The sequence below is a fragment of the Actinophytocola sp. genome, assembly GCF_036378875.1.
Classification (GTDB): Bacteria; Actinomycetota; Actinomycetes; order Mycobacteriales; family Pseudonocardiaceae; genus Actinophytocola.
Genome location: NZ_DASUVO010000117.1, coordinates 1 through 56,190 on the forward strand (window position 1 = coordinate 1; position 56,190 = coordinate 56,190).

At 69.8% G+C, this 56,190-nt stretch carries 50 protein-coding genes and 3 pseudogenes; 33 read left to right on the top strand and 20 right to left on the bottom strand.

Annotated features, from left to right (window positions below; all coding sequences use genetic code 11):
• The first annotated feature begins 63 nt into the window (after window positions 1-63).
• The 7 genes from VF106_RS34240 (at window position 64) to VF106_RS34270 (ending at window position 9,626) form a co-directional block, all read left to right on the top strand.
• Window positions 64-3,123, top strand: coding sequence for a DUF3604 domain-containing protein (locus tag VF106_RS34240; RefSeq protein ID WP_330844073.1), 3,060 nt, complete (start codon window positions 64-66; stop codon window positions 3,121-3,123).
• Window positions 3,124-3,148: 25 nt separating this feature from the next.
• Window positions 3,149-4,096: an ABC transporter substrate-binding protein gene (locus tag VF106_RS34245; RefSeq protein WP_330844074.1), complete on the top strand. Its 948-nt coding sequence runs from the start codon at window positions 3,149-3,151 to the stop codon at window positions 4,094-4,096.
• A gap of 9 nt (window positions 4,097-4,105) precedes the next feature.
• Window positions 4,106-5,245 carry a quaternary amine ABC transporter ATP-binding protein gene (locus VF106_RS34250; RefSeq protein ID WP_330844075.1) on the top strand — a complete coding sequence of 380 codons (1,140 nt, stop codon included), beginning with the start codon at window positions 4,106-4,108 and terminating at the stop codon, window positions 5,243-5,245.
• A gap of 92 nt (window positions 5,246-5,337) precedes the next feature.
• Window positions 5,338-6,213 carry an ABC transporter permease gene (locus VF106_RS34255; protein ID WP_330844076.1) on the top strand — a complete coding sequence of 292 codons (876 nt, stop codon included), beginning with the start codon at window positions 5,338-5,340 and terminating at the stop codon, window positions 6,211-6,213.
• Window positions 6,214-6,281: 68 nt separating this feature from the next.
• Window positions 6,282-6,980: a response regulator transcription factor gene (locus VF106_RS34260; protein ID WP_330844077.1), complete on the top strand. Its 699-nt coding sequence runs from the start codon at window positions 6,282-6,284 to the stop codon at window positions 6,978-6,980.
• A complete protein-coding gene (locus VF106_RS34265) occupies window positions 6,977-8,029 on the top strand; it encodes an ATP-binding protein (protein WP_330844078.1) in 1,053 nt (350 codons plus the stop codon). The genes VF106_RS34260 and VF106_RS34265 overlap by 4 nt, the downstream gene beginning before the upstream one ends.
• An 88-nt stretch (window positions 8,030-8,117) precedes the next feature.
• A complete protein-coding gene (locus tag VF106_RS34270) occupies window positions 8,118-9,626 on the top strand; it encodes a DUF4153 domain-containing protein (RefSeq protein ID WP_330844079.1) in 1,509 nt (502 codons plus the stop codon).
• Here VF106_RS34270 and VF106_RS34275 read toward each other — a convergent pair.
• From VF106_RS34275 to VF106_RS34285, 3 genes are all read right to left on the bottom strand, one after another.
• Window positions 9,583-10,347 (bottom strand): class I SAM-dependent methyltransferase, encoded by a 765-nt coding sequence (locus VF106_RS34275; protein WP_330844080.1) that lies wholly within the window; start codon window positions 10,345-10,347, stop codon window positions 9,583-9,585. The genes VF106_RS34270 and VF106_RS34275 overlap by 44 nt on opposite strands.
• Window positions 10,348-10,698: 351 nt before the next feature.
• Complete coding sequence (locus tag VF106_RS34280; RefSeq protein WP_330844081.1) at window positions 10,699-13,605, bottom strand: AfsR/SARP family transcriptional regulator; 2,907 nt, start codon at window positions 13,603-13,605, stop codon at window positions 10,699-10,701.
• A gap of 59 nt (window positions 13,606-13,664) precedes the next feature.
• Window positions 13,665-14,264 carry a hypothetical protein gene (locus tag VF106_RS34285; protein WP_330844082.1) on the bottom strand — a complete coding sequence of 200 codons (600 nt, stop codon included), beginning with the start codon at window positions 14,262-14,264 and terminating at the stop codon, window positions 13,665-13,667.
• Window positions 14,265-14,406: 142 nt separating this feature from the next.
• Between VF106_RS34285 and VF106_RS34290 the strand changes: the two genes are divergently transcribed.
• The 6 genes from VF106_RS34290 to VF106_RS34315 all read left to right on the top strand — a co-directional run bounded on the left by VF106_RS34290 (window position 14,407) and on the right by VF106_RS34315 (window position 19,711).
• Window positions 14,407-14,586 carry a hypothetical protein gene (locus VF106_RS34290; protein ID WP_330844083.1) on the top strand — a complete coding sequence of 60 codons (180 nt, stop codon included), beginning with the start codon at window positions 14,407-14,409 and terminating at the stop codon, window positions 14,584-14,586.
• Window positions 14,583-15,632, top strand: a complete 1,050-nt coding sequence (locus VF106_RS34295) for an AAA family ATPase (RefSeq protein WP_330844084.1) — start codon at window positions 14,583-14,585, stop codon at window positions 15,630-15,632. Before VF106_RS34290 ends, VF106_RS34295 begins: the two co-directional genes overlap by 4 nt.
• The gene (locus VF106_RS34300; RefSeq protein ID WP_330844085.1) at window positions 15,629-16,519 is read left to right on the top strand and encodes a DUF58 domain-containing protein; all 891 of its coding nucleotides are present in this window, start codon (window positions 15,629-15,631) and stop codon (window positions 16,517-16,519) included. Before VF106_RS34295 ends, VF106_RS34300 begins: the two co-directional genes overlap by 4 nt.
• Window positions 16,516-17,478: a VWA domain-containing protein gene (locus tag VF106_RS34305; RefSeq protein WP_330844086.1), complete on the top strand. Its 963-nt coding sequence runs from the start codon at window positions 16,516-16,518 to the stop codon at window positions 17,476-17,478. Before VF106_RS34300 ends, VF106_RS34305 begins: the two co-directional genes overlap by 4 nt.
• Before the next feature lie 341 nt (window positions 17,479-17,819).
• On the top strand, window positions 17,820-18,494 hold the full coding sequence (locus VF106_RS34310; protein ID WP_330844088.1) for a winged helix-turn-helix domain-containing protein: 675 nt from the start codon (window positions 17,820-17,822) through the stop codon (window positions 18,492-18,494).
• Window positions 18,491-19,711 (top strand): sensor histidine kinase, encoded by a 1,221-nt coding sequence (locus tag VF106_RS34315; protein WP_330844089.1) that lies wholly within the window; start codon window positions 18,491-18,493, stop codon window positions 19,709-19,711. Before VF106_RS34310 ends, VF106_RS34315 begins: the two co-directional genes overlap by 4 nt.
• 4 nt (window positions 19,712-19,715) lie before the next feature.
• Here VF106_RS34315 and VF106_RS34320 read toward each other — a convergent pair whose 3' ends face one another.
• Window positions 19,716-20,030, bottom strand: a complete 315-nt coding sequence (locus VF106_RS34320) for a Dabb family protein (RefSeq protein WP_330844090.1) — start codon at window positions 20,028-20,030, stop codon at window positions 19,716-19,718.
• A 41-nt stretch (window positions 20,031-20,071) separates the two neighbouring features.
• Window positions 20,072-20,542 (bottom strand): DoxX family membrane protein, encoded by a 471-nt coding sequence (locus VF106_RS34325; RefSeq protein WP_330844091.1) that lies wholly within the window; start codon window positions 20,540-20,542, stop codon window positions 20,072-20,074.
• A gap of 103 nt (window positions 20,543-20,645) precedes the next feature.
• Between VF106_RS34325 and VF106_RS34330 the strand changes: the two genes are divergently transcribed.
• From VF106_RS34330 to VF106_RS34340, 3 genes are read left to right on the top strand one after another with little or no spacing between them, the layout of a single operon-like run.
• A complete protein-coding gene (locus tag VF106_RS34330) occupies window positions 20,646-20,984 on the top strand; it encodes a PadR family transcriptional regulator (RefSeq protein ID WP_330844092.1) in 339 nt (112 codons plus the stop codon).
• Window positions 20,981-21,517: a hypothetical protein gene (locus VF106_RS34335; RefSeq protein ID WP_330844093.1), complete on the top strand. Its 537-nt coding sequence runs from the start codon at window positions 20,981-20,983 to the stop codon at window positions 21,515-21,517. Before VF106_RS34330 ends, VF106_RS34335 begins: the two co-directional genes overlap by 4 nt.
• Window positions 21,472-21,933 (top strand): hypothetical protein, encoded by a 462-nt coding sequence (locus VF106_RS34340; protein WP_330844094.1) that lies wholly within the window; start codon window positions 21,472-21,474, stop codon window positions 21,931-21,933. Before VF106_RS34335 ends, VF106_RS34340 begins: the two co-directional genes overlap by 46 nt.
• Here VF106_RS34340 and VF106_RS34345 read toward each other — a convergent pair.
• The 9 genes from VF106_RS34345 to VF106_RS34385 all read right to left on the bottom strand — a co-directional run bounded on the left by VF106_RS34345 (window position 21,926) and on the right by VF106_RS34385 (window position 31,092).
• Entirely contained in the window at window positions 21,926-22,879 is a 954-nt protein-coding gene (locus VF106_RS34345) for a threonine ammonia-lyase (RefSeq protein WP_330844095.1), read from the bottom strand. The two genes, VF106_RS34340 and VF106_RS34345, sit on opposite strands and share 8 nt — an antisense overlap.
• A 32-nt stretch (window positions 22,880-22,911) precedes the next feature.
• The gene (locus VF106_RS34350; RefSeq protein WP_330844097.1) at window positions 22,912-24,447 is read right to left on the bottom strand and encodes an ABC transporter ATP-binding protein; all 1,536 of its coding nucleotides are present in this window, start codon (window positions 24,445-24,447) and stop codon (window positions 22,912-22,914) included.
• Window positions 24,444-25,328, bottom strand: a complete 885-nt coding sequence (locus VF106_RS34355; RefSeq protein WP_330844098.1) for an ABC transporter permease — start codon at window positions 25,326-25,328, stop codon at window positions 24,444-24,446. Before VF106_RS34355 ends, VF106_RS34350 begins: the two co-directional genes overlap by 4 nt.
• The gene (locus VF106_RS34360) at window positions 25,325-26,272 is read right to left on the bottom strand and encodes an ABC transporter permease (RefSeq protein ID WP_330844099.1); all 948 of its coding nucleotides are present in this window, start codon (window positions 26,270-26,272) and stop codon (window positions 25,325-25,327) included. Before VF106_RS34360 ends, VF106_RS34355 begins: the two co-directional genes overlap by 4 nt.
• Before the next feature lie 10 nt (window positions 26,273-26,282).
• On the bottom strand, window positions 26,283-27,830 hold the full coding sequence (locus VF106_RS34365) for an ABC transporter substrate-binding protein (RefSeq protein ID WP_330844100.1): 1,548 nt from the start codon (window positions 27,828-27,830) through the stop codon (window positions 26,283-26,285).
• Window positions 27,831-27,881: 51 nt separating this feature from the next.
• Window positions 27,882-28,307, bottom strand: coding sequence for a thioesterase family protein (locus VF106_RS34370; RefSeq protein ID WP_330844101.1), 426 nt, complete (start codon window positions 28,305-28,307; stop codon window positions 27,882-27,884).
• A complete protein-coding gene (locus VF106_RS34375; protein WP_330844102.1) occupies window positions 28,304-29,236 on the bottom strand; it encodes a 3-hydroxyacyl-CoA dehydrogenase NAD-binding domain-containing protein in 933 nt (310 codons plus the stop codon). The genes VF106_RS34370 and VF106_RS34375 overlap by 4 nt, the downstream gene beginning before the upstream one ends.
• On the bottom strand, window positions 29,229-30,122 hold the full coding sequence (locus VF106_RS34380) for a beta-keto acid cleavage family enzyme (protein ID WP_330844103.1): 894 nt from the start codon (window positions 30,120-30,122) through the stop codon (window positions 29,229-29,231). Before VF106_RS34380 ends, VF106_RS34375 begins: the two co-directional genes overlap by 8 nt.
• Before the next feature lie 115 nt (window positions 30,123-30,237).
• Window positions 30,238-31,092 (bottom strand): TetR/AcrR family transcriptional regulator, encoded by an 855-nt coding sequence (locus VF106_RS34385; RefSeq protein WP_330844104.1) that lies wholly within the window; start codon window positions 31,090-31,092, stop codon window positions 30,238-30,240.
• A gap of 147 nt (window positions 31,093-31,239) precedes the next feature.
• Between VF106_RS34385 and VF106_RS34390 the strand changes: the two genes are divergently transcribed.
• Genes VF106_RS34390 through VF106_RS34405 form a run of 4 tightly spaced genes read left to right on the top strand, consistent with a single transcriptional unit; the run spans window position 31,240 to window position 35,637 of the window.
• The gene (locus VF106_RS34390; RefSeq protein WP_330844105.1) at window positions 31,240-31,770 is read left to right on the top strand and encodes a thioesterase family protein; all 531 of its coding nucleotides are present in this window, start codon (window positions 31,240-31,242) and stop codon (window positions 31,768-31,770) included.
• Window positions 31,718-32,854: an acyl-CoA dehydrogenase family protein gene (locus tag VF106_RS34395; RefSeq protein ID WP_330844106.1), complete on the top strand. Its 1,137-nt coding sequence runs from the start codon at window positions 31,718-31,720 to the stop codon at window positions 32,852-32,854. The genes VF106_RS34390 and VF106_RS34395 overlap by 53 nt, the downstream gene beginning before the upstream one ends.
• Before the next feature lie 27 nt (window positions 32,855-32,881).
• Complete coding sequence (locus tag VF106_RS34400; RefSeq protein ID WP_330844107.1) at window positions 32,882-34,876, top strand: acetate--CoA ligase family protein; 1,995 nt, start codon at window positions 32,882-32,884, stop codon at window positions 34,874-34,876.
• Window positions 34,873-35,637 (top strand): enoyl-CoA hydratase-related protein, encoded by a 765-nt coding sequence (locus VF106_RS34405; protein WP_330844108.1) that lies wholly within the window; start codon window positions 34,873-34,875, stop codon window positions 35,635-35,637. Before VF106_RS34400 ends, VF106_RS34405 begins: the two co-directional genes overlap by 4 nt.
• A 90-nt stretch (window positions 35,638-35,727) precedes the next feature.
• Here VF106_RS34405 and VF106_RS34410 read toward each other — a convergent pair whose 3' ends face one another.
• From VF106_RS34410 to VF106_RS34425, 4 genes are all read right to left on the bottom strand, one after another.
• A complete protein-coding gene (locus VF106_RS34410; protein ID WP_330844109.1) occupies window positions 35,728-35,916 on the bottom strand; it encodes a hypothetical protein in 189 nt (62 codons plus the stop codon).
• A gap of 77 nt (window positions 35,917-35,993) precedes the next feature.
• On the bottom strand, window positions 35,994-36,779 hold the full coding sequence (locus VF106_RS34415; protein WP_330844110.1) for a citryl-CoA lyase: 786 nt from the start codon (window positions 36,777-36,779) through the stop codon (window positions 35,994-35,996).
• Window positions 36,776-37,951, bottom strand: a complete 1,176-nt coding sequence (locus VF106_RS34420; RefSeq protein ID WP_330844111.1) for a CaiB/BaiF CoA transferase family protein — start codon at window positions 37,949-37,951, stop codon at window positions 36,776-36,778. The genes VF106_RS34415 and VF106_RS34420 overlap by 4 nt, the downstream gene beginning before the upstream one ends.
• Window positions 37,952-37,956: 5 nt before the next feature.
• Entirely contained in the window at window positions 37,957-38,754 is a 798-nt protein-coding gene (locus VF106_RS34425; RefSeq protein WP_330844112.1) for an IclR family transcriptional regulator, read from the bottom strand.
• 130 nt (window positions 38,755-38,884) lie between these two features.
• Between VF106_RS34425 and VF106_RS34430 the strand changes: the two genes are divergently transcribed.
• The 6 genes from VF106_RS34430 to VF106_RS34455 all read left to right on the top strand — a co-directional run bounded on the left by VF106_RS34430 (window position 38,885) and on the right by VF106_RS34455 (window position 46,787).
• Window positions 38,885-40,363, top strand: coding sequence for an aldehyde dehydrogenase family protein (locus tag VF106_RS34430; protein WP_330844113.1), 1,479 nt, complete (start codon window positions 38,885-38,887; stop codon window positions 40,361-40,363).
• Window positions 40,360-42,096: a thiamine pyrophosphate-binding protein gene (locus VF106_RS34435; protein ID WP_330844114.1), complete on the top strand. Its 1,737-nt coding sequence runs from the start codon at window positions 40,360-40,362 to the stop codon at window positions 42,094-42,096. Before VF106_RS34430 ends, VF106_RS34435 begins: the two co-directional genes overlap by 4 nt.
• A gap of 35 nt (window positions 42,097-42,131) precedes the next feature.
• Window positions 42,132-43,286, top strand: coding sequence for an ABC transporter substrate-binding protein (locus VF106_RS34440; protein WP_330844115.1), 1,155 nt, complete (start codon window positions 42,132-42,134; stop codon window positions 43,284-43,286).
• A gap of 3 nt (window positions 43,287-43,289) precedes the next feature.
• On the top strand, window positions 43,290-44,159 hold the full coding sequence (locus VF106_RS34445; protein ID WP_330844116.1) for a branched-chain amino acid ABC transporter permease: 870 nt from the start codon (window positions 43,290-43,292) through the stop codon (window positions 44,157-44,159).
• 115 nt (window positions 44,160-44,274) lie between these two features.
• Window positions 44,275-46,074 (top strand): branched-chain amino acid ABC transporter ATP-binding protein/permease, encoded by a 1,800-nt coding sequence (locus VF106_RS34450; RefSeq protein ID WP_330844117.1) that lies wholly within the window; start codon window positions 44,275-44,277, stop codon window positions 46,072-46,074.
• On the top strand, window positions 46,071-46,787 hold the full coding sequence (locus tag VF106_RS34455) for an ABC transporter ATP-binding protein (protein ID WP_330844118.1): 717 nt from the start codon (window positions 46,071-46,073) through the stop codon (window positions 46,785-46,787). The genes VF106_RS34450 and VF106_RS34455 overlap by 4 nt, the downstream gene beginning before the upstream one ends.
• A gap of 43 nt (window positions 46,788-46,830) precedes the next feature.
• On the opposite strand, the gene VF106_RS34460 is transcribed toward VF106_RS34455, so the two are convergent.
• Window positions 46,831-48,924, bottom strand: a complete 2,094-nt coding sequence (locus tag VF106_RS34460) for a BamB-related PQQ repeat family beta-propellar protein (protein ID WP_330844119.1) — start codon at window positions 48,922-48,924, stop codon at window positions 46,831-46,833.
• A 10-nt stretch (window positions 48,925-48,934) separates the two neighbouring features.
• Window positions 48,935-49,909, bottom strand: a complete 975-nt coding sequence (locus tag VF106_RS34465; RefSeq protein ID WP_330844120.1) for a ThuA domain-containing protein — start codon at window positions 49,907-49,909, stop codon at window positions 48,935-48,937.
• Between the two features lie 148 nt (window positions 49,910-50,057).
• Between VF106_RS34465 and VF106_RS34470 the strand changes: the two genes are divergently transcribed.
• From VF106_RS34470 to VF106_RS34500, 7 genes and pseudogenes are all read left to right on the top strand, one after another.
• A complete protein-coding gene (locus VF106_RS34470) occupies window positions 50,058-50,930 on the top strand; it encodes a shikimate dehydrogenase (protein WP_330844121.1) in 873 nt (290 codons plus the stop codon).
• A gap of 16 nt (window positions 50,931-50,946) precedes the next feature.
• Window positions 50,947-52,812, top strand: a pseudogene (locus VF106_RS34475) (bifunctional sugar phosphate isomerase/epimerase/4-hydroxyphenylpyruvate dioxygenase family protein); the annotation flags it as partial.
• Between the two features lie 96 nt (window positions 52,813-52,908).
• A pseudogene (locus VF106_RS34480) lies at window positions 52,909-53,667 on the top strand (sugar phosphate isomerase/epimerase family protein); the annotation flags it as partial.
• A 237-nt stretch (window positions 53,668-53,904) separates the two neighbouring features.
• Window positions 53,905-55,098, top strand: coding sequence for an MFS transporter (locus tag VF106_RS34485; protein WP_330844122.1), 1,194 nt, complete (start codon window positions 53,905-53,907; stop codon window positions 55,096-55,098).
• Window positions 55,099-55,142: 44 nt separating this feature from the next.
• Complete coding sequence (locus VF106_RS34490) at window positions 55,143-55,484, top strand: ArsR/SmtB family transcription factor (RefSeq protein ID WP_330844123.1); 342 nt, start codon at window positions 55,143-55,145, stop codon at window positions 55,482-55,484.
• A gap of 3 nt (window positions 55,485-55,487) precedes the next feature.
• Window positions 55,488-55,994: an SRPBCC family protein gene (locus tag VF106_RS34495; RefSeq protein WP_330844124.1), complete on the top strand. Its 507-nt coding sequence runs from the start codon at window positions 55,488-55,490 to the stop codon at window positions 55,992-55,994.
• Window positions 55,994-56,190, top strand: a pseudogene (locus VF106_RS34500) (dihydrofolate reductase family protein); the annotation flags it as partial. The gene VF106_RS34495 and the pseudogene VF106_RS34500, both read left to right, overlap by 1 nt.

The following is a 56,190-nucleotide window of genomic DNA, read 5'->3' on the forward strand; positions in this document are numbered from 1 at the left end:
CTCGTTGACCCGCCGGACGCCTCCCCGGAGTATTCCCCGCAACGTCTAGCGAGGAGCGTCGCCATGGCCCGGTGTTGCGGAATCGACCACCACAGCGGCGAGTACACCGAGCAGCAGCGCGCCGACCTCGACGCCGTCCTCGCGTTCAACCGGAGGATGGCGGCCGCGATCGACGACTGCCAGGACGTGGCCGGCGTCGAGGCGCTGCTCGACCCGGACCCGCTGCGGTACATGTGGGTCGACGAAGGCGATGGCCGCCTGCCCGAGTTCCTCCGGCAGGCCGACCACGCGCTCACGACGGCTCCTCCCCTGGCCGGCCATCGCCGCGTCGCCGGTCGTCCGGTGCGCTCGACGGGTGCCGCCGCTCGCCCGTCGGTGGCCACGACACCGGACGGCCGGGTGCTGTACGTCTGGATCGAGTGGGAACGCGGCGTCGGTGAGCGGGTCGTCGCGCTGCTGGCGGACGGGACCGGCGCGGACGGTGAACCGGTCGTGCTGTCCGGGGCGCCGGCGGACTGCTTCCGGCCGACCGCGCTGTTCGACTCCGCCGGCCGTCCGTTGGTCTGCTACTCACGGGCCGGCGAGGACGGTGTGGCCGTGTGGTGCCGCCTCCACGAGAACGGCGACTGGCTGGCGCCAGAACTGGTGAGCACCACCGCGCATCCGTCGTTCAACCAGGAAGCCGTCGCGCACGTCGACGGCAGCGTCGAGGTGTGCTGGCAGGGCCGGCTGGACAACCGGTTCGGCATCTTCGCGCGGCGCTGGGCGGACGGCTCCTGGGGCGAGACGCGTCTGGTGAGCGAGGGTGTCGAGGCGAACGTCTGGGATCCGGCGATCGCGTCGAGGCCGGGTGGCGGCACGGTGTACGCCTGGACCGAGTACGTCGACGGCACCTACCGCGTCGTTCTCCGCACCGCGGGCGCGGACGGTGTCCTCGCGCCGGCACGCGCGGTCACCGGCGGCTCGGACTACGCACTGCATCCCAGCCTCGCCGTCACGACGGACGGGGCGATCTGGTGTGCCTTCGACGTCATCACGGTGCACGGGCACGGTGGTTCCGGCCCGACACGGCTGCGTCCGGCCGACCGGCTCGCCGAGGCGCCAGGCTTCGAGGGCATGCGGGACAGCGGCGACTTCGTCCCGCCGGAGCTGCTCCCGGAGATCACCGCCTCGTTCCGCGTGGTCCGTGTCGACGACGATGGTGTGCGCGATGGCGAGGGCGAACTCGCCCCGGGACTGGACGTGGTGCCGAGCGCGCTGCCGCGGCTGGTCGCCGACGCGCAGGGCGGGCTGACGGTCGCCTACCGCGTCCACCGCCGGCTTCCACTCATGACCTACTACTGGGAGGTCGCCGCCCAGAGCCTCGGGCCGGACGGATGGACGGCCCCGACGACCTTCTCCGCGAGCGACGGCACGCTGGAGGAACCGGCGGTAGCCCCGCTGCCCGGCGGTGCGCTGGTCGCGTGGCAGACCGACGGCCGGCTCGAGCGCGGACTCGCCTGGACCGAGGGCTTCGGCGGGCGGGAGTGCCCGTTCCTGCTCGAGCACCACGGTGAGGTGATCTGGCACGGCATGCACAGCGCGGGCACGGTGCACCGGGCGTCCGTGACGAGCGCGGGTCCCGCTGTGCCGCGATCGAGCGAGGCGCTGGCCGTCGTGCACAGCGCGGAACGGCGTGAGGCGCGGTCGTGGGTCACCGCGGACCGGGACCGTTTCCACACCACGGTCGGCGACACCACCTACCAGCTCTACTGGGGTGACCTGCACCGGCATTCGCTCATCAGCCGGTGCACCTCGGGCGACGAGCCGTCGCTCGAGGACTTCTACCGCTATGCCTGGGATGTCTGCGAGTACGACTTCTGGGCGGTCACCGACCATTCGGAGAACTCGAGTGAGTACCAGTGGTGGTCGATCCAGAAGATCGCCGACCTGTTCAAGGTGGACGGCAGGTTCGTGCCTCTCTACGGCTTCGAGTGGACGGGGATGACCGGGCACCAGAACGTCATCTTCGGGGACGTGCGGCGCGGGGCCCCGATCTTCTCGTCCTATGCGGACGGATCGGACAACCCGGCGCTGCTCTGGGAGAAGATGCGCGAGCACCCCGACTTCCCGGCCATCACCATCCCGCACCACCCAGGGGCGGCCATGGTGCCGTACGACTGGGACTACCACGATCCGGACCACCTGCGCGTCGTCGAGGTGTTCCAGGCCTGCAGGGGCAACTACGAGGACGACGGCTGCTTCCGGCAGTACTCCGACGGCACACTGTCCGGCACGTTCGTGCTCGACGGGCTGCGCAAGGGGCACCGGTTCGGGCTCATCGCCTCCTCCGACCACGGCCACGGCGCGAGCTACGTCGGCGCGTACGCCGAGCGGCTGGACCGCGCCTCGATCTTCGAGGCGCTGCACGCCCGCCGCGTGTTCGCCGCCACGCAGCGCGACATCGTCGTCGACGTCCGTGTCGGCGAGACCTTCATGGGCGGCGAGACAGAGGCGGACGGGCCGATCGAGCTGGCGGCGCGGGTGCGCGGGTACGGCGAGATCGCCCGCATCGACGTCGTCCGCAACGGCGCCGTCGTGCACACGGTCACGCCGGACCTCGGGTTGCCGGCGGGCTGGGGCGAAGTCCACCTGCGACTCGAATGGGGCCGTGGGCACGCGACCGCCGACTGGAGCGGCAGCCTCAACGTCCTCGGTGGCGCGATACTCCAAACCCCGTACTGGAGCCCGGAGATCTGCGCCGTCGACGAGCGGTCGATCGCCTGGTCGGCCACGACGAAGAGCTTCGGTGAACCCTACGGCGCGCAGCGCGGGGGCGTGGAGGTCACGCTCGTCGGTCCGGACGACGCGGTCGTGGAAGTCAAGACGGCGCACGGCGGGCTCACCACGCGGCTGGGAGAGCTGCGAGGCAACGCCGTCGACGTACCGGTCGATGTGGACGGAGGCTTTCGCCTCCAGCCCGGTGTGGGCGGGTTGGCCGGGCTCGGGTCCGGCGAGCAGCGGCTGCGCTGGACGGACGAGCCGACCGAGTCGTCCTGGTACTACGTCCGGGTCTTCCAGACGGACGGCGAGATGGCGTGGTCGTCACCGATCTGGGTCGACCTCCCCGACAACCCCCGCTAATCCTCGTGCAGAGGAAGGAAATCCGTTGAAGAACCGGATCATCGCGGCGATCGCCGCGACGGCACTGCTCGGTGCGTGCAGTTCGACACCGCCGGAGAGCTTCGCGTCCGCCGACGGCGGCGACCACGTCGTGCGTCTGGTGCAGCAGCCGTGGGAGGACCTGATCGTCGAGAACCAGATCGTCTCGGACATCCTCGGCGCGTTGGGCTACCAGACACAGATCAAGGACCTGTCGGTGCCGCTCGGCGCGCAGGCACTCGCCACCGGCCAGGCCGACGCGTACCTGGGGAACTGGTGGCCCAGCCAGGAGTCGACCTACAAGAAGTACCTGGACAGCGGGGACGTGCGTGTCCTCGGCAGCATGGTGACGGGAACCCGGTACGCGCCGGCCGTGCCGGACTACGTGGCGCAGCGCTACAACATCCGCTCGCTGGCCGACCTCTCCGCCCACGGCGCCGACTTCGGTCAGAAGATCCTCGGCATCGAGCCGGGCACGCCGGGCAACCAGTACATCCTGGACGCGATCCAGAAGGACGTGTACGGGCTGGGCACGTGGCAACTCGTCGAGTCCAGCACCCCGGCCATGCTCGCCGAGGTCGACCGGCTCACCGCGACGCGGCAGCCGGTCGTGTTCCTGGCCTGGAGCCCGCACTGGATGAACGTCAAGTGGAAGCTCGTCTACCTCGAGGACCCGCAGCACATCTGGCCGGGGGCGGGAGAGATCCGTGTACTCACCAGAAAAGCCCTCGCCGACGATGACCCGAACGTGACGCGTTTCCTCTCCCAGATCAAGGTCGACACGGACACCGCCTCGACCTGGATCGACCAGTACGGCCAACAGAAGATGCCGGCGGAGGAGATCGCCAAGGACTGGCTCCGCACGAACCAGGACGTCGTCGCGACATGGCTGGACGGCGTCAAGAGCGTCGACGGCGAGGCCGCCGCCGCCGTGGTCAAGTCCAAACTCGGGTAGGAGCACCGCATGCGAGATCAGGAAACGATCATCGAGGTGCGCGGTCTCACCAAGGTCTTCGGGGGCGTGCTCGCCGTGAACAACGTGTCGTTCCGGGTGACCCGAGGCGAGCTGTTCGTCGTGATGGGCCTGTCGGGTTCGGGGAAGTCCACCCTCATCCGGATGATCAACCGGCTGCTGGAGCCGACCGAGGGTTCGATCCACGTCGACGGCGTCGACATCGCCCGAGCCGACCGCGCCGACCTTCGCCGGCTACGCAACCAGCGGATCGCCATGGTGTTCCAGCACTTCGCGTTGTTTCCACATCGGACTGTCCGCGAGAACGTCGCCTATGGACTGAAGGTGCGTGGCGTCGCCGCGCGCGAGCGGCTGGAGCGGGCCGACACCGCGCTCGAGCAGGTTGGCCTCGGGCATCGGGGCGACGCCCGTCCCGACGAGCTGAGCGGTGGGATGAAACAGCGCGTCGGCCTGGCCAGGGCACTCGCCACCGACGCGGACGTACTGCTCATGGACGAGCCGTTCAGCGCGCTCGACCCGCTGATCCGCCGCCAGATGCAGAGCCTACTGCTCCAACTCCAGGACGAGTTCCACAAGACCATCCTCTTCGTCACCCACGACCTCAACGAGGCGATGCACGTCGGTGACCGCATCATGATCATGAAGGACGGCGAGATGGTCCAGCTGGGCACCGGTCCGGAGATCCTCTCCAGCCCGGCCAACGACTACGTCCGCGACTTCGTCGCCGACGTCGACCGAACGAGGGTGCTCGACGCGCAGGCCGTCATGCAGCCACCGCTGCTCACCGCCGGGATCGACGAGGATCCGCGCGACGTGCTGGCCCGGTTGGGAAACGTCGAGGCGAACGGCGCCTACGTCGTCGACGAGGAAAACCACATCCTTGGCGTCGCCACGGACGAACTGCTCGCCAAGGCCGCCACCGAACGCCGGCCAGACCTGCGCACAAGCCTGGTCGACGACTACGGGACGGTCTCCCCTGACACCCCGCTGGCCGAGTTCTGCCACCGCGCGGGCCGCTTCGTCGTGCCGCTCACCGTCGTCGACGACCAGGGCCGGCTGCTCGGCGTGGTTCCCCGGGCCACCCTGCTGGCCGCCATCGCCAACCGCCCCGAGGTGGCCGACCATGCCTAGGATCCCCGCCCGACACACCAACGACACCGGACCACTCATCGGCGCGGCACCCCAGGCCAGCCCACCGGCCACCCGACCCCAGGCGGCCGACCATGCCTAGGATCCCCGTCGGAAGCGCGATCGACACCGCCATCCAATGGCTGATCCACCACGCGGGTCCGCTGTTCGACGGGATCTCGGCGATCCTGCTGTTCTGTGTCAACACCGTGTACCGGCTGCTCGCCGCGCCGATGGCGTTCGTCCTCATCGGGATCCTCGCGCTGGTCGCCGGCCTGGCCGCCCGGCGGGTCGGCATCGTCGTGTTCACCGTGCTCGGGTTCCTGCTCGTCGACGGCATGCGGCTGTGGACACAGACCGTCCAGACGCTCGCGGTCGTCATCGTGGCCGCGGTCATCGCCCTTGCCGTCGGGGTGCCGATCGGCATCCTCGCCGCCCGTCACGGCAGGGCCAGCGTCGCGTTGCGTCCCATGCTCGACCTGATGCAGACCCTGCCGGTCTTCGTCTATCTCATCCCCGCCGTGTTCTTCTTCGGCATCGGCGTCATCCCGGGCGTGGTGGCCACCGCCGTCTTCGCGATCCCGCCAGCGGTCCGCCTGACCGAGCTGGGCATCCGGCAGGTCGACCGTGAGATCGTCGAGGCCGCGCACGCGTTCGGTTCCCGGCCGGGACAGGTGCTCCGCGAGGTGCAGATACCGCTGGCCATGCCGTCGATCATGGCGGGGGTCAACCAGGTGATCATGCTCGCGCTCTCGATGGTCGTCGTCGCTGGCATGGTGGGCGCGGAGGGACTCGGCGGTGTCGTCGTCCGTGGCGTGACCCAACTCGACATCGGCACCGGCTTCGAAGGCGGCCTCGCCGTGGTCATCCTCGCCATCTACCTCGACCGCGTCACCGGCGCGGCCGGTCAACTCTGGGGGCGACGCGGCCTCCCTCGGCGCGGCGGCTCGGCGGTGGCCGTGCCGGCCTGACCGCGTCTCCACAGGATCTTCACATCTTGCACCGACGCTCTCCACGGTCGATCCCTAGAGTCGGTGCCATGGAGCCAGGAAGACGGCTCGTGCTCGTCGTGGAGGATGACGTCACGATCGCCGAGTCGATCACCGCGCGGCTGCGTGCTGAGGGGTTTGTCATCGAGGTCGCGCACGACGGTCCCGCCGCGGTGGCCGCGGACGCCGAGCACGACCCCGATCTGGTGGTGCTGGACGTGATGCTGCCCGGGTTCGACGGGCTCGAGGTGTGCCGCCGGATCCAGACACGCCGTCCCGTCCCGGTCCTCATGCTCACCGCGCGCGCCGAGGAGACGGACATGCTGGTCGGCCTCGGGGTCGGCGCGGACGACTACCTGACCAAGCCGTTCTCGATGCGGGTGCTGACCGCGCGGGTGCACGCGCTGCTGCGGCGGGTGGAGCGCTCTGCGCGGGCGGACGCCGCGGACGCGCGGATCGTGCTCGGCGATCTGGAGATCGACATCGACCGGCGGCGGGTGGCGCGCGGCGGCGTCCCGAGCCAGCTCACGCCCATCGAGTTCGACCTGCTCGTGCACTTCGCGCGGCGGCCGAGGGCTGTGCAGCCAAGGGAACGCCTGCTCAACGAGGTGTGGGGCTGGGACACACACACCAACGCCTCGGGCACCCGCGCGGTGGACAGCCACATCAAGGCGTTGCGGCGCAAGCTCGGCGCGGACCTCATCCGCACCGTCCACGGCATCGGCTACGCACTGGAGGTCGGCCCGTGAAGGTCCGCGCGTTCACGGGCAAGCTGGCCGACCTGCTGCCGAGGCCGCTCGACCCGATCCGGTCGATCAAGCTGAAGCTCGCCATCCTGATGGTCTGCTCGGGTGGGGTCGCGTTCGCGTTCTTCAACTTCACGATCGGCTGGCTGCCCCCACGCACCACGATCACCGCGATCGTGCTGGCCCTGATCACCTCGCAGATCCTGGCGCACGGGATGACCAGACCGCTGCGCGAGATGACGACCGCCGCACGGGCGATGGCCAGGGGCGACTACACCCGCCGCATCCGCGCCACGACCCGCGACGAGGTCGGCGAGCTCGCGCACGCGTTCAACCAGATGGCCGCCGACCTCGACATCGCCGACCAGCAGCGCCGTGAGCTGATCGCGAACGTGTCACACGAGCTGCGCACGCCTATCACCGCGTTGAACGGTGTGCTGGAGAACCTCGTCGACGGGGTCGCCGAGCCGGACCCGGAGACGTTGCGGACCGCGCTCGCCCAGACCGAACGGCTCGGCCTGCTGGTCACCGACCTGCTCGACCTCTCCCGGATCGACGCGGGCGCGTTCCCGCTGGACCGGGAGGAGTTCGACCTCGAACTGCTGCTCGACGAGGTCGCCGCCGAGGCCGAGGTGATGGCCGCCGCCGTCGGCAGAGGCGTCCGGTTCCTCGTGGACGTCCAACCACCGGCGCCGAGCGTGGTTGCCGATCGCGGCCGGCTCCACCAGGTCGTGCTCAACCTGCTCGACAACGCGGCCCGGCACGGCCCGGCGGGCGGCAAGGTGCACGTCTGGGCCGAGGCCCGCAAGGACGACGTCGTGATCGAGGTCCGCGACGAGGGGCCCGGGATCCCGGCCGGGGAGCGCGACCGGGTCTTCGAACGCTTCACGCGAGGCGAGCGGGCCGGGGGTGGCGGCACCGGGCTCGGCCTGGCCATCGCCCGGTGGGTCGTCGACCTGCACGGCGGGAGCATCAGCGTCGTCGCGCCCGAACAGCTCGCGCCAGGCGAACCCCAAGGCGGCCGCATCCGCGTGGTCCTGCCCATTCGCTGACCTCCCAGCACATTCCGCGGCCCAGTGTCCCACCGGGCAGCTGAGCCATGCCCGAAAGCCTTGTACGCCAACACTTCCTGGAGACCTCATGCCTGAAGACGCCACACCTGGCCTCGCCGACACCTCCATGCTGATCCGACCCAAAGCGCCACCGAAGTCGGCCATGGTGCCGGTGCCACCGTCGCTGCTGCCCGCCGCGGCCGCCGCCGGGCTCGCCGCCGCCGTGCTGCTGCCGCTGGAACGACCCGGGGTCGGCTGGGTACTGACCGGGTTCGCCGTCGTGGCGGCCGTCGTCCACACCGATCGACGGTCCCGCCCCGCCGACGCGCCCCGGCACTTCACCCGCATGAGCCCGGTCTGGGCGGCCGCCACGCTCGCGTTGCTGGCCGCCGGGTTCGTCCGCGCGTCGGAGTGGCTGTTCGTGTTCTGCGTGCTCGCCGCGTGTGTGACGGGCTCGCTGGCGGTCGTCGGCCGACGGACGGCGAGATCGGTGCTCTACGAGGTGTTCGCCGTGCCTGTCGAGGCGCTGCGTTCCCCGCCGTGGCTCGGGCGTGCGATCAGACAGCGGGCCGAGGGCGGCGACCCCGACAGGCGGCGGCGGATCGGGCTGTCCGTACTGGCTTCGGCGGTGCTGCTCGCCGTGTTCGTCCCGCTGTTGAGCGGCGCGGACGCGACGTTCGCACACCTGGTGGAGTCGATGACCCCCGACTCGGACGCGGGCACCGTCACCGGGTGGGTCTTCGCGTTCGGCGTGGCCGGTTTCGGCGTCGTCGGTGCCTGCTACCTGCTCTCGTCCCCGCCGCCGCCCGAGGACGAGAACGCGACGCGACGACGGCTGGCGCACCGGATGGAGTGGACGTTGCCGCTGGGCGTCCTGACGGCGTTGTTCGCGGTGTTCGTCGCCGTGCGGCTGGTCGTGCTGTTCGGCGGCGACGAGTACATGCGGCGGACCGACGGGCTCACCGCCGCCGACTACGCCCGTGGCGGGTTCTGGCAGCTGTGCGTGGCCACGGTGCTGACCCTCGCCCTCGTGGGAGCGGCACTGCGCTGGGCACCGAGGAACACCACGGCGGACCGGATATGGCAGCGCGCGTTGCTTGGTGCCCTCAGCGCGCTCAGCCTGGTGCTCGTCGCGTCCGCGCTCGATCGCATGTGGACATACCAGCAGGCCTACGGGTTCAGCGTGCTGCGACTGCTGGTCGAGGCATGCGAGATCTGGCTGGGCGTGGTGTTCGTGCTGGTCATGATCTCACTGGGGCGGCTGCGCACGGCCTGGCTGCCCCGCGCGGCGGTGGGCGCCGCGGTCGCTGCCCTGCTGGCGCTGGTGGCGCTCGACCCCGAACGGTTCATCGCGGACCGCAACATCGACCGGGCGGAACAGGGTATGCCGCTGGACATCGAGTACCTCAGCGGGTTCTCCGCCGACGTCGTGCCCGCCGCCGAGCGACTACCGGAACCGCAGCGTTCGTGCGTGCTGTACGAGGTGGCCCTGCGGCTCGACGACGACGGCTGGACAGCGTGGAACCTCAGCCGGTCGGAGGCCAGGGAAGCCCTCAAGCAGTTCGGGAGCTTCGACCCACCCCTTCCTCCTTGCTGAGGAGGAAGTAGGCGTACCGCTCGTCGAGCTGGTTTCTCGGCACCAGATGGATCATCTGCGGGGTGAAGCCACAGCTCTGCGCCAGCTGCCAGAAGGAGGAAATTGGATAGGTCGTCATCGCGGCGACCGCGGTGGCGTAGGACCGGCGACGGGGTTTGGTCGACCAGCGGCCGTCGTCGTACTTGACCTGGATGAGCGCGAGGCCGCCGGGGGCGAGGAGGTCGCGGGCGATGCGCAGGATTCGTTCCCCGTACTCCGGCGTGGGAATCAGTTCGAACACGTAGAAACAAAGAAATACGTCGCACTGCCCGCCGACCAGTGGAATCGCCTTCTCCGGCTCGACGACGTCGATCGGCACGGACCGGAACGGCGTGTCGCACACGGACGCGACCTGCCGTGCACACTCGCCGAGTGTTTCGGTCGAGATGTCGACCCCGACGAACTCCCGCGCCCGTGGCGCGAAGTGCACGGCGTTCGCGCCGCCGCCGCAGCCCCATTCGACGACCCTGCCCCACGGACGGTTGAAGCCGACCATCCGCGCGCCACGGTCGAACAGCTCAAGGTGCTCGCGACCGATCTGGGACCACAGGTCGCCGTCGGCAAACCCCGGAGCGGCGCGCCAGTGCGAGTTCGCCGCCCATCTCTTCGCGTCCGGGCGGGCCCAGTACCGCTGCGAGTCGGCGGAGATCCTGGCTTCCGACTGCTTGAACCCGACACTCACGAGAAGCCTCAACCACAGGTCTCTCGCGCGTACCGCGAACCATTTTCCTCGGTCGACCACGGTGTGAAGTTGTTGTGTATAGCGTTGGTTCGCACTATGCGTGGACATGCTCGCACTCCTCGGCAACCGTTCGGCTCTGCCGGTGTACGTCTCACCAAACGCCGGCGGATCGTTGCCAGTTCTCTACTTCGCGGTGACGCTACGCCCTGACAATCGCGGCCCCAAGAGGAGCGTTACCGGACACAGCGCCTCCACCACCCCCTGGATGATGGAGGCGCTGTGCAGCCGATCCACGGACCTGACTTTACGGTCCGTGTTTGGAAGGAATCTGGATGTCGGTTGGACGGGGATTTACCGCTGTCCAGCCGAGTCGTGGGAGGACGTGAGAGCGGCGATGACGGTCCTGGCGCGTTCCGCCTCGTCGTGGTCGCCGGTCTCGGTCGCGATGCGCAGTGCGGCTCTGTGGTGGGTGAGCGCACCCGGCCGCCCGGCGGCGTGCACGGCCTCGCCGAGCCCGTTGAGCACACTCGCCTCGCCGTAGCGGTGTCCGCTCTCGCGGAACAGGGCGAGCGCCTCGGTGAGCTGCTCGACGGCCAGATCGTGCCGGCCGAGGCGGGTCTGGACCGGGCCGAGGTTGGCGAGCGCGACGGCCTGCCCGTAGCGGTGCTTCATGTCCCGGAACAGGGCGAGTGCCTCGGTGAGGTGCCGGTCGGCGTCCTGGTACCGGCCCAGGTACATGTCGGCGTCGCCGAGGTTGGCGAGTGCGCTGGCCTCGCCGACGCGGTCACCGAGCTCGCGGAACAGCGTGGCCGCCTCGTCAAGGTGGGCGGCGGCCTGCTGGTGGTGATCGGGCCGGAGCTCCAGGCAACCGAGGTTGGTGAGGACCGCGGCGATACCGTGCCGGTTACCCAGCCTGCGGTACAGGGCGAGCGCGTCGCCCAGGTACTGAGCGGCGGTCTCGTGCTGGCCCAACCGGTCGGCGACGATGCCGAGGTTGGACAGCGTGCGTGCCTCGCCGTGCCGGTCGCCGGTCAGCCGGTGCAGCGTGAGCGCCTGGGACAGCCGGTCGATGGCCGGGTCGTACTGGCCGAGCAACCGGTAGACGGCCCCGAGGTTGGTGAGGGCGTACGCCTCGCCGGCCCGGTCGCCGGACTCGGTGGCCGCGCGCAGACCGTAGGTGTGCACGGTCAGCGCGTCGGCGTGGTGCCCTCCTTCGAGGTACCGGAACAGGGCGTTGGCCAGGCCGATGGCGTGGCTGGCGAGTCCGCGCGTCGCCGCGTGGGCACACGCCGCCACCAGGTTGCGGCGTTCCGCGTCCAGCCAGGCCCTCGGTTCCGCCGTCACGACCGCGGGCAGCGGCGCGTTCGTCCTACCGTCCCGGCGTGGCGCGTCCGTGGGGTACAACAGGTCCATGGCGGCCTCGGTCGCCGCCAGGTAGTAGTCCAGCAGCCTGGTCAACCCCGCGGTGCGGTCCGTCTCGGCGTCCAGTTCGGCGGACAGCTCGACCGAATAGGCACGCAGCAGGTCGTGCATCCCGTAACGGCCTTGGGAGTCGACCACGACGAGGTGTGCCCTGGCGAGCACGTCGAGCAGCCGGCTCGTCTCCTCGGTGGCGTGGCCGGCGAGTGCGGCCGCCGCGTGGAGATCGAGGTCCTGGCCGGGGTGCCAGCCGAGCGCGCGGAACACCAGTGCGGCGTCCTCCCGCAGATGACGGTAGGACCAGGACAGCACCGTCCGCACCGCCGCCCGGGAGTCGCCGCCCGCGTCGAGGAGTCGCAGTCGTCGTTGCCGGTCCCGCAGCTCACCGGCGAGCCGTGCCAGCGGCGCCGCCGACCGGGTGACGGCGAGCTCGGCGGCCACGCGCAGCGCGAGCGGTAGCCGGGCGCACTGCTCGACCAGGTCGCCGAGGGCGGCCGGGTCGTCCCAGGCGCGCGCACCGATCAGCTTGTGCAGCAACGTTCTCGCGTCCTCTGGCGAGAGCGGGGCCAGTTCGAGGCGGTGCGCGCCGTGTCGCGCGACCAACCCGGCCAGGCTGTCCCGGCTGGTGACCACGACGAAACAGGACGGGGTGCCCGGCAGGAGGTCCCGTACCTGGTCGACGGAGGAGGCGTTGTCCAGCACGACGAGGACCCGCCGGTCGGCGATCTCGGTCCGGTACCGGCTGGTCCGCGCGTCGTCGGTGATCGGGACGTCGCCGGGCGCGAGACCGAGCGCCTCGAGCAGCCGGGCGAGGGCCTCGCTCGGCCGCACGGGTTGGTCCGGGTCGTAGCCACGCAGGTCGAGGTACAGCTGCCCGTCCGGGAACCTGTCCCGGACCCGGTGCGCCCAGTGGAGCACCAACGCCGTCTTGCCGACCCCCGCGGTCCCGGACACCGTGCAGATCGGCACTGGACCCTGGTCGGACTGGGTCAGCAGCCGGTCCAGCTCGGCCAGTTCGTCCACTCGGCCCGTGAAGCCGGCCACGTCCGCCGGTAGCTGCGCCGGGACCGGTGCGGGTGGGGCCATCCGCGGTTTCTCCCGCACGAGGGTCCCGTGCACCTCCGCCAGTTCGGGCCCCGGGTCGACGCCCAACTCCGTGACGAGCGCACGGCGGGTCCGGTCGTAGACGGCGAACGCCTCGGCCCGCTGCCCGGCCGCCGCGTACACGCGCATCAGCATGGCCGCGAGGGGTTCGTCGAGTGGCTCGCGCGACGCTGCCTCGGCAACGGCCGGCAACGCGTCGGGCGCGTGCCCGGTCTCGATCATCGCCTTCGCGTACGCCAGCACCGCGTCCCGTCGCGCCCCCAGCAGGGCGAGCACCGCGGGGTGGTCGGCGAACGCCGGCAGGTCGGCCAGCGGTGGACCCTGCCACAACGCGAGCGCCTCACCCAGCGCCGCCGCCACCTGCTCCGGCCGACCCCGCTTGACCGCCTCCCCCGAGGCACGCACCAGGTCGTGGAACTGTTCGAGATCGATCTGGTCCAGCGGCACGCGCAGTGCGTACCCCTCGCCGACCGTCGGCAGGCTCGGGCTGCGCGCGTACGCGTGCCGGTCCGGGTCGAGCGCTCTCCTCAGGTGTTTGACGTGTGTCTGGATGATGTTCGTCGCGCTGGGCGGCGGCTGGTCTCCCCACAGCGCGTCGACCAGCTCGGTCCTCGGCAGCACGTGACCCCGTGCCAGGACGAGGAACCCGAGCACCGCCCGGCGCCCCGGCGGGCCCAGGTCGAGCTCGTGACCATCCCGCCACGCCCGCACCGGCCCGAGCACTTGGACGCGCACACCCACCCCACCCATCCGGCCCGACCCGAACTCACCTTGGTCAGGTAGTCACATGTCTGTCAAGCACGTGGTCCGGAAGCAACATGAGACGCCCGCAGGATGTACGCGAAGGTCACTGCGGCGACGCCGACGGCCGTGGACCACCAGGGAAATACTGCCAGCCACTCGTCCAGCCAGTCCGACGAGGGCACACCGGAGATCAGGCTGGCACGCAGGACGTGCCGCGACACCGCGAACAGCAGCGCGCTGACCGCGCCGCCGACGAGCACGAACCAGCCGAGCGTCGACAGCCGTCCTGGCACGGAGTCCGAGGAGGGACCTTCCTGAGACGCCGTGCGCAGGAAGCGATGCAGCAAGAACAACGCGCCAAGCGCGAAAAGCGCCTGCGGGACCTGGTCGCCGATATCGGCGATCCGTTGGGTGGCGCTGGGACTGTCCACGCAGACGCTCGTGCCGCTGGGGGTCACCCGCGCGCCTTGTTCGAGCGGCCCTGCCTGGCCACCGATCTCGACGCACGTGGGATTCGCCCCGGTGCCGGGAAGCCAGCCGAGCGCGGCGATGTTGGCTATCACGACCACCATGGCACCAATGCCGAAAATCCACGTGACCAGACGGGTGACGCCGGTCAGCGACCGCAGAGGATTCCATGCCGTGCGCACGATCCCATCACCTCACAACCTGTCGTTTTGCTATTCAAAGATAGCGGCGACAGCCGGGGCGCGCTTAACACGCATTTTGCTTATCTTCTTTTTCGGTTCGGCTTGTTGCGATGGATCCGTAAACGCGACGAAGGGATCCATGATGCGGATCAGGACAATGGCAGGCATCGCGCTCGCGGGGACGGCGTTCGCGGTTGTCGGTGGTGTCGCCTACGCGTCGGCCGACGAGAGCGAGCCGACCCTGCGGATCGTGACCGAGCAGGAGCAACCGGCGCAGGAGCTGAACTGCCCGGAGAAAGGCAGTGAGGGGACCGGGCTGTGACGGCACCCGCGCAGCTGCTCGAGCAGACGCTGTTCGAGGTCAAGCGGTTGATCGTCGGGCAGGACCGGTTGGTGGAGCGGCTCGTCGTCGCGCTGCTCGCCGACGGACATTGTCTGCTGGAGGGTGTGCCGGGGGTGGCGAAGACGTTGGCCGCGCGCACGCTGGCGACGGTGGCGGGCGGTGGTTTCTCCCGCATCCAGTTCACGCCGGACCTGGTGCCGTCGGACATCGTCGGCACCAGGATCTACCGGTCGTCGCGGGAGAGCTTCGACGTCGAGCTCGGTCCGGTCATGGCGAACGTCGTGGTCGCCGACGAGATCAACCGCGCACCGGCGCGGGTGCAGTCGGCGCTGCTGGAGGCGATGGCCGAGCGGCAGGTGTCGATCGGCGAGCGCAGCTATCCGGTCCCGGCGCCGTTCCTCGTGCTGGCCACGCAGAACCCGATCGAGTCGGAGGGCGTGTACTCGCTGCCGGAGGCGCAGCGCGACCGGTTCCTCATGAAGGTCGTCGTGGACTACCCGAGCGACGACGAGGAACTCGCCATCCTGTACCGGGTGGGTGTGCGGCAGCCGGACGTCCGCGCGGTGCTGTCTCCACCGGTTCTCCTTGAACTGCAAGAAAAGGCGCGGGACGTGCACGTGCACCACGCGCTGGCGCAGTACGTGGTGTCGTTGGTGCTCGCGACCCGCGAGCCGGCTCGTTTCGGGCTGGCGGACGTCGAGGCGGCGGTGGAATTCGGCGCGTCGCCGCGAGGGACCCTCGGGTTGGTGGCGGCGGCGCGGGCGCTCGCGTTGCTGCGTGGCCGTGAGTACGTGCTGCCGGCGGACATCCAGGACCTGGCGGTGGACGTGTTGGCGCATCGGCTGGTGCTGTCGTTCGACGCGCTGGCCGACGGGGTGTCGCCGGCGGCGCTCGTGATGCGGGTGCTGTCCGCGGTGCCGGTGCCCGTGGTGGCGCCGCTGCAGTCTCCTGAGCGGAGCTTGCGGAGCGAACATCATTCCGACCGGAGCCTGCGGAGTGAACATCATTCCGATGATGCGGCATGACGGATCTGGTGCAGGAGCAGCGGTTGCGGCGGCTGGAGCTGACGGTGACCCGCCGACTGGACGGCTTACTGCGTGGCCAGTACGCGGGGTTCCTGCCGGGTGGGGGGACGGAGATCGCGGGCAGTCGCGAGTACCGGCCCGGCGAGGACGAGGTGCGCCGGATGGACTGGGCGGTGACCGCCCGGACGGGTCTGCCGCATGTGCGGGAGACGATCGCCGATCGCGAGCTGACGGTGTGGGTGCTGGTGGACGCGACACCGAGCATGGACTTCGGCACCGCACGCGTGGAGAAGCGGGAGCTGGCCGTGTCGGCGGTCGCGGCCGTCGGGTTCCTGACCGCCGGCCACGGCAACCGGCTCGGCGCGATGGTGCTGAGCCCCACCGGTCTGCGGCGGTTTCCCGCGCGGACCGGGCGGGCACACCTGCTCGGTCTACTGAGGACACTGCTGGCGGCACCGCGCGGCGCGCCGGGTCCTGCACCGTCCCTTGCGGACGCGCTGGACGCGCTGCACCGGGCGTTGCGGCGACGCGGGCTGGTGGTGGTCGTGTCGGACTTCCTCGACGACGGCTGGGAGTCCGCGTTGCGCCGGGTGGTGGCGCGGCACCAGGTGATCGCGGTGGAGGTGGCGGACCCTCGGGAGCTGACACTGCCGAACGTTGGCGTGCTGACCGTGGTCGATCCGGAGACGGGTCGCCGCCGCGAGGTGGCCACGGCGTCGCGGCGGGTTCGCGAGCGGTACGCGGCGGCCGCGGCCGAGCAGAAGGCGGCCGTGCGGGCGTCGGTGCGGCGGGCCGGGGCGGCGCATCTGCCACTGCGGACTGACAGGGACTGGGTGGCGGACATCGTCCGGCACGTGTACCGGCAGCGACGACTGGCGGTGCGATGATCTTCCTTTCCGCCGGCCGCCTGTGGCTGCTTGTCGGGGTGGCGGCTCTGGTCGTGGTGTACGTGGTGATGCAGTTGCGGCGCAGCCGGTTCGCGGTGCGGTTCACGAACCTGCCGTTGCTGGAGAAGGTCGCGCCGACCCGGCCCGGCTGGCGACGGCACCTGCCGGCCACGCTGTTCGTGCTCATGTTGGCGTTGCTGGTGATGGGTTTCGCGCAGCCGGCGGCGGCCGTGCAGGTCCCCCGCGAGCGGGCAACGGTGATCATCGCGGTGGACGTGTCCCCGTCGATGGGCGCCGACGACGTGCCGCCGGACCGGCTGGCCGCCGCCCGCGACGCCGCGCACGACTTCGTGGACCTGCTGCCGGGCGAGTTCAACGTGGGCCTGGTCGCGTTCGCCGGTGACGCGCAGATGGTGGTGGCGCCGGTGACCGACCGCGAGGCGCTGCGCGCCGGCATCGACCGGCTGGCGGTCGGCACGACGGTCGCCCGCCAGGGCACCGCCATCGGCGACGCGATCGCGACGTGCGTGGCGGCGGTACGCACGGTCGACGCCGAGGCGGCCGAGGAGCCGCCGCCGGCACGGGCGGTGGTGCTGTCCGACGGCGCGAACACCGCCGGCATCCAACCGTCGGCCGCGGCAGACGAGGCGGCCGCGGCGGAGATCCCGGTCGACACGATCTCCGTCGGCACACCGGACGGCGTCATAGAACTGGGCGGCGCACTCCAGCCGGCCCCCGTGAACGGCGAGACGTTGCGGGAGGTCGCCGACCGTACCGGCGGCAGCTACCACGAGGCGGCCACGGCGGGCGAACTGCGCGAGGTGTACGCCGACATCGGCAGCTCGGTCGGCTACCGCACCGAACAGCAGGACATCTCCGACCGCTTCATCGGCATCGGCCTGCTCCTGGGCCTGGCCACCGCAAGCACCTCACTGCTGTGGTTCTCAAGACTCCCCTAGCCCCAAACCGCGCGAGTCTCGCGTTAGGCCCCGGCGAGTCGCGCGTTCAGCACCCCTGAGTTTCGTTTTCGTGTACACGCGGGCGTTCCCGAAAACGTAACTCGCAGGGGCCGAAAGCGAGACTCGCGGAGTCGGGGCCTCGGTTGCTGGTGGTGGGCTGCTCGCCGGCGTGGTCGTCGGCGTTGGTGGGCCTGTCGGCCGGTATGCCGGTCAGCCGGCCGGGGTGGCTCCCCCCACCACCCCGGCCGGGGCCGGGGCGCTCGGTGATCTGGTTGTTCATGGCGCCTCAGGCATAGTGGATGTGTGGACCGCTGGTCGGCGCGCGCGGGGAGGTCATCGGCGTGAGGCTCTTGCTCGTCGAGGACGAGGCCGAACTCGCGGAGGCCGTCCAGCTCGGCCTCGTCAGGGCCGGGTACGCCGTGGACGTCGCGCACACCGCGGCCGCCGCGTACGAGAAGCTCACCGTCAACGACTACGACCTGCTGCTGCTCGACCTGACCCTGCCGGACGGCGACGGGTTCACCATCTGTCGCTCGATCCGGTCCGGCGAGATGCCCGCGGTCGGCGGCACGGACCTGCGGGTGCTCATGCTGACCGCCCGTGGCGCGCTGGCCGACCGGGTCCGCGGCCTCGACGACGGCGCCGACGACTACGTGGTCAAGCCGTTCGCGCTCGACGAGCTGGTCGCACGGGTGCGTGCGCTGCTGCGCCGCGAGGTCCGTGGCGGCGGCTCGGTGCTGAGCGTCGGCGAGCTGACGCTCGACCTCGCCCGACACGAGGCGCGGCGTGGCGACCGTCAGCTTTCGTTGTCGCCCAAGGAGTTCGGCGTGCTGGAGTACCTGATGACCCGCCCGGGGCACGTGGTCAGCGCCGAGGAGCTGCTCGAACACGTCTGGGACGAGAACGCCGACCCGTTCACCCAGACCGTCCGCGTCACGATCGGGACGCTGCGCCGCAAGCTGGGCGGTGACCGTCTCATCGAGACAGTCGTCGGAAAGGGGTACCGGCTCACGTGATCCCCCAGTTCGTCCACTCGACACGGTTCCGGCTGACCGTGCTCTACTCCACCCTGCTGTTCGCGCTCACCGCGATCGCGCTCGCGGTGATCTACTTCGCGGTCATCGCGGCCACCGACCCGAAGCCGATCACCCAGCAGTACGAGGCACAGCTGGTGAAGTTGAAGGCCGACGGCAGCGAGATCCCCCTCGGCACCATGACGGTCGCCGAGGTCGACGACATCGAGTCAGCCGCCAACCTCCAAACTCTGCAGAACCTGCGCACCTACTCCGCGGCCGTGCTCGGCGGGATGTTCCTGGCAAGCCTGGGCATCGGCTGGGTCCTGTCCGGTCGCGCACTACGTCCCGCACTCGAGATCGCCCACACCGCAAGGGAAATCCAGGCGACCGACCTGTCCCGCCGCATCAACCTCGACGGCACCAAGGGCGAGCTGCGCGACCTGGCCGACACCATCGACGCCATGCTCGACCGCCTCGACGACGCCTTCCAGGCACAACGCCAACTCATCGACGACGCCTCCCACGAACTGCGCTCACCACTCGCGATCATCCGCGCCCACCTGGACGCCGCACTCACCGCACCGGACGCCTCCCCCACCGAACGCGAACGGGCGGTCGAGGTGATCGACCGGGCCACCAACCGCATGTCCCGCCTGGTCGAGGACCTCCTGGCCACCGCTCGCCGCTCCGCCGACGCCCTCGCCGACACCGACACCGACCTGTCCACGATCGCCAACGAGGCCAGCGAGGAGTTCACGGTGCTGGCGGCCTCACGCGGCGTGCGACTGACCACCACGCTCACCCCCGACCTCGTGCTCATCGGCGACCACGACGCACTGCGCCGCGCCGTCGGCAACCTGTTGTCCAACGCCGTGCGTCTCACCGACTCGACCATCACCGTCGCCACCGGCCGCCACGACGGCTGGCTCTGGCTCACGATCGCCGACGACGGTCCCGGCATCCCAGACGAGGACCAGCCCAGGATCTTCGACCGGTTCTGGCGCCGCGCCCAATCCCCCGCCCTCGACGACCGACACACCGGGCTCGGCCTGGCGATCGTGCGTCAGATCGTCGAGTCCCACGACGGGCGGATCACCCTGTTCTCCCAAGCGGAGCAGGGCAGCACGTTCGTCCTGTGGTTCCCGGCGCGGGACAGACCCTACGGCGCGCCACCGCCCGAGGTGCCGTCGATCCTGCCAACGCCGGCCGAGATCTGACGGGTCAGCGCACGGTCGCCGGGTCCACCGTGGAGAAGTCGTACTCCTGGAACGCGACGACCTCCGTCTGCCACCGGGTGGCCACGAACTCCACGTGCAGAGGGTGGGCGTTGTAGGCGTCGTACGTGGCCTGGTCGGCGAACCGCATGGAGAACTGCCACGCGAGATCGCTCTTCGGGCTGACCTGCCGTCGAACGGTGAAGTCGTCCACGCCGGGGATCTCGGTGAGCGCCGAGCGCGCGGCGGTCAGGAAATCCGACTCGGCAGGCGACCCGGCCGGGTGGGCGAGACGGAAAACCACCGTGTGCTCGATCGACATGTTCGCTCCCCCTGGCCTCAGTGGACGTCACCTCATCCTATTCACACCGGCACCCGGTCACGGGCTTCGCGTGCCGCACGCTTGCCGCGCCAGGCGAGCGACGGCTTGCCGTGCGTGTCGGCGGCGGCGATCAGGAGGCCGCCGAGCAGACCGAGGTTCTTCAGGAAGTGGATCTGCTGTTCGGTCCGTTGGCCCGGGTCCTCCGTGTCCCAGAACCGGTGGACGGCCGTGGTCGGCACCAGGCTCCCCGCCAGCAGCAACGCGGCCAGCCTTGGCACCTTGCCGAAGCCGAGCGCGAGGCCGGCGCCGATCTTGACCACGGCGTCCAGCTTGACCAGCGTCTCCGGGTCGGTCGGTGCCTGCTCGGGCAGGGAGTCACGCACCCGCCCGACCGTGTTGTCCAGTACGGGCTCGGCGGCCTTGGCCGGTGGTGTGGGGTTTCGCAGCGTCGTGATGCCGCCGGACACGAACGCGGCCGCGAGCAGCGGCCGGGCGACTCGGCGCAGAATCATGATTTCTACCTCCTTCTCCTGCGTGTACCCGGGTCGAGAGATCGCAACCACGGTCGCCGGGGCCGACTTGCTTATAGTCAGATCATCGGTATATACAGATGGCATGATCGACGGCGCGCTGCGGGAACCGACCTTCCTGATCCTCACGGCGTTGGCGGCTCGTCCCCAGCACGGCTACGGGATCCTGCGCGACGTCGAGGAGATCTCCGACGGCCGCGTCCGACTGCGCGCCGGCACCCTGTACACCGCGCTGGACCGGATGGGCGCGGACGGATGGGTGGCCGTCGACCGGGAGGAAGTCGTGGACGGCAGGCTCCGTCGCTACTACCGGCTGACCGATCTGGGGGCAGCCAGACTGGAGGCCGAGGTGCGGAGACTGCGGGCACACACCCGCGCCGCGGAGCAACGGCTGCGCGCGCGACCGCAGGGAGGGACGATATGAGCACGCTGGAGCGACGGTACCGGCGGCTGTTGGCTCTCGGTCCCCGTGACCATCGCGAGCAGCACGAGGAGGAGATGCTCGGGGTGCTGATGACCGACGCCGGCGAGCGGTCCTGGCCGAGCGCGCGGGAGACGGTCGACCTGCCGTGGGCCGCGCTGCTGTTGCACCTGCGTCGGGTGTTCGCGACGGACGGCGGCATCGTCCACCGAGACGTGTTCGCGATCGTGAGCCTGCTGGGCCCCGTGGCGATCCTGGCCGGCGCCACCACCGGGCTGCACGAGCTGGCCTGGTGGATCAAGGTCGAGGGCTTCGTTGGCGGACTGTCCACCATCCCATGGTGGACGCAGTTCCCCGACGCGTCGGTGTGGTTGGTCTGGCTGGCCGTGGCCGTGCTGAGCGTGCGGCGGATGCGACGGACCGCCGCGGTCGGGGCATGGCTGGGCACGGCCGGCCTCGTCGGCCTCGCGATCTTCGCCCCGTACAGCACGTGTGGCTCGCGTGGGAGGCGGGATGGCTGCTGCTGGGCGCGCTGACCGCCGTCGCGCTGACGTGGTCGCCGGGTCCCGCCCGGGGCTGGGAACTGGTCAGCGGGCGCGGGATCGTCGTGCTCGCCGGGGCGGTCGTCGGGGCGGTCCTCTGTGGACTGTACGGCTACCGCGAGAACGTCGGTGAGTTCCTGCGGTTGACGCTGCCGATCCTCGGCGCCGTACTGGCCTGCGGGACGCAGTCGCGTTCCGGCAGGCGTGCCGCTCTGATACTCGCGTTGCCCATCATGCCCGTGGTGATGTTCGAGATAGTGCTACCCGCGACCGGCCTGTACGTCCACCTGCGGTACGCCCGGCCCGAGGCGGTGGCGGCGGTCTACCTCGGCGTACCGCTCCTGGTCCTGCTGGCAGGGGGCGGGCTGCCCCGGCGCGTCCGGCGCCGCGATGACAAGCCGGCTACCTGACCCAGCGGTGATAGGCGTCCAGATCGACGTTGCCGCCGCAGATGACGGAGACGACGTGGCGGCCGGCGAAACGGTCACGGTCCTCCAGTACGGCGGCGACACCGAGGGCGGCGGACGGCTCGACGACAAGACCCGTGTGCTCCAGGAGCATCCGCATGCCCGCGATGATCGACGACTCGCGGACGAGGACGGCGTCGTCGGCCACCGCGAGGAGGTCGTCCAGGACAGCGGGGATGGGGAACCGGCCCGCGACGCCGTCGGCGATGGTGTCGGTCGACTCGGTGGTGACGACGCGCCGCTCGTGCCAGGAGCGGGTCATTGCCGGGGCACCCGAGGGCTGCACGCAGATCACCTCGACCCCGGGTGCCAGGGTCTTCATGACGTAGCCCACGCCGGTGGCCATCGCGCCGCCTCCGAGGGCGATCAGCACGGCGTCGAACGGGGATCCCGCCAACTCGAGGCCGATCGTCGCGGCGCCCTCGCAGGTCTCGAGGTCCAGGCTGTCCTCGAGCAGCCTCACGTCACGCTGTCGCGCGAGGCTCACGGCCCGCTCGCGGGCCATCTCGAAGTCACCGTCCACCAGTTCCAGCTCCGCGCCCAGCGCGCGGATCCGATCGAGCTTGGCGACAGGTGCCCGCCGCGATGCCACGACCGTCACGTCGAGGCCGCGGCGGCCGCCTGACCAACCGAGCGCCTGACCGAGGTTGCCGGCGCTCGCGCACACCACACCAGTCCGGCCCTGCTCGGCCAGCAGGCTCGCGACAAGCTCGGTACCGCGGGCCTTGAAGCTGCGGACCGGGTTCGCCGTCTCCAGCTTGATGCTCACGTCGCAGCCGAGCTGGCGCCCCAGCGCGTCGCACCGGTACAGCGGGGTGTTCAGGAACACGGGGTCGATCACGCGGCGGGCGGCGTGGATCCGGTCAAGGTCAAGTCGCGTCTCGATCACGCCTTGACCGTATCCACCGCCAGCCGGGCGTCCTACAGCTTGGGAGTGTTGGCGAGAAGCTCCCTCGTGTAGCGGTGTGACGGGCGGGAGAGGACGTCGTCGACCGGGCCGCATTCGGCGATCCCGCCGTCGAGCAGTACGGCGATGCGGTCGGCGATCTCGCGGGCGAGTGCGATGTTGTGGGTGACGAACACGATCGCCATCCCCAGGTCCCGGCGAAGGTCGTTGAGCACGTCCAGAACGGTGGCCTGCACGGAGACGTCCAGGGCCGACGTGACCTCGTCGCACACCAGCACCCGGGGAGTGGTCACCAGCGCTCTCGCGATCGCCGCGCGTTGGCGTTCGCCGCCGCTCAGTTGTTCTGGCAGGCGGTCCGCCAGCGCGCTGCCCAGCCGGACGCGGTCGAGCATCTCCGCCACCCGCTCCCGCCGTCGCGCTTTGTCCATCGTGGTCAGTCGGGTCAGTGGCAGCTCCACCGACTGGGCGATCGTCTTCCGTGGGTTCAGCGACGAGAACGGGCTCTGGAACACGTACTGCACGTCCCGCAGCTGCGCGGCCGTGCGCTGGCGGGTCGACGGTGGCAGCGGCACGCCGTCCAGTTCCACGGAACCGGTGTAGTGCGCCGCCAGACCCGAAAGGCACTGGGACAGCGTGGTCTTCCCCGAGCCCGACTCACCGAGCAACATCAGGCACTCGCCCGTCGCGACGGTCAGGGCCACGTCGCGCAGCACCGTCACGTCGCCGTAGGACACCGAGATGTCCTTCGCCGCCAGGACCGGGGCGCCCGCCTGCCCGGCCGGCGCCACGCCGTCCAGGCTGGGCACGGCGTCGAGCAGTTCGCGGGTGTAGGCGTGGGTCGGGTGCCCGAGCACCTCCCGCGTGGTCCCCGTCTCGACGACCCGCCCTTCGCGCATCACGGCCACCCGGTCGGCGATCTGCGCCACCACCGCCAGATCGTGCGTGATGTACAGGGCGGCCACCCGATGTTCCGCCGTGAGCGTGCCGATGGTCCTCAGCACCAGCGCCTGCGTCGTCACGTCCAGGCCCGTCGTCGGCTCGTCGAGCACGACGACGCTCGGACGGCAGGCGAACGCCATCGCGATGCCCACGCGCTGCTGCTGCCCGCCGGAAAGCTGGTGCGGGTACCGCCGCTGGTAGGCCTCGTCGCTGGGCAGGCCGACCTCCTCCAGCACCTCGGTGACGCGACCGTCGTCCGCCATGCCGTGGGCCTCCAGCACCTCCGCGATCTGGCGCCCGATCCGCAGGCTCGGGTTGAGCGACAGGGCGGGATCCTGCGGAATATAGGCGACGGTCCGGCCACGCAGGGCCCGGCGCTCGGGCTCGGCGAGCGCCAGGATGTCGGTGTCGCCGACGGTCACGGCGCCGCCCACCGGCACGAGCCCCCGGCGGAAGTGGCCCAGTGCCGCGAGCCCGGCCGTCGTCTTGCCGGACCCCGACTCCCCTACCAGTGCCAGGATCTCGCCAGGGGCGATCGCGTACGACACCCCGTGCAGCACCGGCGATCCGTCCGAGGTGGACACCCGGAGATCGGTGACTTCGAGGCTCATCGTGCCTCCTTGCGTGCGGCCGCCGAAGCGAGCGAGTCGGTGATCAGGTTCGTGCCAACGGTCAGCACGGCGATCGCGAGCACCGGCAGCAGCACACCCCACGGCTGCACGATCAGCGCGATCCGGTTCTCGTTGATCATCAGGCCCCAGTCGGCGCTCGGCGGCTGGATGCCAAGGCCAAGGAACGACAACGAGGCGACGTAGCCGATCGAGTACGTGAGCCGCAGTCCAAGCTCGACCATCAGCGGCCCGGTGATGTTCGGCAGCACCTCGCCGACGAGGATCCGCCATCGGGGCACGGCGTACATCTCGGCGGCGCGAATGTACTCGTTGGACACGACCGCGACCGTCGCCTGCCGTGCGACGCGGGCGATCCTCGGCGCGTGCGTGACGCCGATGACGGTGACCAGCAGCCAGCCCTGCGGGCCGATCATCGCGATCGCCAGCAACGCGAACACCAGCTGCGGTAACGACAGCAGCACGTCGTTGCCACGCATCACGACACTGTCCAGCCGGCCGCCGCTGTAGCCGGCGAACATGCCGATCGCCGCGCCGAGCACGATCCCGATCGCGGTCGCCAGCACCGCGTAGAGCAGCAGCGTCGACCCACCAGCCAGGAACCGGGTGAACACGTCACGGCCGATGCCGTCGGTGCCGGCGATCCCGTCGTGCTGGAACGGCTTTCCCGCGAAGTCGGTCGTCCCGTAGCCGGTGATGACCGGGCCCAGCCACGGACCGAGGACCGCGACGAGCACCACCACGGCCGTCAGCGCCGTGCCGATCTTCGCCGTCGGCAGTGCCCAGGCACGGCGGAACAGACCGGGCTGGCGGATTGGAACATCCGGTGTGTCAACGATTTCGACTGCCTCGACCGCGGTCATCGCGCCGCCACCTTAGGGTTGGTGAGGATGCCGACGATGTCGGCGAGCAGGTTCACCACGATGTACACCGCGGCGATCAGCAGGGTGACGGCCTGCACCACCTCGACGTCGCGCTTGTTCACCGCGTCGATGAGTGCCTGGCCGATGCCGGGATAGCGGAACAGGAACTCCACCACCACGACACCGCCGGCGAGCCAGGCGAGCTGGAGCGCGATCACCTGGGCGACCGGTCCGATCGCGTGGGGGAAGGCGTGCCGGACGATCACCGTCCGTTCTGGCAGTCCCTTCAGCCGGGCCATTTCCACGTAGCCGCTGTCGAGCACCTCGCTCATGGTGGCGCGCATCATCCTCGTGATGTACGGCGTCACCACGAGCACCAGCGTGAGCACCGGCAGGACCAGCTGGCCGGGTTCGCTCCACACCGGAGCGCCGGGGCGGGTCAGGGTGACCGACGGGAAGATCCGGAACACGGTGGTGGACAGCAGGATGATCAGCCCGACGCCGATGACGAACTCGGGCAGCGCCGCGATCACCAGGCTGATCCCGGACACGGTGTGGTCGACCGGGCGGCCGCGCCGCATGGCGGTCCACGTGCCGAGCACGAGCCCGACCGCGGTACTGATCACCGCCGCGGCGATCAGGAGCACGAGTGAGGCGACGATCCGGTCGCCGAGCAGGGAGTTCACCGAGCCCTGCGTCGACGTCGAGAAGCCGAGGTCGCCGGTGAGCACGCCGCCGAGCCAGTCGAGGTAACGCTCCCAGACGGGGGCGTCGAGCTGGAGTTGTTGCTGGAGCGCGGCAATACGCTCCGGGGTGGCCTGCTGGCCGAGGATGGCGCGGGCGGGATCGCCAGGCAGCAGCAGGGTGACGACGAACACGAGCAGCGAGACGAGCCACAGCACGGCCAGGCTCACCACGAGCCGCCGAACTATCAAACGAGACATGACGGACCTCCTAACCGAGCCAGGCCTTGCGGAACTGGTAACCGGACAGCGGGAGCCCGGTGCGGCTGGGCGCGAGGCCCGCGACGTAGACCTGGTGGGCGTCCACCTGGTTGGCGAAGCCCCAGATGATGTAGCCGCCGCGTTCGTACTCGATGCGCTGCGCCTTCTTCAGCAACTCGGACCGCACTCCGGCGTCCATTGTGGAGCTGGCGCGGCCGACGAGGTCCAGGAACTCCGGATCGTTGAAGTGTGTCTCGTTGTACGGCGAGTCGGGCAGCGCGCACTGGGCGACCTGCGGCAGATAGTTGCGCGTGTACCAGAAGTCCTGCGCGAAGTCCCAGGACAGGTAGTCGTCGCCGTAGAAGGTGGTCGTGTCGACCTTCTTGAGCTCGACCGTCACCCCGGCCGCCTTGGCCTGTTGCTGGAAGACCTGCGCGGCCTCCACCGCGCCGGCCTGGACCGGGGCGGTGACCAGCTCGACGGTCAGGTCCGCCTTGCCGGCCTCGGCGAGCAGCCTGCGCGCCTTCGCGATGTCCTGCTTGCGTTGCGGCAGCTCGGAAGCGTAGTCCGGGTCGAACGGCGCGTAGAGGTCGTTGCCAAGCCTGCCCTGGCCCGACAGCACCTGGTTGATCATCTGTTCCCGGTCCACGATGAGCCGCATCGCCTCGCGCACGCGGACGTCGTCGAACGGCGGCCGGTCCACGCGCATCGTGAACGGCAGCCAGGTGCCGGTCTCCGAGGTGAGGATGCGCATCCGCGGATCGCTGCCCAGGACGTCGATGAGCGCCAAAGGAACCTGGTCGACGGCGTCCACCTGGGACGAGAGCAGCGCGTTGATGCGTGCGTCGTCGGCGGCGAAGTCGATCAGGACGAGCTTGTCGAGGTAGGGCTCGCCGGGCCGCCAGTAGTGTTCGTTGCGGACGAACTCGCTCTGCAGCCCCGGCGTGAACGTGCTCGCGCGGAACGGGCCGGTACCGATCGGCTTCTTGATGTCGAAGTCGGCCGGCACGATGCCCAGCGGGTACTGTCCGAGGTAGTCGTCGAAGGTGGCCGAGGGCTCGGAGAGCCGGAACTCGACGGCGTTCTCCCCGACCGGCACGACCTCGGCGAGCATACCGAGGCTGGCGGCGCCGGTCTTGGGGTCCTTCGGGTCGGTGATGCGACGGAACGAGGCGACCACGTCGGCGGGCGTGACCGGCCGGCCGTCGTGGAACCTGATGCCGTCGCGGAGCACCGCGGTCCAGGTCTTCGCGTCCGGCGACGCGGTGACGGACTTGGCCACCAGCATCTCGAGCTGGTAGTCGTGATCACGGAAGAGCAGTGGCTCGTAGAGGTTGAGTGTTCTGGCGATGTCCGGACTGGACACGGGGCTGTGTGGATCGAGCGTGTCCGAGGAACCGCCGCCGGTGATCCCGACGCGCAGGGTGCCGCCGCGCCGTGGCGCGCCGGTCGGGGCCGCGGTGGCCGCCGTGGTGCCGCAGGAGGTGAGTAAGGGAGTGGCGGCGAGCAGCGCCGCGGTACCGGCGAGAAAACCTCGCCGGTTGAGGGAATGTTTCATGGCCGCATCCAAGGAGCGTTGGCGGGCTTGCGGTGGGGGCGTGGAACGGATTCAGCGGATCGAGCGGCCGGCGTAGTCCGGCGCCGGGGCGATCAGCTTTCTCAGGCGTCCGGCGATCTGTTCGGGAAACGGCGTCGCACGGCCGTCGCCGACATGCAGGGCCAGGAGTTCCTCGGTGGCGACCAGGGTGTCGCCAACCGTCATCTCGTGGCAGAGCCGAACCTTCTTCTCCCCCACGGAAAGAACCGTGGTGGTGACGAGGAGTTCGGCGTCGGGGCCGACTTCGCGCAGATAACGCACGTGTGCCTCGACCGTGTAGAGCGAGTTCCCGGTTTCGGACCGGTACCTCTCGTCGATTCCGGTCACGTCCATCAGGTTGGTCGTGGCGAAACCGAAGACCATCACGTAGAACGGCTCGCTGAGGTGGCCGTTGTAGTCGATCCATTCCGGACGGACCTTGTCCCGGAGCTGGATCATCGTCGTAGCGCGCGCTGGATGGCGATGATCGCCGCGTCCCGCTCCGCGATCAGCTCGGCGATCCCGCGACCGCCGGCCTCGGCGTCGCAGCCCTCGACCATCCGGTTCCGCAGCTCTGGCGTCAGTTCGGGCGCTTCGAGGCGCGTCCACGGCTCCTTCAGCGACGGTCCGAAGTGGTCGAGCATGTGTGCCATGCCGCCCTCGCCACCCGCGAGGTGGAAGGTGAGGCACGGGCCGTGCACGGGCCAGCGCAGGCCGGGGCCCTCGGTGATCGCGGTGTCGATCTGCTCGACGGTCGCCTCCCCGTTGGCGACCATGTGCAGCGCCTCCCGCCACAGCGCTTCCTGGAGCCGGTTGGCGATGAACCCCGGCAGCTCACGGTCCATGGTGATCACGGACTTGCCGACGTGCCGGTAGAAGGCCGCCGCCGTCTCGACCGCCCACGGTTCGGTCAGCTCTCCGCCGACCACCTCGACCAGCGGAATCAGGTACGGCGGGTTGAACGGGTGCCCGACGACCAGCCGCTTCGGGTTGGCCGCGACGGTCTGCATCTCGGTCATGGAGAAACCCGAGGTCGACGAGGCGATGACCACATCGGACGGTGTGACGGCGTCGATGTCGGCGAGCAGCTGCCGCTTCAGGTCGAGCTTCTCCGGCGCGCTCTCCTGCACGAACCCGGCGCCGCCGACGGCCTCGGCGAGCGTGCCGGTGACGGTGAGGTTGGCGGGATCGGCGCCGTCGGCGAGGCCAAGTTCGGTGAGCGCGGGCCAGGCGGCGTCAACCAGCCGGGAGAGTTTGCCGGCCGCGTCCGGCGCGGGATCCCAGGCACGCACCCGGTAACCGCGCGCCAGGAAGTGCGCGACCCAGCCGCCGCCGATCACGCCGGCGCCGACGCACGCCACGGTGTCCACTTCGGTCGGCTCAGGCATGCGCGGGCACCTTGAGCTTGAGCTGGCGACGGGCCTCGTCCGGTGTGGCGACACGCGCGCCGAGATCCTCGATGATGCTCACCGCACGCTCGACGAGCTGGCCGTTGGTGGCCTTGACCCCCTTGGCCAGGTACAGGTTGTCCTCCAGCCCCACCCGCACGTGCCCGCCGAGCAACACCGACTGGGCCACCCACGGCAGCTGGTCGCGGCCGATCGCGAAGGACGCCCAGATCGCGTCTTCCGGCAGCATGTTCACCATCGCCTGGAGCAGCCCGGGGTTGGCCGGCGCCCCATAGGGAATTCCCATACACAGCTGGAAGAGCGGCGGTGGATCGATCAGGCCTTCCTCGATCAGCTTGGTGGCGAACCACAGGTGGCCGGTGTCGAAGATCTCCATCTCCGGCTTCACGCCCAACTCCTGGATCCGCGTGGCGCCGGCACGCAACATGTCCGGTGTGGAGACATACAGCTGGTTGCCCTCGCCGAAGTTGAGCGAGCCACAGTCCAGGGTGCAGATGTCGGGCAACAGTTCCTCGACGTGCGGCAGCCGGTCGAGGCCGTTCACCAGGTCCGTGCCGTCCACTGGCTTGAGCGGGTCCTCGGCGTCGAGCACCAGGTCGCCGCCCATGCCGGCGGTCAGGTTGATGATCACGTCGACGCCGCTGTCCTTGACCCTGCGCACGACCTCCCGGTACAGGCCGACCTCCCGCGAGCCCTGGCCGGTCTCCACGTCCCGCACGTGGATGTGCACGACGGCCGCACCCGCGTTCGCGGCCTCGACGGCGGAGGCGGCGATCTGCTCCGGCGTGACCGGGACATGCTCGCTCTTGCCGACGGTGTCGCCGGCTCCGGTCAGGGCACACGTGATGATCACTTCGCGGTTCATGTCGCCTCCTCGCCCGCTGCGTGGCGTCGGAACGCTCCGCAAGCTCCGCTACACCGACGCCCTCCGCGGGCTCCGAGCCGGCTTGAATATCGATGATTCGCTCCGCAAGCTCCGCTCACTGTGTTCCTTCCAGGATGTTTCGCTGGATGAAGTCGCGTAGGTGCCGGCGCATGGCGGCGACCGAGCTACCTGGCTTGCCGGTGAGGACCTGGATGCCCAGGCCGTCGATCAGGGCGGTGAGCTGAACCGTGGCGTGGTCCGGGTCCTGCTCGCGGAACACGCCCTGTTCCTGTCCACTTCGGATGGTCATGGCGATGGTGCGGTACCAGCGGTCGTAGGAGTCCCAGTACAGCGCACGGAACTTCGGGTTCAGCGCGCTCTCGTTCCACACCTGCAGCCACACCGACCACTCCCGACGGAGCAGGCCGTCCGAGGGCAGCTGCAGCTCAACGAGCCGGACGAGTCGCTTGTGCGCGTCAGCGATGGCGTGCAGCTCGGCCACCTGACGGTCGAAGGCGAGCTTCACGTTGCGCCGCAAGGCTTCGTTGAGGACGTCGTCCTTGGTCGGGAAGTAGTAGTGGATGGTCGCCGTGCTCGTGCCGCACGCCTTGGCGATGTCGGCGATCCGGACCCGGTGGTAGCCGCGTTCGGCGATCAGGTCCCACGCGGTCTCGAGGATCTTCCTGCGTGGTTCGGTCTGGCACTCGGCGTCGGGTGCGCTGGCCGAGCGGGTGGTCGGCGACGGCACGGCGGTGACCGTGACGGCGTCGTCGCTGCCGTTGAGCAGCCAGTTGACCGTGACCCCCGAGTGCTCGGCGATGCGGACCAGCTCGGCGGGGGTGAACCGGCGGGTGCCCGACAGTGACTTGGACAGCTTCGTCTCGTCGAGCCCGATCACGGCCGCGAACTCACGCTGGGCCCCCGGGGCCGCGTCGATCAGGCCACGGACTCGCTTCCGTAACTCGTCCATGCCGGATGACGGTAAACCTCTCGTTGCGATTATCGCAATGGTCAGCTTTGTTGCGGTCCGGTAAAGCCCCCTGGGCAGCGGTCTTGCGCTCGTCCCTACTGGCCAGTCAGTTGACTGGCCGGTCGGCACGGAGTTACCTTCCTGTTGGTGAGCCACGAGATTCCGGCACCACTCCGCTTGCATCGGGCCCAGGTCCCGCCGGCCTGGGTCGACTACAACGGCCACATGAGCGAGTCCTGCTACCTGCTGGCCGTCGGGGACAACTCGGACGCGTTCTTCCGGTACATCGGCATCGACGACGACTACCGGGCGGGCGGCCACTCGCTGTACACAGTGGAGACCCACCTGCGGCACCTCGGGGAGGCCGCGCTTGGCGACCAGCTCCACCTGACGCTGCAACTACTCGACTGCGACCACAAGCGCGTGCATCTGTTCCACTCGCTCCACCGGGGCGATGACCTGCTGGCCACGGCCGAGCAGATGCTGCTGCACGTCGACATGAGAGCGGCTCGCACGACGCCGCTCCCGAAGGCAATGCAAGAGAAACTGGCCGCGATCAGGGCCGCGCACGCCAGCCTCGGCGCCCCCGAGGGCGTGGGTGCCTCGATCGGGATTGGACGCGCCGATGTTGTTCGAGCCGACCGACGAACAGCGGATGATCGTCGACACCGTCCGTGAGTTCGTCCGCAACGAGCTCTGTCCACACGAGAACGAGGTCGAGCGGCTGGACGAGGTGTCCGCCGAGCTGGCCACGCAGATCCGGCAGAAAGCGCTGGCGTCCGGTTTGTACGCCGCCAACATGCCGGCGGAACTGGGCGGCGGCGGGCTAGACGCGGTGTCGATGACCCTCGTCGAACGCGAGCTGGGGTACACCGGCTACGCGTTGCAGTCGCTGGTCGCCCGCCCGAGCAACATTCTCCTCGCCTGCGAAGGAAAGCAGCGCGACGCCTACCTCATACCGACGGTGCGCGGCGAGCGCGTCGACTGCCTCGCGATGACCGAGCCGGGCGCCGGGTCGGACGTGCGGTCGATGCGGACCCGCGCGGTGCGTGACGGTGACGACTACGTGCTCAACGGCGACAAGCACTTCATCAGCCACGCAGACGTCGCCGACTACGTGATCCTCTTCGCCGCCACGGAACCCCGCGTCATCACGGCGTTCCTGGTGGACCTGGACACGCCGGGACTGACCGTGCGGCCCGGCCCGGCCTGCGTGTCGCACCGCGGGTACCACACGAGCGAGCTGTTCTTCTCCGACTGCCGGATCCCGGCATGGCAACGGCTGGGCGAGGAGGGCGCGGGCTTCGACCTGATGGGGACCTGGCTCGGCGCGACCCGGCTGAGCGTCGCGGCGAACTGCGTCGGCCGCGGTCGGCGGGTGCTCGATCTGGCCCTGGAGTGGGCGGCGCAGCGCCAGCAGTTCGGCCAGCCGATCGGCCGTTTCCAGGGCGTGTCCTTCCCACTGGCGGATCTCGCGACCGAGCTGGACGCGGCGGAGCTGCTGACGTTCCGCGCGGCCGCGGCCCTCGACCGGGGCACCATGACCGACCAGCAGGTGGCCATGGCGAAGCTGTACGCGTCGGAGACGCTCGGCCGCCTCACCGACCAGGCGGTGCAGGTGTTCGGCGGCATGGGGCTGATGTCGGAACTACCCGTCGAACGATTCTGGCGGGACGCGCGGCTGGAACGGATCTGGGACGGCACCAGCGAGATCCAACGCCACATCATCGCGCGGTCGCTGCTGCGGCCACTCGGTGCGTGAGCGGAGCTTGCGGAGCGAACCATGGACATGAGACGGCTTCTCACGCCCCGGCACGTGGCGGTGGTCGGCGGCGCGGCGGCGGGCGCGGTGATCCGGCAGTGCCGGCGGATCGGGTTCACCGGGCAGCTCTGGCCGGTCAACCCGGGACGGTCGTCGGTCGAGGACCTGCCGTGTTTTCCGGACGTGGCCGCGCTTCCGGAGGCGCCCGACGCTGCTTTCGTCGGGGTGCCCGCATCGTCCACGGTGGACGTCGTGCGTTCGCTCGCCGACCGGGGCGCGGGTGGGATCGTGTGTCACGCGTCGGGTTTCGCGGAGGCCGGCGCGGTGGCGCTGCAACGCGAGCTGGTCGAGGCCGCCGGCGGGCTGCCGCTGATCGGGCCGAACTGCATCGGTCTGCTCAACCTCCTCGACGGGGTCGCGCTGTGGCCGGACGAGCACGGCGGCGACCGGGTCGCTTCTGGTGTGGCGATTCTCAGCCAGAGCGGCAACATCGGGCAGAACCTGACCATGCAGCGACGCTCACTGCCGGTCGCGTACCTGGTCACGATCGGCAACGCCGCCCGCACCGGGATAGCGGAGCTGATCGACGCGATGGTGGACGACGGCCGGGTCACCGCCATCGGGCTCTACCTCGAGGGGATCGACGACCCGGCCGCGCTGGCCGCGTCCGCGACGCGGGCCCTGCGGCACGGCGTTCCGGTCGTGGCGCTGAAGTCCGGCAGATCGGCACAGGGAGCCAGGGCGAACCTCAGCCACACCAGCTCACTGTCCACGCCGGACGTCCTGTGCGACGCGTTGTTCGCCCGGTCCGGTATCGCACGGGCGGCGAACCTGGCGTCCTTTGTGGAGATACTCAAGTTCCTGCACGTGCACGGCCCGCTCACCGGTTCCTCGATCGCCTCCGCCAGCTGCTCCGGCGGCGAGGCCGCGCTCGTGGCCGACGAGGCGGCGCAACGTGGCGTGACGTTGCCGGAGTTCCCGGTCGAGGTGCGGGCCCGGCTGGGCGAGGTGCTCGGGCGACGGGTGAGCGTGGCGAACCCCCTCGACTACCAGACGTATGTCTGGGGCGATCACGCCGGGCAGACCGCCTGCTTCACCGCGCTGCTGTCCGCCGGGGCGGACAACCACCTGCTGGTGCTGGACTTTCCCCGTGGCGACCGGTGCGACCCGGCGCACTGGCGGTCCACCGTGGACGCGTTCGTCGCGGCGCGCCGGGCCACGGGCGCGCCGGCCAGTGTGGTCAGCACGCTGCCGGAAGGACTGCCGGACGAGGTAGGTTGGTGGTTGCTGGCCGAGGGGATCGCCCCGATGCAGGGCCTTCCCGAATGCCTCGACGCGATCGACGCGGCGGCCCTGATCGGCCAGGCGAGGGAGTTCCGTCCACTGTTGACAGTTCCGGTTGGCGAACCGAGGCTCCTCGACGAGTGGGAGAGCAAACGGGAGCTGGCCGCGTTCGGTGTGCCGGTGCCAGAAGGCCGGGTCGTGGCGCCGGACGACGCCGCCGACGCGGCCGCCGAGATCGGGTATCCGGTCGTGCTGAAGGCGGTCGCCGCGCAGCTCGTCCACAAGACGGAGGCCGGGGCAGTACGCCTGGACCTGCGGGACGCCGAGGACGTCCGGCGAGCGGCGAAGGACCTCGGCGTGCTTTCCCCGCGCGTGCTCGTGGAACGCATGGCCACGGGTGCACTGGCCGAGTTGATCGTCGGGGTGCGTGCCGAGCCGGGGTTCGGCATGGCACTGACGATGGGCAGCGGCGGTGTGCTGGTGGAACTGGTCCGGGACACGGCGACCCTGCTGCTGCCGGTCGACCGTGAGCAGGTGCGGTCGGCGTTGCTGGGCCTGAGGGTGGCTCGACTGCTCACAGGTTTCCGCGGCGCACCACCGGCCGATCTCGACGCGATCGTCGACGCGGTGCTGGCGATCGCGCGCTACGCGACCGAGCGGGAGGTCCGCGAACTGGACGTCAACCCGCTCCTGGTTTTCCCCGACGGTGTGCTGGCGGTGGACGCGGTGATCTCGTGAGCGTGCGCACCGAAGTGGACGGTCAGATACTCCTGATCACCCTGGACCGCCCCAAAGCCAACGCGATCGACGTGGCCACCAGCAAGGAACTGTTCGCCGCCTTCGACCGGCTCGCCACGGACGAGGCCCTGCGTGTCGGCGTGGTGACCGGGGCGGGCGAGCGGTTCTTCTCGGCGGGCTGGGACCTCAAGGCCGGCGAGCCGGTGGACGCCGACCACGGCCCGGGCGGCTTCGCGGGCCTGACGGAGTTGTTCACACTGGACAAACCCGTGATCGCGGCAGTGAACGGCCTGGCCCTGGGCGGCGGCTTCGAACTGGCACTCGCCGCCGACCTGATCGTCGCCGCCGACCACGCCGAGTTCGCACTGCCGGAACCGACCCTGGGCATCATCCCGGACTCCGGCGGCGTCCTGCGCCTGCCACGCCGCCTCCCCACGGCGGTGGCCAACGAACTCCTGTTCACCGGCCGCCGCCTGCCCGCCACCGAAGCCGCCGGCTGGGGTCTGGTCAACCGCGTGGTGCCCGGCACGAACCTCCTCGCCGCAGCGCACGACCTCGCCGCCCAGATCCTCCGCTCGGCACCACTGGCGATCGCCGCCATCAAAGAGATCCAGCGTGCGACGGAAACACAGGGCGTCGAGGAAGCATTCCGAACAATGCGCGCCCTCCCCCGCTACCAGACAATGCTCACCAGCGCCGACGCGGTGGAGGGACCGAGGGCCTTCACCGAGAACCGCCCACCACGCTGGACGAACTCATGATCAGGCCGCCGAGCCCCCCGAGTGCTGTGCCCTCGCCGTTCGCGCGGTGAAAGACGCGTTCACCACCCAACCGGTGTGGTGAGAGGGCTTTCACAGCGCTGAACCCAGATCCGCCGATGGTCTTGACGGCTCGGGGTGCGGCCCGGTGGACTCGCTGCGCGGTTTCGGGGCGCGAAGCGCCCGAAACCGCCTGACGTCACTGGTGGTGGCGACTTCGCCGGCGGCCATGCGAGGAACGGCGTCCTTCATCACCGCCAGCGTGAGGAAGGCGTCCTTCACCACACCCTCACGTGGCGACTTGCCAGCACCCGAATGGTTTGCCGCGATCGCCTACGGTTCGTTTACGGTCCGAATACTCAGCCGGTCGGTGGCTCTGCTCGGTAGGCCGGCAGGACGGTGCGCGGGATCGGGCCCTTGTTCCGCATGCCGCTCGTGCTCTCCTCCCACGCGTGCGCGAGGATGCCAACGCTGCGGCTCAGCACGAACAGGCCGCGGGCCAGCTCGGGTGCGAACCCCAGCTCCGCGTAGATGACCGCGGTGGCGCCGTCGATGTTCATCGGCACGGGCTTGGTGCGGCCGCGGTTGAGGAAGGTCTCGATCGCCCGGGCGGCCTGGAGATGACGGCCGGCCACCACCCCGTCCGCCACGGCCCGGTCGACCAGTCCGAGGAGCGGGTCGCGGCGTGGGTCGACGGGGTGGAAACGGTGGCCGAAGCCGGGCACGTACCGGTTCGTCGTCCGGTAGCGGGTGATGACCTCCTCGACCGCATCGTCCAGATCGGACTGGTGAGCGACGATGTCGTTGAGGATCTCCACGCACTGCTGACCCGCGCCGCCGTGGTGGTCGCCGAGGGCGTTCACACCGGAGGCCATGGCGTTGTTGAGGCCGACCCCGCACGTGGCCGTCATCCTGGCGATGGCGATGGACGGCGCCTGCGGGCCGTGGTCCACCGACGACACCAGGGCGGCCTCCAGCAGCGCGGCCTCCTTCGGAGAAGGAAGTGTGCCGCGGACCATGAGCCAGATCGTCGAGACGAAACTCGTCGAGCCGATGAGGTCCTGTACCGGCACACCGCGCAGTTCGACGACGCCGGGTTCCATCCGGCAGATGCTGGTGGCCCACCAGTCGGCCGCGGTTGTCATTCTTCGGCCACCGTCACGGGGTGGGCCCAGCGGGCCTCGACGTTGTGCTCGCCGAGCCGGGGCGGCGCGCCGGTCGGGCGCAGCGGTTCGCCGTTGACCAGCACGCCGTTGCCGCTCGCACGCACGACCCGTTCGGCGTCGCCCGGGAACGGCACGTCGGTGAAGAAACCCCGGTGTGCCAACTGTTCGGACTCCACCGCCTGCGGCACGGACAGGATGCGGGCGGCCGGCACACCGATCGGTGGCAGCAGCCGCTCCCAGTCGGCGGCGGGGCGTTTCCGCAGTTCCCGGTTCAGCTCGTCGTTCAGCGCGTCCCGGTTGCGTTTGCGTGCCTCGCGGTCGGCGAAGCGCGGGTCGGTCACGAGGTCGTCGCGGTCCAGCAGCCGGCACAGCTTCTCGAACTGGGTCTGCCGGTTGGCGGCGATGTTGAGCAGACCGTCCGCGGTGTCGAAGGTGCCGGACGGGGCGGCGGTCACGTTCTGCTGCCCCATCGGCGCAGGCCGGACGCCGGAGATGAGGTAATGCGTGACCGGCCAGCCCATCGCCGACATGGACGCCTCGAGCATCGACAGGTCGAGGAAGCAGCCCTCGCCCGTGCGCTCGCGGCCCACCAGCGCCGCCGAGATCGACAACGCGGCCATCAGCCCGCCGACGGTGTCGCACACGGGGAAACCGACCCGCAGCGGCGCGGTCTCCTCGGTGCCGGTGATGCTCATCATCCCGGACAGGCCCTGGATGATCTGGTCGTAGGCGGGCGCCTGGCTCATGGGGCCGGTCTGCCCGAAGCCCGAGATCGCGCAGTACACGAGCCCCGGATTCAACCCCCGCAGGCGCTCCCAGTCGAACCCGAGCCGCGCCAGGACACCGGCCCGGAAGTTCTCCAGCAGCACGTCAGCGCCGCGGACGAGGTCCTCGAGCGTCGCGCTCCCCTCGGGGGTCTTCAGGTCCAGCTCGATCGACTTCTTGCCGGCGTTCTGCGCCAGGAAGGACGCGCCAAGGCCTGCTGCGTTCAGCTCCGGGTCCGGCCCGAGGTGGCGGGCGAGGTCACCCGAGCCGGGGACCTCGATCTTCACGACCTCCGCGCCGAACAGCATCAGCTGGTAGCTGCAGTAGGGACCGGCCAACACGTTGGTCAGGTCGAGCACACGAATGCCATGCAACGGTTTGGTCATTGCGCCTACCCGCGGAAGGGGTGGTCGAAGCCACGTTCGGTCAGGTGTCCGGAGACCTCCGTCAGAGCTGCCACGAACTCGTCGACCCGCTCATCGGGGAAGCGCACGGTCGGTCCGCTCAGCGAGAGAGCGGCGATCACCGATCCGCCACGACCGATGACGGGGACCGCGACCGCGGACAGGCCGGTCTCGCGTTCGCCGTGGCTGACGGCGTAGCTCCGGACGGCGGCCTCGTCGATCTGCTCGCGCAGCCAGCCGATGTGGTCAGAGCCGTACGGCGAGCTTTTCGCGATCCGGGCGAGGTGGGTGTCGTCGGCGTTGCGCAGCAGGATCTTCGACGACGCGCCCGCCCACAGGGGCAGTTCGTCCCCCACCTGCACGACATGGCGCAGCGGCTGCGGGCTTTCCTGCTGCGCCACGCACACGCGGTAGATGTCGCGGGCGACGTAGAGGTTGACGGTCTCGCGTTGCCGCTGCGCGAGACCACGCATCAGCTCCTTGGTCTCCGCCGGCAGTTCCCAGCTGCTGCGGGCGAGGTGCGCCCACCGCCACAGGCTCGGGCCGGCCATGTACCCCTTGGCCGTGGCCCACAGCAGACCGTTCTGCTCCAGGGTCTGCACGAGCCGGATCACTGTCGTCTTGGCCAGCCCTGTCGCGCGGACGATCTCGCCGATGGAGATCGCGGGTGTTGTTTCGGTGAGCAGGCCCAGGATGTCGATGGCGCGCTGCACGCTGCGCACGCCTCCGCTGTCGCCACCGGCATCCAGCTGTGGGGCGACATGGTCCGTGCCCGTTGACTTCACTGCGCTGTCCCCTACTTCCGCGAACGTTTCGGCGCCAAGGCTTGCCAGCGTAAGTGGCCGAGCCGTACGTTACACGCAGTCCGTACAGCGGTCCAGTTGTACCGCTTGATGGTTCACGAGGAGAACTGTGGTGCTGCACGAGGTTCTCAAACCACCCGAAACCGGCACTCCCGTCGAGGCTCGCGCATATGTCGCTGGGGAATGGGTCGCGGACGGAACGCCCGCGAACCGTGTTGGCCCGCACGTGCGTGAGGTCGTCTCGCACTCCTACCCCGCGTCGCCGGAACAGATCGCGACCGCACGGGAGTTCGCCCTCTCGGGCGCGAAGACGGTCGCCGCGCTGGCGCCGGCCACACGGGCCGACGTGCTGGACCGCGCGTCCCGCCTGGCGGCCGAGCACCGCGACGACATCGCGCGGCTGATCGCGCTCGAACTGGGCAAGCCATGCAAGGACGGTCGCGGCGAAATGGACCGGGTCGCCGACACGTTCGCGGTCTGCGCGCACGAGGCTCGAGGTATCGGCGGGGAAACCGTGCCCGTGGCCGGGTGGGCACGCGGGGTGGGCAACACCGCCCTCACCTACCGGGCACCGGCCGGCGTCGCGCTCGCGATCACCCCGTTCAACGCCCCGGCGAACCTCCTCGCGCACAAGCTCGGGGCGTCCTTCGCCGCGGGCAACACGACGCTGGTCAAGGCGCCGCCGCAGGCGCCGGCGACCTCCGCCGCGATCGTCGCCCTGCTGCTGGAAGCCGGGATGCCGCCGGAAGCGGTGCAGTTGCTGCACGGCGGCGGTGACGTCGGCGCGGCACTGTGCGCGGCACCCGAGGTGAGCGTCGTCAGCTTCACCGGCAGCCCGGAGACCGGCGCGGCGGTCGCCCGCGCCGCCGGGGCGAAACGGCTCGTGCTGGAGCTCGGCGGCAACGCAGCGACGATCGTGTGCGCGGACGCGGACCTCGCGCACGCCGCCAGGATCTGCGCCAGGACCGGCTACTCCAACTCCGGCCAGAGCTGCATCTCCGTGCAGCGGGTCTACGTGCAGCGGGCACGGTTCGACGTGTTCGTCCACGCGTTCAGCGCCGAGGTGGACCAACTGGTCGTCGGTGACCCGCTGGACCCGGCCACCGACGTCGGCTCGATGGTGGACGAGGACGCGGCGACGCGGGTCGAGAAGTGGATCGGTCAGGCGACCGCTCAGGGCGCGCGGCTCGTGACCGGTGGCGTGCGGGACGGTGCGACGTTGCGGCCCACGGTCGTGGCCGACCCACCCGCCGACGCCACGCTGGTCACCGAGGAGGTGTTCGGCGCGCTGGTGGCCGTGCTGCCGTTCGACGAACTCGACGAGGTCATCGAGACCTGCAACGACAGCCGGTTCGGTTTGCAGGCCGGCCTGTTCACCAACGACATCAACACGATCATCCGCGCCTGGCGTGAACTGCAGGTCGGCGGGCTCGTCGTGAACGGGTCGTCGAACTTCCGCCTCGACCACGTCCCGTTCGGCGGCGTGAAGGACTCCGGCTTCGGGCGTGAGGCGCCCAAACAGATGATCGACGACTACACCGTGATCAAGACGCTGATCCTGCGCGGCATGTCCATCTGGGGGCAGTCATGACGACCGCGGCGGAAGCACTCGTCAGGCAGCTGGAGTCCTACGGCGTCGAGTACGTCTTCGGCCTCTGTGGACATACGAACATCGCGTTCCTGGACGCGTTGGGGCGCAGCGACATCGAGTTCGTGATCGCGCGGCACGAGCAGGCCGCAGCGCACGCGGCCGACGGGTACGCCAGGATGACCAGCAAACCGGGCGTGCTCCTCGTCCACGTCGGACCGGGCATGATGAACGCGGTGACCGGGGTCGCGACCGCGGCGCTCGACTCCGTACCACTGGTCACGATCGCCGGCGACATCCCGTCCTACTACCACGGCCGGCACCCGCACCAGGAGGTCAACCTCCACCACGACGCCGACCAGACCGCGATCTACAAGCCGTTCGTGAAGCGGGCGTGGCACGTGCACCGGGCCGAGGACCTGGCCCGGTTCACCGAGCGTGCGTTCTGGACCGCGACGTCCGGGCGGCCCGGCGCGGCGCTGCTCAACGTCCCGATGGACCTGTTCTCCCGGCAGGTTACCGACGAGTCGGCGACGGCGTACCCGCTCGTCGCGCACTCCCCCGCGCCCGCGTTGCCGAAAGCGGAGGCGGAGCGCATCGCCGAGCTGCTCGTCGGGGCGGAACGGCCGCTCATCTACGTCGGCGGTGGACTGCGTGACGAGTCGGGGCGGGCCGCGCTGCTCAAGCTGGCCGAGCACCTGGACATCCCGATCGCGCACTCGCTGATGGCCAAGGGCACCGTCGACGACCGGCACCCGCTGGTGATGGGCATGACCGGGTTCTGGGGTCTGGACCTCACCAACAAGTACACAATGGACGCCGACGTCGTGCTGGCGCTCGCGACCCGTTTCGCCGAGACGGACGCCAGCTCGTGGAACGCCGACTACACCTGGCACTTCCCACCGGCCAAGCTCATCCAGATCGACATCGACCCCGCCGAGATCGGCCGCAACTACCCCGTCGAGATCGGGGCGGTCGCCGATGTCCGGCTCGCGGTCGAGGCGATCGCCGACGCCGTGGTCGCGCGCAGTCCACAAGGGATGGACAGGATCGAGCTGCGGGAGCGGATCGGCGCCGAGCGGACCGAACTGTTCGGCGCGAGCCGTGAACGGGGCCGCAGCGACGACTTTCCCTTGCGGCCCGAGCGCATCCTCGCCGACCTGCGCGACGCGCTGCCGTCCGACGCGGTGCTCGTCACCGACGTTGGCTGGAACAAGAACGGTGTGGCGCAGTGCTACGAGCTGCCCCCGGACGGACGGTTCATCACCCCGGGTGGACTGTCCACGATGGGCTTCGGGCCCGCCGCGGCGATCGGCGTGCAGATCGCCGAACCGGACCGGGTGGTCGTCGCGCTGGTCGGCGACGGCGGGATGAGCGCGCAGCTACCCTCGGTGCCGATGGCGGTCGAACAGGGACTGCCGGTGATCTTCCTCGTGATGAACAACCGGGCGCACGGCACGATCGCCGACCTGCAGGCCGCGAACTTCGGTGCCAGCTTCGGCTGCGAGTTCTTCGACCGGGACGGCAACCCGTACTCGCCCGACTTCGCCGCCTACGGCAAGGCATGCGGTGCCGACGGGTATCTCATCGAGAAACCGGGAGACCTGGCCGCCGCGCTCCAGCAGGCGATCCAGCGGCGCCGACCGGCGGTGCTGGACGTTCCGATGGTGAACGAACCCGTGCCCACGCCAGGACATTGGAACATCAAGGACATCTACCGCGGCGACTTCGGCTGACCCCCAACCCATCCCACAACGAGGTGAGAACCTTCATGTCCCCAAAACTAACGAAACGGTTAGTCCTCTCTGCTGCCGCGCTCGCACTCGCGACCAGCGCGTGCGCGGCACCCGGCAGCTCATCGTCCAATCAGGAGAGCTCAGAAGGCCCGTTCAAGATAGCGGTGGTGAACGCACAGAGCGGGCAGCTCAGCTCGCTCGGCCAGTGGGAGTGGAAGGGCGCGCAACTCGCCGCCGACGAGTGGAACGCCAAGGGCGGCATCGACGGCCGCCAGATCGAGCTGGAGCTGTTCGACGACCAGGGCGACCCGACCGTTGGCACGAACCTCGCGCGCAAGCTCGCGAGCGAGGGCTTCGTCGCGATGATCGGCACCGCGGAGAGCGCGGTCACCGTGGCCATGATCCCGGTGCTGCAGCAGGCCAAGATCCCGAACATCACCTCGGGCCAGTCCCCCGCCATCGCGGCCGCGGGCAGCCCGTTCGCCTTCTACAACGGCCCGACGAGCAACACCTACGACGAGACGCTCGCCAAGTACCTGGTCGACGAGAAGGGCTTCAAGAACATCGCGGTGATCTCCAACAACGGCTCGTTCGGCAAGGGTGAGCGCGACGCGTTCACCAAGGCGTTGACCGACCGCGGGATCACCCCCGTCGACGACCAGGTCGTGACCACGGACCAGAAGGACTTCTCCGCCGCGCTGACCTCGATCCGTCAGAAGTCGCCTGACGTGCTGTTCATCGGCACCGAGGAGGTCGAAGCCGGGCTGATCGTCAAGCAGGCCAGGGAGTTGGGCATCACCGCGACGGTCGCCGGCGCGGCGCCGATGGGCACGCCGGTGTATCTGGAGACCGCCGGCGCGACCAACGCGGAAGGCACGGTCGTCAGCTCCCCGTACCTGAGCAACGACACCGACGAGGCGGCTCGTGCGTTCGCCAAGGCCTACCAGGAAGCACACGGCGAGGAAGCCGAGATGCACGGCGCGAAGGCCTACGACGGCGCGAACATCATCTTCACCGCGTTGAAGAACTCGAAGGGTGCCACCGGTCAGAAGCTGGCCGACGAGATCCGGGCGACCAAGTACGACGGCCTGCTCGGCGACTTCGAGTTCGACGAGACCGGAGTGGGTATCCACGCCACGTCCATCGGTGTGATCAAGTCGGGCAAGCTCGTCGCGGAATCCGCCGGTTGACAAATGGAGGTCTTCTTCCAGACACTCGTGGGCGGCCTCGGTTTCGGGGCCGTCTACGCACTCGTCGCCATGGGGTTCTCGATCGTCTACCGGACCATGGGCCTGGTCAACTTCGCCCACGGCCAGGTGGTCATGATCGGCGCGTACGCGGCGTCCACTTTCTACATGTCGGCCCACGTGCCGTTCTTCATCTCGATCCCGGTGGCCATGGCGGTCACCGGACTGATCGGGCTCGTCATCGAGCGGGTGCTGCGTCCGTTGGAGAACAAGGACTTCGACCTCATGCTGATCGGCACGATCGGCTTCGGCATGGTGCTCGAGGCACTCGCCACGATCATCTGGGGCGCGACCGGGCACGCGGTGCCGTCCCCTGTGGACACCGAGCCGCTGGACTTCTTCGGTATCCGCGTGCGTACCTACAGTATTGTCGTGCTGGGTATCGCGGCACTCGCGACCGCCGCGCTCGTACTGTTCCTCCAGCGCACCAAGCGTGGCGCGGCCATGCAGGCGGTCGCGATGGACCACGAGGCGGCCACGGCCGTCGGCATCCACGTCGGTCGCAGCAACGCCATCGCGTTCGCCATCGGCGCCGGGCTCGCGGCGCTGGCCGGCGCGCTGGTGGCCCCCATGCTCTACGTCAACCCGACCCTGGGTGGTTCCCTTGGCATCAAAGGGTTCGCCGCGGCCATCCTCGGTGGCTTCGGCAACATCCCGGGCGCGATCGTGGGTGGCCTGGCTATCGGCGTGCTCGACTCCTACGCGGCAGGCCGATTCCAGGCCTACTCGGAACTGGTGGTGTTCCTGGTGTTCACGGTCATCATCATGATCAAGCCGACCGGGCTGTTCGGCGAGCGGACGGTGAACCGGGCATGAGCGGAGCTTGCGGAGCGAATCGTCGATATCCAGGACGGCACCTCGACCGCGGAGGGCGCCGGTGGAGCGGAGCCTGCGGAGCGTTCCGGTGCCACGGAGCGGGCGAGGGGGCGTCATGAAGTATCGTGTCGCCGCCTTCGCGGCCGTCGGGATCGCGGCCTGGTTCCTGCCGTACGGGCTGGACCTGTACGGCATCCACGTGCTGGACATCGCCATCGTGTTCGCGCTGCTGGCGGTCGGGCTCGGGTTGGCGATGGGGATCGGCGGCCAGATCAACCTCGCCCAGGTCGCCTTCTTCGGTGTCAGCGCCTACGCCATCGCCATCCTCACCACGAGGGCCGGGTTCGGGTTCTGGACCGCGGCGGTGCTCGCGCTGCTCGCCGCCGCGCTGGTCGGGATCTTCGTGGGGATCCCGGCGCTGCGCATGCAGTCGCACTACCTCGGCATCGTCACGCTCGGCCTGGCTCTGGCGTTCACGAACTGGGTCACCAACAGCACCCTCACCGGCGGCGCCGACGGCATCTCCGGCATCCCGATCCCACCGCTGTTCGGCATCGACATGTCGAACGAGTACCTGTACTACTACTTCGAGCTGATCGTGTTCGCGCTGGCGCTCGGTTTCGCCGGGTTCGTCGCGCACACCGGGCTCGGCAGGCGCATGCGGGCGATGCGGGACGACTCGCTGGCCGCCGGCGCGGTCGGTGCCCCGGTGCCGGTGTTGCGGATGACCGCGTTCGTGCTCGCGAGCCTGTACGGCGGTGTCGCGGGTGTGCTGTACGCCGGGCTCGTCCGCTATGTCGCGCCGGAGACGTTCAGCATCGCGAACATGTTCCTCCTGCTCGCCATGGTGATCATCGGTGGGCGACAGAGCATCATCGGCTGCGTGGTGGGCGCACTGGCCCTCTCGCTGCTGCGGGAGGTGCTGGTCGACTTCTCGGTCTACGCACAGCTCGGGTTCGGCGTCGTGGTCGTGCTGATGGTCGTGTTCGCCCCGACCGGACTGGCCGGCATCCCGTCCCGCCTGCGCAAGGCGCTGCGCCGACGGAAGGCCGACGAGCGAGCGGCGCTTCAGTCCTTCACGCCATTGCCGTCCACCGAGGATCGTACCGGCGCAGGGCTGACGATCTCGGGCATCAGCAAGCACTTCCGTGGGCTGACCGCGCTGCGGGACGTGTCCATGTCCGTCCAGCCAGGAGAGATCCGTGGTGTGGTCGGGCCCAACGGCTCCGGCAAGACCACGCTGTTCAACATCGTCTCCGGCATCTACACCGTGTCCGCCGGGTCGGCCTCGGTCGACGAAAAGGTCGTGACCGGCCGGCGACCACACCAGCTCTCACAGCTCGGGCTCGCCAGGACGTTCCAGAACCTGCGGCTCTTCGGGCAGATGACCGTGCTGGACAACGTGCTCGTGGCGCTCGACCGGTCGTCGATGTGGGCGGTGTGGCGGTACCTGTTCTGGCCGGTCGGGATCTGGCGGTCGGAACGGCACCTGCGGGAGCGGGCCGATGAGCTGCTGGCACGGTTCGGGCTCACCGACTTCGCAGACGCGGCACCGACCTCCCTGCCGTACGGCATCCAGCGTCGGCTGGAGATCGCGCGTGCCATGGCGACCCAACCCAGGCTGTTGCTCCTCGACGAGCCCGCCGCCGGGCTCAACGGCCAGGAGGTCGGCCAGCTGAGCGAGATCGTCCGGTCCATTCGCGACAGTGGGGTCACCGTGGTACTGATCGAGCACAACATGGGGCTCGTCATGTCGCTGTGCGACCGGGTGACCGTGCTCGCCAGCGGCGGCGTGATCGCCGAGGGCACCCCCGCCGAGGTCGCCGTACGCCCCGAGGTGATCGAGGCCTATCTCGGCGACTCGATGAACACGGCCGAGATCGCTGCCGAAGTGCAGTCGGAGGTGGCGCGTTGAACGTTGACGAGTTGGTGGTGTCGGACCTGTCCGTCCACTATGGCGGTGTGCGGGCCGTCAGGTCGGTGAGCTTCACCGTCGGTGCTGGCGAGTGCGTCGGCATCATCGGGGCCAACGGCGCGGGGAAGACCTCCACGTTGAAGGCACTCATGGGCCTCGTGCCGAGGACCGCCGACACCATCCGGTTCGGCGACCACGACCTCACGAAGGTCAAGGCACGCAACGTCGTGCGGCACGGCATCGGTTACGTGCCAGAGGGCCGGCACGTGTTCCCCGGCCTGACGGTCGAGAGGAACCTGTTGCTCGGCGCCTACGTCCGGCAGTGGAAGGGCGACACCCTGCGCACCCTCACCGAGGTGTTCGACCTGTTCCCCGTACTCGGGGAGATGCGACACCGCCTGGCAGGGGCGCTGTCGGGTGGCCAGCAGCAGATGCTGGCGGTCGGCCGCGCACTCATGTCCAACCCTCGCCTGATTCTGCTGGACGAGCCGTCCATGGGATTGTCGCCCAAGCTCATCGAGGACATCCTCGCGGTCCTCAAGCGCCTGTCCGACGCCGGGCACGCCCTGCTCCTCGTCGAACAGAACGCGAAGCTCACCTTCGAGGCGACCAAGACCTGCCTGGTCATGGAGAACGGCGAGATCGCGATGACGGGGAAGTCGGCTGACCTGAGCCGCGATCCCCGCGTCCGGCAGATCTATCTCGGGCTCTGACTCGCCGGCGGCCGCACCCGGGGTGCGGCCGCCGGCGACTCGGTCAGTACACCTCGATCTTGCCGGTGGACCGCGGGCTGAACGGGTCGTTGAAGAAGTACTCGCCGCGCGTGTCGAACGTGTGCGTGTACGACTCGCCCGGCGCCAGCCGGACGTCGAACAGCCCCTCGAAGAACTGTGTGGCGCCACGGGTGTTCGCGTTGCCGGCGTGGTTGGTGAACGTGACCGTGGTGCCGACGGGCACCCGAAGGTGCGTCGGGGCCATCGCGTTCACGGCGGTCGACTCGGTCGCGCCGACCGTGCCGGTGGCCGCGTCGTAGGTCCGTCCTATCACGATGGTGTGGCCGACCGTACTGCCTTCCACTGGCCCGCCCTGGACCGGCCGGCGGATGACCGGTGGTGTCGGCGCGGGTGCCGGCGGGACATTGCCGCCGATCTTGAACGCCCACAGGAAGTCCCCGCGCGGCGCCGAGTTGCCGTACGGGATGTTGGTGCCGCCCGCGTACACGGCGAGGTACTGCTCTCCGTCCACTTCGTACATGATCGGGCTGCTGCTGATCGCCGCGCCGGTCTGGAACCGCCACAGCTCCCTGCCGTCGCGTGCGTCCAGGCACAGCAGGTGGCCGTCGGGCTGGCCGATGAACAGCAGATCGCCTGCCGTGGTGAGGATCCCGTTGCCGTGCGCCAGCGAGTACGGCATGCGCTTCTTCCAGCGCACGGTGTTCGTGCTCGGGTCGACCGCGACGACCCCGCCCGTCTGGTACTCCCCTGGTGGTCTGAGGCCGTTGCTGGCCTCGGTCAGCGAGTGCGCGGCCGCGACGTACCCGAAGCCGGTGTAGACCAGACCGGTGCTGTGGCTGAAGGACTGGTGGCTCCAGTCCGCGGCGCCGCCGTGACCGGGAACGGACAGCACGGGGACGTCCCAGTGCGGGGTGTACAGCGAGCCCAGCACGTAGTTGGGCACCGCCCGGTTCGGGTCGCCGGGCACGGCCGTGCCCAATGGCTGGGCGACCGGGGTGATCTCGGTCCACGGACCCTGCCGTGGGAAGGGCTGGGTGGGCCAGGTCTTCTGGCGCGGCTCCTGCGGCACCGGCCGCTCGTCGATGCCCAACGGCGCGGAGCCGTCACGCCGGTCGAGGATGAAGTACATGCCGGACTTGCTGCCGTACACCACGAGCTTGCGCTTGCGGCCCCGGATCCACGTGTCGACCAGTACCGGCGCCATCGTGTTGTCCATGTCCCAGATGTCGTGGTGCACCGACTGGAAGTGCCAGCGGTACTCGCCGGTCGCGATGTCCAGCGCCACGATGCAGTTGGCGAACAGGTTCTGCCCACCGCGTGCCGAACCGTCCTGTGAGGACCTGTTGCCGCGTGCGTTGCCGAACGTCCAGTACACCAACCCGAGTTCCGGGTCGATCGCCGGGTGGATCCACGGGGTCGCGCCGCCGTCCTGCCAGGAGTCGCCCTCCCAGGTGTCGTTGCCCCGCTCGCCGGGACCGGGTGCACCGAAGAAGTGCCACAGGACATCGCCGTTGCTGGCGTCGAGCGCGAGCGCGGCCGCACGCGGGCCGTCGTGGGTGCCGACGTGCAGCTTGCCGTCGTGGTAGACGACGGCGACCTTCTCCATGTTGCCGTACTCGCTGATCTGCTTCTCCCACACGACCTGGCCGGTCTCCTGGTCGAGCGCGATGATCCAGTCACCGGCGCCGTGGGTGAACACCATGCCCTGGCCGACGCCGACGCCCCGGCGGGTCAGCGTGCCCCGGGTCTGCCGGTACACCCACTTCGTGACGCCGGTCCTGCCGTCCACGGCGAACACGTTGCCCGGCGCCGACTCGATGTAGATGACACCGTCCACGGCCACCGCCGTGCTCTCGTTGTTGCCGGTGCTGATGCCGCCCTCTATCCGGTTCACCCAGGCGGCACCCAGCCTTCTGATGTTGCGCCTGTTCACACCGGCGAGCGCGGAGAAGTTCTGGTTGCCCAGGTTCCCGCCCACCTTGGGGAAGTCACGGCCCGTGGGAGTGTCGCATCGCGACAGTGGCGCGGCCTCCGCCGGCAAGGCCGGCGCCAGCGAGGCACCGACCGCCGTGGCCGCGGCGCCCTTGAGCACATCTCGTCGTTGGATCCTGGCCATATGTGTCACCTCAGCGGCAGAAGGGGGACTTACCCATGGCGGACTCGATGCCGCCGAGCAACAACTTCTGGAAGAACTCGGCGCCGGGGAAGGAGCCGTCGGTGGAGAACGCCCTGGCGTCGTGGCCGAGCGTGGTCAACCAGGCCCGCCCGCCGTCGTAGTACTGGCACCAGGCGATCGGGTGGACGTCGCCGTGGCCGGGATGGCCGGCGGTCCTCTTGGTGGCCATGGTGGACTCGTCCACAGTGGCCAGGATCCGCACCTTCGACGGGAACGGCACGAGGTTGTACCACTCGTCGGTGAACGCCCACCGCGCCGGCAGGTCCTTCGTGGACACGTCGCGCCGGTTCACCGTCTGCACGACGGCCTGCTGGTTCGCCCCGTGGTCGTAGTAGTTCGCGCCGCCGATCAACCCCTCGTACCAGGGCCAGTTGTACTCGGTGCCGAACGCGTTGTGCACGCCGACGAACCCGCCGCCACCGCGGATGTACTGGCGCAGCGCGGTCTGCGCCGGATCGTCCAGCGTGTCGCGACTGGTGCTGAAGAAGATCACCGCGTTGTAGCGGAACAGCCGCGCCGGGGTGTTGAGCTGGGTGACGTCCTCGGTCCAGTCGACCGCGAAACCCGACCGCTGTCCCATCGCGACGATCGCGTTCTGCACCGCGTTCGCCTCGGCCAACGGCGGGTTGAGCCCGGCGGGCAACGCAGGGCCCAGGTTCGCGTGCCGGGGCCCGGCGGTCCGGGTGTAGAGCAGCACGCGGTATCCGTCGACGGACGGGTTGAAGTTGTGCCAGTCGTGGTAGCACCTCGGGTCCGTGCCACGGCAGACGCCGTAGTCGGGATCACCGAGGTTCTGCGCGCCGGGATCCCTGTCCCCCGCGGGATTAGCCCCGCCAGGCAACAGGTGCGCGCCGACAGTCATGGCAACCACGGTGACGACCGCGCTCGCCGCGGCGGCCGTGATCGACTTCCAGCGGGGCTTCATTGCGTCCGCCTCTCTCACCAGCAGGGAAGGTCCACCAGACGGACCAAGCGAACCGTGTAACGGAACGCACCATAAGCCGAGCGTTTACAGGGACGCAATACGCCGCGTATAAGTAACTATCTAGTACGTCCGCACCGGGGGAGGCTGTATGGCAGCTCGGGACAGCACCGATCGCGGCTACGTCGTCGGCCTCATCGGTTCGGGGATCGGCACCTCGCTCAGTCCGGCCCTGCACGAAGGCGAGGCCGACGAATTGGGCGTGCGCTACCAGTACCGCCTGCTGGACCTCGACGAACTCCGGGCGCCGGTCAGCGATGTCGTGACCGCGGCCCGCCTGACCGGGTTCGACGGGCTCAACATCACGCACCCGGCCAAGCAGCTCGTACTGCCGTACCTCGACGCACTCTCCCCCGACGCCAAGGCCTTGGGCGCGGTCAACACCGTGGTGTTCACCGGCGACGGGGCCGTCGGGCACAACACGGACCTGCCCGGGTTCGCGCGCAGCGTCAGCACCGGCCTGCCGGACGCGGCGCTGGACCGCCTGGTGGTCCTCGGTGCCGGAGGCGCGGGTTCTGCCGTCGCGCATGCCCTGCTGTCCCTGGGCGCCGGCACGCTACGCGTCTTCGATGCCGACCACGGGCGTGCCATCGCGCTGGTCGCGTCACTCGACGCGCGGTTCGGCCCTGGCCGCGCCGTCGCGGAACCGCTCGCCGCGCTCGCCGGCGCACTGGAAGACGCCGACGGGCTGGCCCACGCGACGCCCATCGGGATGGAAGGGCATCCGGGCCTGCCCCTGTCCACCGACCTGCTCCACCCGAACCTCTGGGTCGCCGACGTCGTCTACCGGCCCCTCAAGACGGAACTGATCACGGCGGCCAGGGCGCGCGGCTGCCGGGTGCTCGACGGCGGCCGGATGGCGGTCTTCCAGGCCGCCGACTCCTTCCGGCTGTTCACCGGCCTCGAGCCGGACGTCGACCGCATGCTGCGCCACTTCGACTCGCTCGTCCACGTCCCTACGTGAGAAGGGCTGGAACCTCATGCTCACCGTCGAGCACGACCCAGCGACCACGATTCCGAACGCCCCCGTCGCGGGGCCTCGTCTTGGCATCGCGACCGCGTGCCTGTCCGGCGCCCTCGAGGACAAGCTGTCCGCCGCCGCGGCGGCGGGCTTCGGCGGTGTCGAGATCTTCGAACACGACCTCATCGCGTCGCCGTGGTCGCCGAGCCAGGTGCGGCGGGAGTGTGCGCAGCTGGGCCTGTCGATCGACCTGTACCAACCGTTCCACGACTTCGAGGCCGTGCCACCGGACGCGTTCGCGGCCAACCTGCGCCGGGCGGAGCGCAAGCTCGACGTGCTGGAGCAACTCGGTGCGAGCACGTTACTGGTCTGTTCTTCGGTGTCGCCGGACGCGGTGGACGACGACGACCTCGCCGCCGAGCAGTTGCACACGCTGGCCCACCGGGCCGCCGCCCGCGGGCTCCGGATCGCCTACGAGGCCCTGGCGTGGGGCCGGTTCGTGCGCACCTACCGGCACGCCTGGCGAATCGTGCGGCGTGCCGACCATCCCGCGCTGGGCCTGTGCCTCGACAGCTTCCACGTACTGTCCACAGGCGACTCCCCGGCGGGGATCCGGGTCATTCCCGGGGAGAAGGTGTTCCACCTGCAACTCGCGGACGCGCCTCGGCTGACCATGGATGTGCTGGAGTGGAGCCGTCACCACCGGTCTTTCCCCGGCCAGGGTTCGTTCGATCTCGCCGGTTTCCTGGACCACGTGCTTTCGACCGGGTACGAAGGACCGCTGTCGCTCGAGGTGTTCAACGACGTCTACCGGCAGACCGACCCGTGGCACGCGGCCGTCGACGCGATGCGTTCCCTACTGGCCCTGCGGGAATCCGTCAGCGTTCGGGAATCCGGCCTGCCACCGACACCTCGGCTGGGTGGGCACGTGTTCACCGAACTGGCCGTGGACGACGTGTCGGGGCCCGAGGTGGCGAACACGCTGACCGGGCTCGGGTTCACCCACACCGGGCAGCACCGGTCCAAGCCCGTCCAGCTGTGGCAGCACGGCGAGGCCAGGATCCTGTTGAACTACGCACCACACAGGACAGTCGCCCCGGGCACGGCCTCGATCTGTGCGTTGGCCGTGGAGAGCAGCGACCCTGCTGGTTCGGCGCGGCGCGCGGAACGCCTGCTCGCGCCCGTGCTCCCTCGCGCCCGCCAGCCCGAGGAGGCGGACCTGCGGTCGGTCGCCGCACCAGACGGCACCGCGATCTTCTTCTGCCGCACCGGCGAGGACCACGGCTGGCTCGGCGACTTCACGCCAACCGGCAACGGATGTGTGTCGGACCTGCTCACCGGAACCGACCACGTCTCGCTCACCGAGTCGGTCGACGACTTCGACCAGACCTCGTTGTTCTACCGCGCGGTGCTCGGCCTGCGTCCCGGCCGTACCGTCGAGTTGGCCGCGCCGTTCGGGTTGATCCACAGCCGGGCGGCGAGCGACGCGGGCGACCACGTCCGGATCACGCTCAACACCGCGCCGCTGCGCCGCGGCAACTGGGCGCCCGCGGTGCCCAACCCCCAGCACGTCGCGTTCACCACGAACGACGCCGTCGCCGCCGCGAAGGCCGTGCGTGCGCTGGGCGCGTCCGTGCTGCGGATCCCGGACAACTACTACGAAGACCTGGACGCGCGTCTCGCCCCGCCACCGGATCTGCTCGCCGCGCTGCGCGAGCACTCCATCCTCTACGACCGCGACGAGGACGGCGAATACCTGCACTTCTACACCGAGATCGTCGGCTCCCGAGTGTTTTTCGAGGTGGTGCAACGCATCGGCGGCTACACCGGGTACGGCACGGCCAACACCCCCGTACGCATGGCCGCGCACCGCAGGCGCCGGCTCCGCACCCTCAGGGACGAACCGCAGCTCCATCACGACTACTCACTGGCCCACCTGACCGCACTGAGCCTGTCCCCGCCGGAACTGGTCGACGCGGCGGCCAGCGGCGGCTACCGCTATGTCGGCCTGCGCCTGACCCGGGTGACGGCGGAGGAACCGCACTACCCGCTGGCGACCGACCCCGCCCTCATGCGCGCCACCAAGGCCCGGCTCGCGGCCACCGGCGTCGAGGTCCTGGACATCGAACTGGCCCGCATCGGCCCACACGACCGACCAGCCGACTTCCTACGCATCCTGGAGACCGGCGCAGAGCTGGGTGCCCGGCACGTCATAACGCAACTGCCCGACCCGGACCCGGTCCGCAAGGTGGACCATTTCGCGGAACTGTGCGACCTGGCCAGGCCACTCGGCCTGACGCTCGACCTGGAGTTCCCGTCGTGGACGGAAACAGCCGACCTCACCGAGGCGGTCCGGGTACTACGCGCCGCCGACCGTCCCAACGCGGGCATCCTCATCGACCTGCTGCACTTCGCCCGCTCCGCCTCCAACGTCGCCGAACTGCGCGACCTGCCACGCGAATGGTTCCACTTCGCCCACGTCTGCGACGCCCCGGCCGAAATCCCCACCACCACGGCAGGGCTCATCCACACCGCCCGCTTCGAACGCCTCTCCCCCGGCGAGGGCGGCATCGACGTCGCCGGCATCCTCGCCGCCCTACCGCCCGGAATCCCTTACACCCTGGAGATTCCACGTGCGACCCTCGTCGCCCAGGTCGGCGCGACCGAGCACGCCCGCCTGGCCCTCGCCACCACCCGCCGCCACGTCGCGTCACTCACCCGCCCAACACCGACCGGCTAGCGCGAGCTCGCGGGCGATGTCTCGAAAGACGCGCTCATGTCGTTGAACGTCCCGATCGCGTCTTTCAGAACACCCGCCATGTCCCCAACGCGTCCTTCGCGGCGCGCATCCCGCGGGTGCGCACTGTGTGAGCAGTGGCACGGGGGACACCGTCGAATCAGCCGGTAGGATCGATTCAGTTACTGCCCATACGTCGCGGTCACTGTCGATGCGGGACACGTCGACAAAGGCGATCTCATGACGGCCACGATGGTCCAGCCAACCACGACCGGACGAAGCAGCACCGCCGCCATCAGCGCGCTCGCGCTGGGCGGGTTCGGGATCGGCACCACCGAGTTCACCACGATGGGCCTGCTGCCGCAGATGGCGGCCACGTTCGACATCTCCATCCCGACCGCCGGGTACGCGATCAGCTTCTACGCACTCGGGGTCGTCGTCGGTGCGCCGCTCATCGCGGGTCTGGCCGCGCGGCTGCCGCGTAAGGGCCTGCTGATCGGGTTGATGATCGCTCTGGCGTTGGGTAACGGGTTGTCCGCCGTGGCGCCGGACGTGACACTGCTCATGACCGCCCGGTTCCTGGCCGGGCTGCCGCATGGCGCGTTCTTCGGCATCGCCGCGGTGGTGGCGACCACGCTCGTGCCGGCGGAGCGGCGGGGCACGGCGGTCGCCCGGATCATGGTCGGCCTGACGATCGCCAACCTGGTCGGCGTGCCGCTCGCGACCGCCGCGGGACAACAGATCGGGTGGCGGGCCGTGTACCTGGCGGTGGCGGCCATCGCGATCGCCACCGCGCTGGCGTTGTCGAAGTGGCTGCCGCCCGTGCCCGCCGCCGACGACGCGAGCCCTGCCGCCGAACTGCGTGCGTTCCGCCGGCCGCGGGTGTGGTTCGCCCTGCTCACCGGCATGATCGGCTTCGGCGGCATGTTCGCCGTCTACTCCTACATCTCACCGATCACCACCGAGGTCACCGGGCTGTCCGAGTCCGCGGTCCCGTGGGTGCTGGCCGTGTTCGGGCTGGGCATGACTCTCGGCGCGACCGTCGGGGGCCGCTTCGTGGACCGGTCGGTCATGGGCAGCGTGTTCGGGTCGCTGATCGCGGTGACCGCCGTGCTGGTCCTGTTCGGACTGACGGCCACGATGCCGGTGGCCGCGTTCGCCTCGGTCTTCCTGATCGGCCTGGTGTCGCAGATCCTCGCCTCCGCCTTGCAGGTCCGGCTGATGGACGCCTCCCCGGACGCGCCGTCGCTGGCCTCCTCGTCGAACCACTCGGCACTGAACATCGCGAACGGCGCGGGCGCGTGGCTGGGCGGCCTGGCCATCGCGGCCGGCTGGGGCTACTCCTCCACCGCGTGGGTCGGCGCGGCGCTGAGCGTTGCCGGCTTGGCGATTGCCGCGTTGTCGGTCACCAGGGTGGTCGTGAAAAGAAGCTGAGACCCGGCTTGACGCATGCCGATATCGGAATATGATGACGTCCCATGGCACGAGCAGCGACGACGTCGGACGTCTTCAACGCGATCGCCGAGCCGCAGCGCCGGGACATCCTGGCGCTGCTGCGGGCGGGTGAGCGGCCGGTGACCGACCTGGCCCAGGAGCTGGGGATGACCCAGCCGGGGGCGTCCAAGCACCTGCGGGTGCTCCGGGAGGTCGGGCTGGTGCGGGACCGCAAGGCAGGCAAGCAGCGCCTCTACGGCCTGGACGCCCGCGGGCTGCGGCCGGTCCACGAGTGGGTCGGCGGGTTCGAGCGGTTCTGGAACGAGAGCTTCGACCGGTTGGACGCCTACGTGCAGGACCTCAAGCAGACACGGCAGGAGGAATGACCGATGGCAGGGGCAGGGCAGGAAACGCGGGCGGAGCCGGCGACGGCCGACCGGGAGATCGTGATCTCGCGGGTCATCGACGCCCCACGAGAGCTGGTGTTCGAGGCGTTCACCGAGGTGCGGCACCTGTCGCGGTGGTGGGGACCGGACGGGTTCTCCACCACCACGCGGGCTTTCGAGTTCCGCGTCGGCGGGGAGTGGGACTTCGTGATGCACGGACCGGACGGGACGGACTACCCCGAGTGGATCTCCTGGACCGAGATCGTCCCGCCGGAGCGGATCGTGCTGCTGCACGGTGAGTCCCGCGGCGACCCGAACGCCTTCGAGTCGGTCCTGACGTTCGAGCCCGACGGCGCGGCGACCCGGATCGAGATGCGCACGGTGTTCCCCACCAAGGAGCTGCGTGACCAGGCGGTCGAGAAGTACCACGCGATCGAGGGCGGCCGGCAGACCCTGAGCAACCTGGCGGCCTACGTCGCCGAGATCGCTCGGACGGTAGTGGAGGGCTGATGGCCGGGAAGGTGTTCTTCAGCGTGACGATGTCGCTGGACGGGTTCATCGCGCCCGAGTCCCTCGAGGACTTGATGGGGCCGCAGTGGATGGAACTCCAGCAGTGGATCTTCCCGCAGCGGTTCTTCCGGGAGAACCTGAAGCTCGGCGAGGGCGGCGAGGAAGGGCGCGACAACGACATCGTGCGGGAGACGTT

Excerpts from the sequence above, each read along its gene's own strand:
- VF106_RS34445 (WP_330844116.1), top strand. The coding sequence starts at position 43,290 with ATGGAGGTCTTCTTCCAGACACTCGTGGGCGGCCTCGGTTTCGGGGCC.
- VF106_RS34400 (WP_330844107.1), top strand. The coding sequence starts at position 32,882 with ATGAGACGGCTTCTCACGCCCCGGCACGTGGCGGTGGTCGGCGGCGCG.
- VF106_RS34440 (WP_330844115.1), top strand. The coding sequence starts at position 42,132 with ATGTCCCCAAAACTAACGAAACGGTTAGTCCTCTCTGCTGCCGCGCTC.
- VF106_RS34375 (WP_330844102.1), bottom strand. The coding sequence starts at position 29,236 with ATGCCTGAGCCGACCGAAGTGGACACCGTGGCGTGCGTCGGCGCCGGC.
- VF106_RS34330 (WP_330844092.1), top strand. The coding sequence starts at position 20,646 with ATGATCGACGGCGCGCTGCGGGAACCGACCTTCCTGATCCTCACGGCG.
- VF106_RS34305 (WP_330844086.1), top strand. The coding sequence starts at position 16,516 with ATGATCTTCCTTTCCGCCGGCCGCCTGTGGCTGCTTGTCGGGGTGGCG.
- VF106_RS34385 (WP_330844104.1), bottom strand. The coding sequence starts at position 31,092 with ATGGACGAGTTACGGAAGCGAGTCCGTGGCCTGATCGACGCGGCCCCG.
- VF106_RS34495 (WP_330844124.1), top strand. The coding sequence starts at position 55,488 with ATGGCAGGGGCAGGGCAGGAAACGCGGGCGGAGCCGGCGACGGCCGAC.
- VF106_RS34300 (WP_330844085.1), top strand. The coding sequence starts at position 15,629 with ATGACGGATCTGGTGCAGGAGCAGCGGTTGCGGCGGCTGGAGCTGACG.
- VF106_RS34415 (WP_330844110.1), bottom strand. The coding sequence starts at position 36,779 with ATGACAACCGCGGCCGACTGGTGGGCCACCAGCATCTGCCGGATGGAA.
- VF106_RS34465 (WP_330844120.1), bottom strand. The coding sequence starts at position 49,909 with ATGAAGCCCCGCTGGAAGTCGATCACGGCCGCCGCGGCGAGCGCGGTC.
- VF106_RS34380 (WP_330844103.1), bottom strand. The coding sequence starts at position 30,122 with ATGAACCGCGAAGTGATCATCACGTGTGCCCTGACCGGAGCCGGCGAC.
- VF106_RS34420 (WP_330844111.1), bottom strand. The coding sequence starts at position 37,951 with ATGACCAAACCGTTGCATGGCATTCGTGTGCTCGACCTGACCAACGTG.
- VF106_RS34240 (WP_330844073.1), top strand. The coding sequence starts at position 64 with ATGGCCCGGTGTTGCGGAATCGACCACCACAGCGGCGAGTACACCGAG.
- VF106_RS34485 (WP_330844122.1), top strand. The coding sequence starts at position 53,905 with ATGACGGCCACGATGGTCCAGCCAACCACGACCGGACGAAGCAGCACC.
- VF106_RS34490 (WP_330844123.1), top strand. The coding sequence starts at position 55,143 with ATGGCACGAGCAGCGACGACGTCGGACGTCTTCAACGCGATCGCCGAG.
- VF106_RS34450 (WP_330844117.1), top strand. The coding sequence starts at position 44,275 with ATGAAGTATCGTGTCGCCGCCTTCGCGGCCGTCGGGATCGCGGCCTGG.
- VF106_RS34250 (WP_330844075.1), top strand. The coding sequence starts at position 4,106 with ATGCGAGATCAGGAAACGATCATCGAGGTGCGCGGTCTCACCAAGGTC.
- VF106_RS34435 (WP_330844114.1), top strand. The coding sequence starts at position 40,360 with ATGACGACCGCGGCGGAAGCACTCGTCAGGCAGCTGGAGTCCTACGGC.
- VF106_RS34350 (WP_330844097.1), bottom strand. The coding sequence starts at position 24,447 with ATGAGCCTCGAAGTCACCGATCTCCGGGTGTCCACCTCGGACGGATCG.
- VF106_RS34255 (WP_330844076.1), top strand. The coding sequence starts at position 5,338 with ATGCCTAGGATCCCCGTCGGAAGCGCGATCGACACCGCCATCCAATGG.
- VF106_RS34365 (WP_330844100.1), bottom strand. The coding sequence starts at position 27,830 with ATGAAACATTCCCTCAACCGGCGAGGTTTTCTCGCCGGTACCGCGGCG.
- VF106_RS34260 (WP_330844077.1), top strand. The coding sequence starts at position 6,282 with ATGGAGCCAGGAAGACGGCTCGTGCTCGTCGTGGAGGATGACGTCACG.
- VF106_RS34335 (WP_330844093.1), top strand. The coding sequence starts at position 20,981 with ATGAGCACGCTGGAGCGACGGTACCGGCGGCTGTTGGCTCTCGGTCCC.
- VF106_RS34460 (WP_330844119.1), bottom strand. The coding sequence starts at position 48,924 with ATGGCCAGGATCCAACGACGAGATGTGCTCAAGGGCGCCGCGGCCACG.
- VF106_RS34270 (WP_330844079.1), top strand. The coding sequence starts at position 8,118 with ATGCCTGAAGACGCCACACCTGGCCTCGCCGACACCTCCATGCTGATC.
- VF106_RS34470 (WP_330844121.1), top strand. The coding sequence starts at position 50,058 with ATGGCAGCTCGGGACAGCACCGATCGCGGCTACGTCGTCGGCCTCATC.
- VF106_RS34290 (WP_330844083.1), top strand. The coding sequence starts at position 14,407 with ATGCGGATCAGGACAATGGCAGGCATCGCGCTCGCGGGGACGGCGTTC.
- VF106_RS34360 (WP_330844099.1), bottom strand. The coding sequence starts at position 26,272 with ATGTCTCGTTTGATAGTTCGGCGGCTCGTGGTGAGCCTGGCCGTGCTG.
- VF106_RS34355 (WP_330844098.1), bottom strand. The coding sequence starts at position 25,328 with ATGACCGCGGTCGAGGCAGTCGAAATCGTTGACACACCGGATGTTCCA.
- VF106_RS34395 (WP_330844106.1), top strand. The coding sequence starts at position 31,718 with ATGTTGTTCGAGCCGACCGACGAACAGCGGATGATCGTCGACACCGTC.
- VF106_RS34325 (WP_330844091.1), bottom strand. The coding sequence starts at position 20,542 with ATGATTCTGCGCCGAGTCGCCCGGCCGCTGCTCGCGGCCGCGTTCGTG.
- VF106_RS34320 (WP_330844090.1), bottom strand. The coding sequence starts at position 20,030 with ATGTCGATCGAGCACACGGTGGTTTTCCGTCTCGCCCACCCGGCCGGG.
- VF106_RS34370 (WP_330844101.1), bottom strand. The coding sequence starts at position 28,307 with ATGATCCAGCTCCGGGACAAGGTCCGTCCGGAATGGATCGACTACAAC.